This is a genomic window from Marinobacter denitrificans (assembly GCF_008795955.1).
GTDB classification, from domain to species: domain Bacteria; phylum Pseudomonadota; class Gammaproteobacteria; order Pseudomonadales; family Oleiphilaceae; genus Marinobacter; species Marinobacter denitrificans.
The window spans coordinates 1-57671 of record NZ_VMHN01000006.1; the positions used below are offsets into that span (position 1 = coordinate 1).

51 protein-coding genes, 1 tRNA gene and 1 pseudogene (1 of these 53 running past the window's edge) are annotated in these 57671 nt (G+C 57.8%); 33 read left to right on the top strand and 20 right to left on the bottom strand.

Annotated features, from left to right (window positions below):
* The coding region (locus FO268_RS23035; RefSeq protein WP_225316789.1) for a hypothetical protein at positions 1–194 on the top strand (194 nt) is incomplete at its 5' end.
* Between the two features lie 160 nt (positions 195–354).
* Here the strand turns inward: FO268_RS23035 and tyrS are convergent.
* Entirely contained in the window at positions 355–1557 is a 1203-nt protein-coding gene (tyrS, locus tag FO268_RS15860; RefSeq protein WP_150994242.1) for a tyrosine--tRNA ligase, read from the bottom strand.
* Positions 1558–1863: 306 nt separating this feature from the next.
* Between tyrS and FO268_RS15865 the strand changes: the two genes are divergently transcribed.
* On the top strand, positions 1864–3264 hold the full coding sequence (locus FO268_RS15865) for a peptidoglycan DD-metalloendopeptidase family protein (protein WP_150994243.1): 1401 nt from the start codon (positions 1864–1866) through the stop codon (positions 3262–3264).
* A gap of 3 nt (positions 3265–3267) precedes the next feature.
* On the top strand, positions 3268–4365 hold the full coding sequence (locus FO268_RS15870; RefSeq protein WP_150994244.1) for an anhydro-N-acetylmuramic acid kinase: 1098 nt from the start codon (positions 3268–3270) through the stop codon (positions 4363–4365).
* Positions 4366–4386: 21 nt separating this feature from the next.
* Here the strand turns inward: FO268_RS15870 and erpA are convergent, their stop codons facing one another.
* The 4 genes from erpA to argC all read right to left on the bottom strand — a co-directional run bounded on the left by erpA (position 4387) and on the right by argC (position 7068).
* Positions 4387–4740 carry an iron-sulfur cluster insertion protein ErpA gene (erpA, locus tag FO268_RS15875; RefSeq protein ID WP_150994245.1) on the bottom strand — a complete coding sequence of 118 codons (354 nt, stop codon included), beginning with the start codon at positions 4738–4740 and terminating at the stop codon, positions 4387–4389.
* Between the two features lie 65 nt (positions 4741–4805).
* Positions 4806–5279: a bactofilin family protein gene (locus FO268_RS15880; RefSeq protein ID WP_150994246.1), complete on the bottom strand. Its 474-nt coding sequence runs from the start codon at positions 5277–5279 to the stop codon at positions 4806–4808.
* 1 nt (position 5280) lies between these two features.
* Positions 5281–6021 (bottom strand): DUF6776 family protein, encoded by a 741-nt coding sequence (locus tag FO268_RS15885; RefSeq protein ID WP_150994247.1) that lies wholly within the window; start codon positions 6019–6021, stop codon positions 5281–5283.
* Positions 6022–6030: 9 nt separating this feature from the next.
* Positions 6031–7068: an N-acetyl-gamma-glutamyl-phosphate reductase gene (gene argC / locus FO268_RS15890; RefSeq protein WP_150994248.1), complete on the bottom strand. Its 1038-nt coding sequence runs from the start codon at positions 7066–7068 to the stop codon at positions 6031–6033.
* A 134-nt stretch (positions 7069–7202) separates the two neighbouring features.
* Here argC and FO268_RS15895 point away from each other — a divergent pair, with 134 nt between their 5' ends.
* From FO268_RS15895 to FO268_RS15920, 6 genes are all read left to right on the top strand, one after another.
* Entirely contained in the window at positions 7203–8987 is a 1785-nt protein-coding gene (locus tag FO268_RS15895; protein ID WP_150994400.1) for a chloride channel protein, read from the top strand.
* Between the two features lie 3 nt (positions 8988–8990).
* A complete protein-coding gene (gene hemJ, locus FO268_RS15900; protein WP_150994249.1) occupies positions 8991–9413 on the top strand; it encodes a protoporphyrinogen oxidase HemJ in 423 nt (140 codons plus the stop codon).
* A gap of 38 nt (positions 9414–9451) precedes the next feature.
* A complete protein-coding gene (gene thiD, locus FO268_RS15905; RefSeq protein WP_191966982.1) occupies positions 9452–10213 on the top strand; it encodes a bifunctional hydroxymethylpyrimidine kinase/phosphomethylpyrimidine kinase in 762 nt (253 codons plus the stop codon).
* Positions 10201–10896 carry a thiamine phosphate synthase gene (thiE, locus tag FO268_RS15910; RefSeq protein ID WP_150994251.1) on the top strand — a complete coding sequence of 232 codons (696 nt, stop codon included), beginning with the start codon at positions 10201–10203 and terminating at the stop codon, positions 10894–10896. The genes thiD and thiE overlap by 13 nt, the downstream gene beginning before the upstream one ends.
* Before the next feature lie 3 nt (positions 10897–10899).
* Entirely contained in the window at positions 10900–12180 is a 1281-nt protein-coding gene (gene hemL / locus FO268_RS15915) for a glutamate-1-semialdehyde 2,1-aminomutase (protein WP_150994252.1), read from the top strand.
* Between the two features lie 337 nt (positions 12181–12517).
* Positions 12518–13438, top strand: coding sequence for a lipase family alpha/beta hydrolase (locus FO268_RS15920; protein ID WP_150994253.1), 921 nt, complete (start codon positions 12518–12520; stop codon positions 13436–13438).
* 41 nt (positions 13439–13479) lie between these two features.
* On the opposite strand, the gene FO268_RS15925 is transcribed toward FO268_RS15920, so the two are convergent.
* From FO268_RS15925 to FO268_RS15940, 4 genes are all read right to left on the bottom strand, one after another.
* Entirely contained in the window at positions 13480–14790 is a 1311-nt protein-coding gene (locus FO268_RS15925; RefSeq protein WP_150994254.1) for a tetratricopeptide repeat protein, read from the bottom strand.
* Between the two features lie 126 nt (positions 14791–14916).
* Entirely contained in the window at positions 14917–15369 is a 453-nt protein-coding gene (locus tag FO268_RS15930; RefSeq protein WP_225316791.1) for a hypothetical protein, read from the bottom strand.
* Positions 15366–16070: an anti-sigma factor family protein gene (locus FO268_RS15935; RefSeq protein ID WP_150994255.1), complete on the bottom strand. Its 705-nt coding sequence runs from the start codon at positions 16068–16070 to the stop codon at positions 15366–15368. Before FO268_RS15935 ends, FO268_RS15930 begins: the two co-directional genes overlap by 4 nt.
* Before the next feature lie 10 nt (positions 16071–16080).
* Positions 16081–16668, bottom strand: a complete 588-nt coding sequence (locus FO268_RS15940; RefSeq protein WP_318527312.1) for an RNA polymerase sigma factor — start codon at positions 16666–16668, stop codon at positions 16081–16083.
* Positions 16669–16917: 249 nt separating this feature from the next.
* Here FO268_RS15940 and FO268_RS15945 point away from each other — a divergent pair, with 249 nt between their 5' ends.
* On the top strand, positions 16918–17853 hold the full coding sequence (locus FO268_RS15945) for a DUF4382 domain-containing protein (RefSeq protein WP_150994257.1): 936 nt from the start codon (positions 16918–16920) through the stop codon (positions 17851–17853).
* 46 nt (positions 17854–17899) lie between these two features.
* Here the strand turns inward: FO268_RS15945 and FO268_RS15950 are convergent, their stop codons facing one another.
* A complete protein-coding gene (locus FO268_RS15950; protein ID WP_150994258.1) occupies positions 17900–18478 on the bottom strand; it encodes a tetratricopeptide repeat protein in 579 nt (192 codons plus the stop codon).
* Positions 18475–20841, bottom strand: coding sequence for a penicillin-binding protein 1B (gene mrcB / locus FO268_RS15955; RefSeq protein WP_150994259.1), 2367 nt, complete (start codon positions 20839–20841; stop codon positions 18475–18477). Before mrcB ends, FO268_RS15950 begins: the two co-directional genes overlap by 4 nt.
* 29 nt (positions 20842–20870) lie before the next feature.
* Here mrcB and FO268_RS15960 point away from each other — a divergent pair, with 29 nt between their 5' ends.
* Entirely contained in the window at positions 20871–22499 is a 1629-nt protein-coding gene (locus tag FO268_RS15960) for a bifunctional aminoglycoside phosphotransferase/ATP-binding protein (protein ID WP_191966976.1), read from the top strand.
* 13 nt (positions 22500–22512) lie between these two features.
* On the top strand, positions 22513–22869 hold the full coding sequence (locus tag FO268_RS15965) for a Rieske (2Fe-2S) protein (protein ID WP_150994261.1): 357 nt from the start codon (positions 22513–22515) through the stop codon (positions 22867–22869).
* Here the strand turns inward: FO268_RS15965 and sfsA are convergent.
* On the bottom strand, positions 22853–23581 hold the full coding sequence (gene sfsA, locus FO268_RS15970) for a DNA/RNA nuclease SfsA (protein ID WP_150994262.1): 729 nt from the start codon (positions 23579–23581) through the stop codon (positions 22853–22855). The genes FO268_RS15965 and sfsA overlap by 17 nt on opposite strands.
* Before the next feature lie 119 nt (positions 23582–23700).
* Here sfsA and dksA point away from each other — a divergent pair, with 119 nt between their 5' ends.
* The 10 genes from dksA (at position 23701) to pgi (ending at position 35727) form a co-directional block, all read left to right on the top strand.
* On the top strand, positions 23701–24141 hold the full coding sequence (gene dksA / locus FO268_RS15975) for an RNA polymerase-binding protein DksA (protein ID WP_150994263.1): 441 nt from the start codon (positions 23701–23703) through the stop codon (positions 24139–24141).
* Positions 24142–24194: 53 nt separating this feature from the next.
* Entirely contained in the window at positions 24195–25067 is an 873-nt protein-coding gene (gene gluQRS, locus FO268_RS15980) for a tRNA glutamyl-Q(34) synthetase GluQRS (protein ID WP_150994264.1), read from the top strand.
* Positions 25068–25117: 50 nt separating this feature from the next.
* Positions 25118–25294, top strand: a complete 177-nt coding sequence (locus tag FO268_RS22855) for a hypothetical protein (protein WP_191966977.1) — start codon at positions 25118–25120, stop codon at positions 25292–25294.
* Complete coding sequence (locus tag FO268_RS15985) at positions 25284–28244, top strand: ATP-binding protein (RefSeq protein WP_150994265.1); 2961 nt, start codon at positions 25284–25286, stop codon at positions 28242–28244. Before FO268_RS22855 ends, FO268_RS15985 begins: the two co-directional genes overlap by 11 nt.
* A gap of 7 nt (positions 28245–28251) precedes the next feature.
* Positions 28252–29658: a sigma-54-dependent transcriptional regulator gene (locus FO268_RS15990; RefSeq protein ID WP_150994266.1), complete on the top strand. Its 1407-nt coding sequence runs from the start codon at positions 28252–28254 to the stop codon at positions 29656–29658.
* A 740-nt stretch (positions 29659–30398) separates the two neighbouring features.
* Positions 30399–31745, top strand: a complete 1347-nt coding sequence (gene pcnB, locus FO268_RS15995; protein ID WP_150994267.1) for a polynucleotide adenylyltransferase PcnB — start codon at positions 30399–30401, stop codon at positions 31743–31745.
* 2 nt (positions 31746–31747) lie between these two features.
* Positions 31748–32263, top strand: a complete 516-nt coding sequence (gene folK, locus FO268_RS16000) for a 2-amino-4-hydroxy-6-hydroxymethyldihydropteridine diphosphokinase (RefSeq protein ID WP_150994268.1) — start codon at positions 31748–31750, stop codon at positions 32261–32263.
* Positions 32264–32394: 131 nt separating this feature from the next.
* Positions 32395–33189, top strand: coding sequence for a 3-methyl-2-oxobutanoate hydroxymethyltransferase (panB, locus tag FO268_RS16005; protein WP_150994269.1), 795 nt, complete (start codon positions 32395–32397; stop codon positions 33187–33189).
* Positions 33186–34034, top strand: a complete 849-nt coding sequence (panC, locus tag FO268_RS16010; RefSeq protein ID WP_150994270.1) for a pantoate--beta-alanine ligase — start codon at positions 33186–33188, stop codon at positions 34032–34034. Before panB ends, panC begins: the two co-directional genes overlap by 4 nt.
* A gap of 28 nt (positions 34035–34062) precedes the next feature.
* Positions 34063–35727, top strand: coding sequence for a glucose-6-phosphate isomerase (pgi, locus tag FO268_RS16015; RefSeq protein ID WP_150994271.1), 1665 nt, complete (start codon positions 34063–34065; stop codon positions 35725–35727).
* Between the two features lie 13 nt (positions 35728–35740).
* Here the strand turns inward: pgi and folK (FO268_RS16020) are convergent, their stop codons facing one another.
* Together folK (FO268_RS16020) and folB are read right to left on the bottom strand one after the other, a co-directional pair.
* Entirely contained in the window at positions 35741–36259 is a 519-nt protein-coding gene (gene folK / locus FO268_RS16020; protein WP_150994272.1) for a 2-amino-4-hydroxy-6-hydroxymethyldihydropteridine diphosphokinase, read from the bottom strand.
* Positions 36259–36615, bottom strand: a complete 357-nt coding sequence (gene folB, locus FO268_RS16025; RefSeq protein ID WP_150994273.1) for a dihydroneopterin aldolase — start codon at positions 36613–36615, stop codon at positions 36259–36261. Before folB ends, folK (FO268_RS16020) begins: the two co-directional genes overlap by 1 nt.
* Positions 36616–36775: 160 nt before the next feature.
* Between folB and plsY the strand changes: the two genes are divergently transcribed.
* The gene (plsY, locus tag FO268_RS16030; RefSeq protein WP_150994274.1) at positions 36776–37369 is read left to right on the top strand and encodes a glycerol-3-phosphate 1-O-acyltransferase PlsY; all 594 of its coding nucleotides are present in this window, start codon (positions 36776–36778) and stop codon (positions 37367–37369) included.
* A gap of 3 nt (positions 37370–37372) precedes the next feature.
* On the opposite strand, the gene tsaD is transcribed toward plsY, so the two are convergent.
* Positions 37373–38428: a tRNA (adenosine(37)-N6)-threonylcarbamoyltransferase complex transferase subunit TsaD gene (tsaD, locus tag FO268_RS16035; RefSeq protein ID WP_150994275.1), complete on the bottom strand. Its 1056-nt coding sequence runs from the start codon at positions 38426–38428 to the stop codon at positions 37373–37375.
* A 239-nt stretch (positions 38429–38667) separates the two neighbouring features.
* Between tsaD and rpsU the strand changes: the two genes are divergently transcribed.
* From rpsU to FO268_RS16055, 4 genes are all read left to right on the top strand, one after another.
* On the top strand, positions 38668–38883 hold the full coding sequence (gene rpsU, locus FO268_RS16040; RefSeq protein ID WP_007153483.1) for a 30S ribosomal protein S21: 216 nt from the start codon (positions 38668–38670) through the stop codon (positions 38881–38883).
* 153 nt (positions 38884–39036) lie between these two features.
* Positions 39037–40773, top strand: coding sequence for a DNA primase (dnaG, locus tag FO268_RS16045; protein WP_150994276.1), 1737 nt, complete (start codon positions 39037–39039; stop codon positions 40771–40773).
* Between the two features lie 179 nt (positions 40774–40952).
* A complete protein-coding gene (gene rpoD / locus FO268_RS16050; protein WP_150994277.1) occupies positions 40953–42800 on the top strand; it encodes an RNA polymerase sigma factor RpoD in 1848 nt (615 codons plus the stop codon).
* A gap of 126 nt (positions 42801–42926) precedes the next feature.
* Positions 42927–43003, top strand: a tRNA-Ile gene (locus FO268_RS16055).
* 12 nt (positions 43004–43015) lie between these two features.
* Here FO268_RS16055 and FO268_RS16060 read toward each other — a convergent pair.
* Both FO268_RS16060 and FO268_RS16065 read right to left on the bottom strand, forming a co-directional pair.
* The gene (locus FO268_RS16060) at positions 43016–43348 is read right to left on the bottom strand and encodes a tRNA-binding protein (RefSeq protein WP_150994278.1); all 333 of its coding nucleotides are present in this window, start codon (positions 43346–43348) and stop codon (positions 43016–43018) included.
* Positions 43349–43383: 35 nt separating this feature from the next.
* Entirely contained in the window at positions 43384–44064 is a 681-nt protein-coding gene (locus tag FO268_RS16065) for a glutathione S-transferase family protein (protein WP_150994279.1), read from the bottom strand.
* 99 nt (positions 44065–44163) lie between these two features.
* On the opposite strand from FO268_RS16065, the gene FO268_RS16070 reads away from it, so the two are divergent.
* The 6 genes and pseudogenes from FO268_RS16070 (at position 44164) to FO268_RS16095 (ending at position 53288) form a co-directional block, all read left to right on the top strand.
* A complete protein-coding gene (locus tag FO268_RS16070; protein ID WP_150994280.1) occupies positions 44164–44403 on the top strand; it encodes a TIGR02647 family protein in 240 nt (79 codons plus the stop codon).
* A 726-nt stretch (positions 44404–45129) separates the two neighbouring features.
* A pseudogene (locus tag FO268_RS23335) lies at positions 45130–45225 on the top strand (PEP-CTERM sorting domain-containing protein); the annotation flags it as partial.
* A gap of 336 nt (positions 45226–45561) precedes the next feature.
* Entirely contained in the window at positions 45562–46899 is a 1338-nt protein-coding gene (aupA, locus tag FO268_RS16080) for an alkane uptake protein AupA (protein WP_150994282.1), read from the top strand.
* Positions 46900–46912: 13 nt separating this feature from the next.
* Entirely contained in the window at positions 46913–50233 is a 3321-nt protein-coding gene (locus tag FO268_RS16085; protein ID WP_150994283.1) for an Ig-like domain-containing protein, read from the top strand.
* 281 nt (positions 50234–50514) lie between these two features.
* A complete protein-coding gene (locus tag FO268_RS16090) occupies positions 50515–52809 on the top strand; it encodes a molybdopterin-dependent oxidoreductase (RefSeq protein WP_150994284.1) in 2295 nt (764 codons plus the stop codon).
* Between the two features lie 20 nt (positions 52810–52829).
* Complete coding sequence (locus FO268_RS16095) at positions 52830–53288, top strand: DUF2489 domain-containing protein (protein WP_150994285.1); 459 nt, start codon at positions 52830–52832, stop codon at positions 53286–53288.
* 308 nt (positions 53289–53596) lie between these two features.
* Here the strand turns inward: FO268_RS16095 and FO268_RS16100 are convergent, their stop codons facing one another.
* The 3 genes from FO268_RS16100 to FO268_RS16110 form a co-directional block, all read right to left on the bottom strand.
* Complete coding sequence (locus FO268_RS16100; RefSeq protein WP_150994286.1) at positions 53597–54961, bottom strand: HDOD domain-containing protein; 1365 nt, start codon at positions 54959–54961, stop codon at positions 53597–53599.
* A gap of 130 nt (positions 54962–55091) precedes the next feature.
* A complete protein-coding gene (recG, locus tag FO268_RS16105) occupies positions 55092–57167 on the bottom strand; it encodes an ATP-dependent DNA helicase RecG (RefSeq protein WP_150994287.1) in 2076 nt (691 codons plus the stop codon).
* Between the two features lie 8 nt (positions 57168–57175).
* Positions 57176–57671 carry the 3' portion of a hydrogen peroxide-inducible genes activator gene (locus FO268_RS16110; protein ID WP_150994288.1) on the bottom strand. 464 nt of this gene lie beyond the right edge of the window, so 496 of the gene's 960 nt are visible here — the last part of the coding sequence; its start codon lies beyond the right edge, outside the window; it ends in the stop codon at positions 57176–57178.

Sequence of the window (57671 nt, forward strand, 5' to 3'; positions counted from 1 at the left end):
GATTCTCTATTCTTGCTCAAGACAAAACTCAATTTTCGACGAGTCACTGTCCTGATATTTCGTATCCGAAATACCTCGGCCAGCGCCCACACGAATTACTTGGTCAACTTTTTAAAGAGCGTTCGGGCTTCAAACTATCCCGATCAAGGCCGCGTATTCTACATCGAATCACCGCCTTGTCAACCGCTTTCTGAAGAATTTAAAAACTTGAAATCTTCAATTAATTCAAACGGTTGCCTTTCAATTTCTGACCCGCCTCAGTGGCGTGTCCCTCGAAAGAGATGCGTATTCTACAGAGCTCACTTGAGGTGTCAACGAGCTTTTGGATATTTTCTCAAAAACCCTGCATTCCGTTCAATCCTTGACCAAAACGCGGGCAATCTTCTTTTTACCTGCCTGGATGACGCAATCATCGCCAGCTACAAACATCCGCTCATCCGTTACCTGCTCACCATTTATATATACCGCCCCGCGAGCAAACACGTCTTTCGCGGCCTTACCGTTGCTGGCCAGATTTGCCTCTTTCAGCAATGATACAATGTGCAGTTCGCCGCGCCCGGCCAGGGAAACCTCAACCTCAGGCACGTTCTCGGGTATTTCTCCGAGCCCCACCCGGTTGCCCGCCGACTTGTGGGCCGTTGCAGCCGCTTCGGCGTCATGGAACCGGGTAATGATCTCTTCCGCCAGCAGCTTCTTGTACTCCTGGGGATTGGCACCATTGTTTACCGCAGCCTGGAATTCCTCCACGTCCGCCAGCGGCCGGAAGCTCAACAGCTCAAAATAACGCCACAGCAAATCATCCGGCATGGAGAGCAGCTTGGTATACATCTCCCCGGGAGAGTCGTTAACCCCAACATAGTTACCAAGAGACTTCGACATCTTCTGAACGCCATCGAGCCCTTCCAGTATCGGCATAGTCAGGACAACCTGTGGCGACTGCCCGTAATGGCGCTGAAGAATGCGCCCCATAAGAAGGTTGAATTTCTGATCCGTGCCGCCCAGCTCCACATCTGCTTCGAGCGCCACAGAGTCATAGCCCTGCACAAGCGGATAAAGAAACTCATGGATAGCTATTGGCTGTTCGGCGCGATAGCGCTTCGTGAAGTCGTCTCGCTCCAGCATGCGCGCTACCGTGTATTGCCCGGCCAGACGAATCATGTCTGCAGCAGAGAGCTTGTTCATCCAGTCGGAATTGAAAACCACGCGGGTCTTCGCAGGATCCAGGATTTTGAACACCTGTTCTTTATAGCTGAGGGCATTCTCGGCTACCTGCGCCTCCGTCAGAGGTGGACGCGTCGCGCTTTTACCAGTGGGATCGCCGATCATGCCGGTGAAGTCCCCAATAAGGAAAATGACTTCGTGACCAAGATCCTGAAACTGGCGCAGCTTGTTGATCAGCACGGTATGCCCCAGGTGCAGATCAGGCGCTGTGGGATCAAACCCTGCCTTGATCCTGAGAGGACGCCCCTCCCGGAGCTTTTCAATCAGCGCTTCTTCGGAAATCAGCTCATCCATGCCGCGCTTTACGACAGCCAGTGCTTCATCAATTGATGCCATGAACCACACACCTTCAATTCTGATGATTTGGGCGGGAAGACGGTTACAGACCACTACAAAAGAAATCTGTGCGTTACCGGCCTCCCTGTTAAAGTATTCCTGCTCAGATTTTAAACAGGGCCGCGTATTTAAGGCGGGGGAGTATAGCAATCCTCGCCCTGGAAATCCGGCCTGAATGCCAGCAACGGTAATGTTTGAAGCTGTCCTGAGCCCATTTTATACGGTAATCTGTTGGAATATACCTGAACAACAGCTTTAATTAGGTAGTACAACCTACCGGAATGCCGATCAAAACGGATGCGACACGTGCTGAAAATGTTTCCTAAAACACATATTACCATCGCCGCTGCGACCAGTGTTGTTGTCGCCGCCGCGATCCTCATGAGCCCAAGTGCCAACGTTGAAGCCAATAGAATGGCCTATGCACTGGATCTTGATGAAGGCACCGTCAGCGAGTCAGGCAGCCGGCCCGCCAAACCGGCCAAGAGCGATGATAAGCCGATCCCTGATGCCGAGGCAGCCACAGTTACAGAAAAACCGGAGCTGACCGAAGCACTCGATACTGCTGCTACCGTTGCGGAGGCCAGCGAGCCTGAGCTGCAATGGCAAGAGTACAAGATCAAGCCCGGCGATACTCTGTCTGGCCTTTTCGGCAAAGCCGGATTCAATGATGGCATCATGCTGTCGGTTATTCATGGCGACGGCGAGGCAGACAAACTTCAGCGGCTTTATGCGGGCGAAACCATTTCCTTCGCCACCGATGACGCCGGTGAACTGACAGCGATTGACCTTCAGCGCAATCTGCTTGAGACCCTCCGCGTCGAAAAGACCGAAGACGGCTTTAAAGGTGAGACGGTTGTACGTGAACCGGACGTAAAACCGGCCTTTGCCTCCGGCGTTATTGACGGCTCGCTTTATGTTGCTGCGCGGCAAGCCGGAATGTCAGACAGGCTGGCCATGGAAATGACAGGCATCTTCGGCTGGAATATCGACTTCGTTTACGATGTGCGTAAGGGAGACCGGTTTGAAGTGGTTTACGAAGAGCTTTACCTGGACGGCGAAAAGTTCGACACCGGCAATATTATCTCCGCCCGCTTCGTTAACCGGGGCAAGGATGTCATTGCCCTGCAGTACACCGACAGCAATGGCGACACCGATTACTACAGCCCCGACGGCAGCAGTATGCGCAAGGCGTTCCTGAGAACCCCCATCAACGCGCGTGTTTCGTCCTCATTTAACCTGCAGCGCCGCCACCCTGTACTGGACGTGGTTCGCCCTCACGAAGGCACAGACTACGCCGCGCCTCCGGGAACTCCGATCAAGGCAGCCGGTCACGGCCGGGTTCAGTTTGCCGGCTGGAAAGGCGGTTATGGACGCACCGTTATTCTCAAGCACGGTGACAACATCACCACCCTCTATGCCCACATGAGCCGTCTTGGCAAAGGCATAAAAACCGGAACACGGGTAAAACAGGGCGACACCATCGGCCACGTGGGGTCATCCGGTATGGTAACCGGCCCCCATCTTCATTATGAGTTCCGGGTAAATGGATCGCCAAGAAACTCCCGGACGGTGAAACTTCCCGATGCCAAACCGGTACCGCAGACTGAAATGGCCCGCTTCAAAAAACACGCCGACCAGCAGGTGGCAAAGTTCGAGCTGTTCCGCCAGGATTACCAGCAACTGGCGCTGGCCGCAGAAGAATAAGGCATGGAAGCCTGGATAGGACTCATGTCCGGCACCAGTATGGATGGCATTGATGCCATACTGGTGTCGTTCGAGGACCGACAAATCCGGATTCACGCCACTCACACTACCGACTACCCGGACGACATCCGTCAGCGCCTTGCCAACCTCAGCCAGAACCGCGGCACTCCTGATGACCTTGGAGAACTGGACCACACTACCGGCTCCCTGTTTGCCCTGGCGGCCAGCAGTGTCAGAGAAAAGGCGGGCCTTCCCCCTTCCTCGATTGTGGCCATCGGCAGCCACGGGCAGACGCTCCGACATCAGCCAGACGGCTCAGAGCCTTTTTCAATCCAGATTGGCGACCCTTCCCTCATTGCAGAACGTACCGGCATAACCACCGTTGCTGACTTCCGACGTCGTGATCTTGCGGCGGGAGGACAGGGCGCGCCGCTGGTGCCAGCCTTCCACAGAGCATTCTTCAGTGCTACAGGAGAGGACCGCTGCATTCTAAATCTTGGCGGCATTGCCAATATCACCCACCTGCCCGCTGGGCATAAGGCGCCCGTTACCGGTTTCGATACCGGACCTGCCAATGCACTGATGGATGCCTGGTGCCTGGACCAGACCGGCCGCGCTTACGACAAGGATGGCGCCTGGGCGGATGAAGGCATTGTTGACCAGAGCCTGCTGGGAGACATGCTTTCCGAGGCCTATTTTTTGCGGCAACCACCGAAAAGCACCGGCACGGAAAGGTTTAATCTGGAGTGGTTAAAGGTACTCCTGAACCGGCATCCGGACCTGTCCGGCGCAGATGTGCAGAGGACCCTGCTGGAACTGACTGCCGTCACCGTCGCGCAGCAGATACCACCTTCCCCGGGGATGACGATCTTCGTATGCGGTGGGGGAGCCAGAAACAAGGTACTTATGCGGGAACTTCAACGAACCTGCAGCCCTTTACGCATCGCTTCTACCGCAGAGCTGGGCCTGGACCCACAATGGGTAGAGCCCGCGGCGTTTGCCTGGCTGGCGAGCCAGACACTGGCCAGAAAACCGGGAAACCTGCCAGAAGTAACGGGAGCAAGCGGAGAGAGAATTCTGGGCGCAGTCTATTACGCCTGATCTGATACACCTGAAAGGCAATCAGATGGAGAAGGAGCTGCCGCAGCCACACGTTGAACTCGCGTTGGGGTTCTGCACGACGAACTGCGAACCCTGGAGCCCTTCCTGATAATCCACGGTTGCCCCGACCAGATACTGGTAGCTCATGGGGTCCACCAGCAACATCACACCATCCTTTTCAATAACAGTGTCTTCGTCGTCCTGAGCTTCGTCAAACGAGAATCCGTACTGAAAACCAGAGCAGCCGCCACCGGTTACAAACACGCGAAGCTTGAGGTCAGAGTTACCCTCTTCCTCAACAAGATCACGCACTTTGGCCACCGCGCTGTCACTGAAAAATACCGGTGTGATTGCCTGTTGCTGAACTACACTCAAGTCCGCCTCCGGTTTGCCACGAAAAAATCTGACCTGATTATCGTATTCCTGACTAAAACAATCAACTATTCCTTGTCGGGTGCAGCTGCAGCTCCGGAGCCTTCAGCTTTGTTTTCGTCAGCTACCCCTGCTCGTGGCTGCTGCTTGTCTCGGCCAAGCAGGCCAACCGGTTCGTTCTGGTGAACCAGGCTGCCGTTCACCGAGGCTCCCATGGCCATCTCGATCAGATTGTAATAGACGTTACCGTGGATGGAGGCTTTCTCGGCCAGTTCAAGGTGTGTGGAGGCGTAGACATCCCCATGCACTGTGCCGTTGATTATGACGTGAGGGGCTACGATATCGCCTTCTACAGAGCCCACTTCAGAGACCCTGAGCACGGCATCGCCGCCCTCTTCCGCAACCACTCGGCCACGTATGGTCCCGTCGACGTGAAGCCCGCCGGAGAAATGTACATCCCCCTCCACCGTGGTGCGGGATGAAACGAGGGTGTCAAAGTTCCCGCTGGGGCGGCGGGGTTTCTGTTTCTTCTTGCCAAGCATGTCAGTTCTCCGTTAGTTCATCCCAGTCAAATGTACGTTCCGCCTGGGACGATTTACTGCCTTCGGCACGGGCCACCACCTGAAGCTCAAGGGGTTCAAAGCCATCCGGTAGCCGCAGCAGACCTTCAATATCCTGGAAATACCGGAAGCGGAATCGAACCCCAAGATCATCAATATCTTCGGAAAGATCCCGCAGGGCGATAACTTCTTTCTCTTCATTGCGTATGCCGATAACGTTCACAGCAACCACCCCCGCAATATAGCTCTTGTTATCGCCCACCTGGGTTAACACTAGTTTGAAATTGTAGGTGCCCTCCTGTCTCGCGCTTTGCATAGCCAGGCGATCAACCTGCAGCCCTTTGCTGGTTTCCGAAGGTGCCATAATGTTTTTATAGAATGTCAGGTCGGCTTTCAGTGACGCAATCTGTGTTTCCAGCGCCACAATGGTCCTGCGTGCCTGGTTCAGGGCCTGGGCGTCGATGGTTCGCCCCCGCTCAAGGTTAACAAGTTGCTGGCTGGCCTCCCTGTTCTGATCCCGAAGTTGCTCGACCTGCTCTTCTAGACGATCACGGGATTCTTCGGCCGTCGAAAACCGGAACCCACCCTGGGCCATGCCCGTGATGTAACCGAGCACCGCGGCAGTTATCGAAAATGCCAGCAGAATCAGCGTACGGCGAAGCCGATAGCCCGGGCGGTGGCGAATTACAACGTATTCTTCAGCGGGTTTTCTGGGTTCACTCACCGGACGGACCTATGGCAGCAACGCGGGCGCTTCCAGCCCCATGGTTTCCTGCAGACCGAACATGATATTCATGTTCTGGATGGCCTGGCCCGCTGCTCCTTTAACCAGGTTATCGATAACCGATGAAACGATAACAATATTGCTCTGTTCCTGCCGGTGGAGCGCCATGCGGCAATGGTTGGCACCTCGAACACTGCGGGTTTCGGGGTGGCTGCCAAAGGGCATCACATCCACAAATGGCTCATCCCGGAACCGCTCTTCGTAGAGCGCCTGCAAACGATCAAAATCCGCAGGGTTATGCAGCTCCGCATACAGCGTGGCTTCAATGCCCCGGATCATGGGAATCAGGTGGGGAACAAAGGTTACACCAACATCGCTACCGGCCGCCTGGGACAGCCCCTGTCGAATTTCCGGAAGATGCCGGTGGCCAGATGCGCCGTAGGCTTTGAAGCTTTCGCCCACCTCACCATGCAACATACCGATCTTGCCCTGGCGCCCGGCGCCACTGGCACCTGACTTGGCATCGGCAATCAGTCGTGACGGATCAACCAGCCCGCTTTCCAGCAAAGGCAGAAAACCCAACTGAACCGCTGTCGGATAACAGCCGGGATTGGCGACCAACTGGGCGGTGCGAATCTCTTCCCTCACTACTTCCGGCAGGCCATAAACCGCCTTTTCTGCCCACTCGGGACTCTCGTGGGGCATGCCGTACCAGCTGGCCCAGACATCCAGATCCTTCAGTCGGAAATCTGCTGAAAGATCCACTACGCGCGTACCTGCAGCCATCAATTCCGGCATCATTCGCATTGCCACGCCATGGGGGGTCGCAAAGAAAACGAGGTCGCAGGCAGTCAGGGTTTCGAGAGCAGGCTCTGAAAACGCCAGGTCGTAATGGCCACGCAGGTTCGGATACATGTCGGCCACCGGCATGCCCGCCTCAGAGCGTGATGTAATACAGCTCACGGTTACTTCCGGGTGAACCGCCAGGATTCTCAGAAGCTCAACACCGGTATAACCGGTTCCACCTACAATGCCTACTTTTATCACCAGTTACTCCAGCTACAAATCAGGTTCCCGAAAGCCCTATAGTCTAACATGATAAACCAATGACTTATTGCAGCCCCATCAGCGCCGGTTACAATATCGTCAGGAAACCACTCACATCCGGAAACCCGGCGTTCATGCGTAAACTCTGGCACAAGACTACCGCGAACCTGATCCCAGTTTTCCGCCGCCGGTTATCCGGTGTGGATGCACTGCCACAACTGGCGGTTCTTGGCCTGCTGTCCGGGTTGGTTACGGGTGGCGTGATCCTGCTTTTCCGGCTGGCCATCGAATGGCCGCTGGAATACTTCCTGCCGGGCGAAGGTTCGGAATCCTTTGAAGAACTGGACATTCTCACCCGGGCAATTCTTCCCCTCGGGGGCGCCGTCGGGCTCGGGCTGCTGATGCACAATCTTGCCACTCATGACCGCAAGGTCGGCATTGTGCACGTGATGGAACGCCTCAACTATCATCAGGGATATATTTCCATGCGCAGTGCCCTGGTCCAGTTTATAACGGGGGTCAGCACGGTGGTCACCGGTCAGTCGGCGGGCCGGGAGGGCCCGGCGGTCCATCTTGGCGCCGCCTTTTCGAGCCTCATGGGCCAGTGGATGAGACTGCCCAACAACAGCATTCGCACGCTGGTCGCCTGCGGTTGCGCTGCTGCCATCTCTGCGTCATTCAACACGCCGATTTCCGGCGTTATCTTCGCCATGGAAGTGGTGATGATGGAATATACCATCGCCGGCTTCACGCCTATCATCCTGGCTTCCGTATCAGCTGCCGTGGTGAGCCAGGCCATGTACGGGTCCGAGGTTGCCTTCAGCGTACCACCGTTGACCATGAACTCACTGCTGGAGATCCCATGGATTATCGCGATCGCCATTATTATCGGAGTGGCTGCGGCGGCGTTCATACAGCTGGTGGACACGACCGGACGCCACCATCATCGCCCGGTATTGCTGCGGCTGACCGTGGCAGGGCTTCTCATGGTTCCGTTTGCGATGGTGGTGCCGGAAGTCATGGGGATCGGATACGACACAGTCCAGTTCACTCTCGATAATCAACTGCCGTTCTGGCTTCTGCTCGGTGCCGGCATTGCAAAGCTGCTCATTACATCCGTGACGATTGGTCTCGGCATGCCCAGCGGGGTGATTGGCCCTACACTGTTTATGGGGGCTACACTGGGCGGCGCCATGGGCCTGATTGGCGCTCAGATTTTCCCGGATACAGCCTCATCCGTAGGTTTCTATGCGATGCTGGGCATGGGCGCCATGATGGGAGCCGTGCTGCAGGCGCCGCTTGCAGCCCTGATGGCTCTGATGGAGCTGACCAGGAACCCGAACATCATCCTGCCGGGCATGTTGGTGATTACCACGGCGAGCCTGGTGACCAGTGAGGCTTTTGGCAAGAAATCGCTGTTCCTGACCATTCTCAAAAGCCAGGGGCTGAGCTACCAGAACTCCCCGGTGATCCAGGCGCTGCGGCGGGTTTCCGTTGGGGCCATCATGGACAGGAGTATTCTTCGCACCGAACGCTTTCTCTCCAGGGAAGAGGCTGGCAAGATTCTGAAATCCGAGCCCAAATGGCTGGTAGTGGAAGGCAGTAACGGACCCACCGCCCTTCTGCCTGCCGTGGACCTCGCGCGCTACCTGGAAGATACCAAACCCTCGGCCAGCCGTGAGCAGGAAGACGAAGAGGCAGCTCCGGAACAGGTGGACCTTATGGACATTCCCGCGAATCGCCGGGATATTGCCCCAGTGCAATACCAGGCCACGCTGGAAGAGGCACTGAACGAGTTTGAGCACACCAGCGTAGAAGCCCTTTATGTTCAGCGCCACGTTGCCCCGATGATTCAGCGCGTCTACGGCGTGGTACTGAAATCCGATATCGAAAGCTACTACCAATACCGACGGAGTTAACCAATGCTTTGGGTCAAAGCCCTGCATATTATTTCAATAGTGTGCTGGTTCGCCGGCATTTTTTATCTGCCCCGGCTGTTTGTCTACCACGCCGCATGTGAGGACGAACCCGGGCGGGAACGCTTCAAGATTATGGAGCGCAAACTCTATCGGGGGATCACCACCCCATCCATGGTAGCGACGGTCATTTTTGGGGCCTGGCTCATCGGTTACAATGTTCAGGGTTACATGAGCCAGGGCTGGCTGCATGCCAAATTGCTACTGGTGGTTCTGTTGATTGGGTACCATTTCTACTGCGGCCACCTGGTGAAAGTGTTCCGCGATGACAACAACACCCGTAGCCACATATTCTATCGCTGGTTCAACGAGATACCGGTTCTGGTGCTGGTGGCCGTTGTTATTCTCGCTGTTGTTAAACCATTCTGAGGAGCCTGACCATCAAACTGCATAGCCGCCCTCATGTCCTGATTGTTTCCGGCCTTGACCCCTCAGGGGGAGCCGGGGTTCAGGCAGACATCCAGGCCGTTACCGCACTGGGTTGCCATCCCTTGCCGGTGCTTTCCTGCCTGACCGTGCAGGACACCCGGAATGTCTACAATGCCACTGCGACAGACCCGGAGATTATCCGCCAGCAGCTCGAGTGCCTGGCGGCCGACTCCCCCATCCATGCCATAAAAACCGGGGCTCTCGGCAATGCTGCTGTGGTGGATATACTGGTAGATTTTCTATCTGACCATCCCGACATTCCACTGATTACAGACCCGGTTATAAAGGCCGCCGGTGGTGGTGACCTGGCGGATGAGGCCCTGATTGCCCGGATGAAGGAGCGCCTGTTCCGGCACGCAGAAATCATTACGCCAAACGGTGTTGAGCTGGCTTTGCTTGGCGATGACGAAGACGCGGCCCGGGCCGCCCACAACCTTCTGGAAGCCGGCTGTAAGTCGGTTCTGGCAACCGGCGGTCATGGCGAAGGCAACGAAATCATCAACTCGCTGTATTACCGCAACCAGGAGCCCCTGCACTTCTACATCGAGCGGATAGGCGGCGAATACCACGGTACCGGCTGCACCCTGGCAGCCTCCATCGCTGCCGGAAGAGCTTCCGGGCTTTCAGCCCGAGCATCCATCGCCCAGGCCCAGAATTACGTGCTGAGGGCTATACGGCACGCTCTGAAAGTCGGTAAGGGGCAACCTGTACCAGACCGGGGCATCCCATGGGAAAATTGAGTGCCGGCGCCACATCCAAAGGACTTCGGCCAGGCCTTTATGCCATCACCGACAGCCAGCTGTTACCGGCTGACAAGCTTCTCGCTGCGGTGGAAGCGGCCCTGCGCGGAGGGGCCGTACTGGTTCAGTACCGTGAAAAAAGCGCCCCACAACCAGAGCGGCTCCGTCAGGCCACGGATCTGGTGGCCTTGTGCAACAGTGCACGGGTACCACTGATCATCAACGACGACCCGGAACTGGCCCGCCGCTGCGGTGCCGCGGGTGTGCATTTGGGGCAATCGGACAGCTCCCTCGCTAACGCCAGACAACAGCTCGGTGAACATGCGATCATAGGAGCAACCTGCCATGCTGATATGGCACTCGCGATCAGCGCGGATCGTGACAGCGCTGATTATCTGGCATTCGGCCGTTTCTTCCATTCAAACACAAAGCCGGACGCCCCCGCGGCGGACACCGCGGTGCTGGCCCGGGCCCGGCAATTCGGCAAGCCGATAACCGCCATAGGCGGGATTACCACTGACAACGGCGAAGCCCTGATTCGAGCCGGTGCGGATCTGCTGGCGGTTGTTGGCGGACTATTCGACGGCGACCTGGCATCCATTGAAGAACGTGCACGCCGGTTCACCCGGCTGTTTGCAGCACATCATCCACTTTTCTCATCTTCCGACCATCAGGAGTCCTGAACCATGACCCAGTCCGAAACCCTATTTGCCGAGGCTCAGAAATACATCCCCGGAGGGGTCAACTCCCCGGTCAGAGCCTTCAAGGGAGTCGGCGGTACACCGCTGTTTTTCAAGCACGCTGAAGGCGCTTACCTGTTCGACGAAGACGACCGCCGCTACATCGATTACATCGGCTCCTGGGGCCCGATGATTCTCGGCCACGGCAACCAGGCCATCAAGGACGCCTTGCACGCCCAGGTGGACCAGGGGATCGGCTATGGCGCCCCTACCGCCCTGGAAACAGAAATGGCAAAGAAGGTCTGTGAGCTGGTGCCGTCCATCGACCTGGTGCGAATGGTGAACTCCGGCACCGAAGCCACCATGAGCGCGGTGCGCCTGGCACGGGGTTATACCGGCCGCGACAAGATCGTGAAGTTCGAAGGCTGCTATCACGGCCATGTGGACTCCCTGTTGGTGAAAGCCGGTTCCGGTGCCCTGACCCTGGGTGTGCCCAACTCCCCGGGCATTCCTGCCAGCCTTGCAGAACACACGCTGACCCTGACATTCAACGATATCGAGAGCGTGCGGGAAACCTTCGCAAAAATGGGCGATGACATTGCCGCCATCATCGTTGAGCCGGTCGCCGGAAATATGAACTGCGTCCCTCCAGTACCGGGTTTCCTGGAAGGCCTGCGGGAAGTGTGCGACGAGCATGGCACGGTACTGATTTTCGACGAGGTAATGACCGGCTTCCGCGTGGCTCTCGGTGGCGCCCAGGGATTTTATGGCGTGACCCCGGACCTGACTGCCCTGGGCAAGGTGATCGGTGGTGGCCTGCCGGTGGGCGCCTTCGGAGGCAAGAGGGAAATCATGGAACATATTTCGCCTCTGGGCCCGGTCTACCAGGCGGGCACACTCAGTGGAAATCCGCTGGCAATGTGCGCGGGGCTGGCCACGCTGAACGCGATTTCCGAGCCGGGCTTTCATGATCGGCTGACGGCAAAAACCAATGCCGTTCGTGACGGGCTGAAAGAAGCCGCAGACAGCACGGGTATTCCCCTTGCCGTGCAAAGCGCCGGGGCCATGTTCGGGTTCTTCTTTACCGATGCGCCCCATATTACGCGCTTCGACCAGGTAATGGCCTGCGACGTGGAACGATTCAAAAAATTCTTCCAGGGCATGCTCAAGGAAGGAGTCTACCTGGCCCCGTCGGCCTTTGAAGCCGGCTTCACCAGCGCTGCACTGACGGATGACGACATTTACCAGACCATTGAAGCGGCACGGCGGGTTATGGCCACGCTCTGAATCCGGCAACCCAGGAGAGACTTCCGGGCATCGGCCCGGAAGTCTCTCCTCAAAACATGTCTTTCGGGGCCACACCCATGAACCGCGTCACAGTTTGACAGCAACGCCATCATCGCGACCCTTCCTGCCGTTGACTTACCCCTCTGCCTGACCGAATTATGTGCAAATCTCATACAAAGAGATGCACTGACTGCGACTATCTAACAAACAAAAAGACGTCAGCGCAGGGAGGCACCACACAATTGCCCCGGATGTCCTGCAAGCCAGGTATCGGCAAAACCTGTTAGGTCGAGCCGCAGTTTGACAACAAATACAACAGCAAACTGTAGGTGCAACAATGAAACAATGGATCAAGGCATTCACCATGCTGCTTGTGCTGGCATGGTCAGCGCCAACAATGGCCTGGTGGTGGGACTCCACCCCATCCGACTACACCGACACCCGCTATCCCGTGGTGCTGGTTCACGGCATGTTCGGCTTCGATTCGATCGCCGGCGTGGATTACTGGTATGGCATCGCCGAAGACCTGCGCAAATACGGCGCTGATGTTTACACCACCCAGGTACCCGCCCTGGACAGCACCATTGCCAGGGGCGAGGCACTCCTTCCCCAGATTGCGTCAATCGCGGCCATTCACGGCAAGGTAAACCTGATCGGCCACAGCCATGGCGGGCCAACGGCACGGTATATCGCCAGAGTGCGGCCTGACCTGGTGGCCTCCGTCACATCGGTGGGCTCACCTCACAAAGGCTCGCCGGTTGCCGACCTGATCTACGGTTCCCCGGCCGAGAGTCTGGCTGCTTCACTGGGTAACGCGCTTGGCGGCCTGATCGACCTGCTGTCTGGCGGCGGTTATAACCAGGACCTGAGCTCCAGCCTGTACTCCCTGACCACCCAGGGCAGCGCGCAATTCAATAATTTTGCCCCAGCGGGCATTCCAGGCACCGCTTGTGGTGAAGGATCCCATTCGGCCAACGGGGTGCGTTTCTATTCCTGGGGCGGGACCGGCGTTCTGACCAATGTGCTTGACCCGTCAGATGCGCTGCTGGGCACGACAAGCCTGGCATTCGGCTTCAGTGCCAATGACGGCCTGGTCGGCCGTTGCAGCAACCATTTTGGAAAGGTTATTCGCGACAATTATTTCATGAACCATCTTGACGAGGTGAACCAGGCGCTGGGCCTGCACAGCCTGTTCGAGACCGACCCGAAAACCGTGTACCTGCAGCAGGCTAACCGGCTCAGAAACGCCGGCCTCTGATGCCCAACATCATGGCCGGGAACAGACGCCCGGCCATGACATCAGAACCCCATTTCCACACCAACCATCACTTCACGGCGGCTGTAGTCATACCGCTCAAGGGTGCTGTGATTATTGAGCATGCTCCACTCCGCCAGCATCAGCCATGGGCCAGCCAGCCGGTATTCGGCCAGCAGCATTCCCCGGAAGCGATTGTCTGTCCGGCGCTCGGAAACCACATCTCCATCAGAGACCAGGCGGTAGTCATCCTGATAACGCGAATGGCGGATGTCGCCGCGGGCACCCACGGATAACCGGCCAGACACGTAATAGCGAGCTTCAGCGGATACCAGGTTGCGTAACGGCGACACACTGAAAAATTCCTGTTGGGTTGTCAGGTCCTTGCGGTCATTAACCTCAAGCTGGTACCGCCCTCGGAACAGCCAATTTCCTGAACTCTTGCTGGTACTGGCACCCAGGCGCACCATTTCCCCATCGTAGGCGCTGAAATCGGAGCCTCCCCGGATAGTGGAGATCGACCCGTCGGCACTGCAGTCAATCCCCCTAATCAGAGACGCGAAAAGACATTGGTCAGGGCGATAAACAGCCTCGAGGCGAACCTCTCGTTCAAGAACATCGCCCCCGAACCAGGAACCCGCAAGGCTCAGGGTGGACGTTAATTCGCCTGCACCGACACCGGTCAGCCAGGACGCGCCGGTACTGAGGTAGCTGTTGTCGAATTCAGAATGGTCGGGATATTGGCGAGTATAGGCGACACCATGCAGGCCAAAACCTTCATTGCCCAAGCGGGCGCTGCCCACAGCCAAGAGGTCGGCAAAACCGCCGGACTGATTACTTGAAGCATCGTCCGGTGTCCCGGCGATGTTGTCATCATAGCCGCCGGCCGCCAGGAGATACCCACTGCCACTGATATGATCAAAGCGGTCAGATTTGTTCTCATCAAGCTGACGCAAGGCCAGAACCCGCACTTTTTCCGGCGAGTCCGGGCCGGCAGCCCGCTCGAACCACTCTCGCGCCGCCTCGTCCTGCCCCATCTCCTGCTTGACAAGACCAAGGTTATAACGGGCCAAAGGAGCATGAGGGGTATCCAGCAGTTCCAGAAAAACAGCTTCAGCAGAACCCTGCTGCCCGAGACGGAAGTAGACAACACCGAGATTATAAAGCAGGGATGGGGTATTCAGACCGTCGGCCCTGGCCTTCTCGAAATGCGTACGGGCAACCGTCAGTTCACCCGCGCCAAATGCCGCCACGCCGGCTTCGAAATCCGGGTTACCAACTGGCTCTTCTGCCACTGAAACGCGGGCCAGAATCATCAGGGCAATAAGAAATGTGGCTAACTTTGAGGGCCGCAAGCCTGACTCCGGAGATGACGATGTAAGGTAAATAAGACCGGGAGTATAGCAAGGGACTATGTGATTCGTCGCAGGGGTGGCACATTACGATGATGACAGGTGCCCGCGTCGGGGTGACTCGGGCTTCTAAGGTCGGTTGGACGCTCCGGGAGGGTCTGGTCGCTCGGGCCGGTTAGAGGCGCCGGGAGGGTCTGGCCGCTCAGGCCGCTCGGCGGCACCGGGGGGCTCTGGCCGATCAGGGCGCCCACGCTGCTCATTCCGTTCGCGGACGTCCTTTGCTCGCTCTGCCGCAGACCTTGCCGCATCGCGCCCCCTGTCCCGGGCATCGCGGGATTTTTCGAGGCCACGTTCCGCACCGGGTGTACCAGGGGGTTTGCCCGCTTCGCCGTTACGACGCTCAAGGGCAACCGGCTCGCTCAGCTCAATCTCACGAACGACAGATTCCGTCAGGTCGTTATCGTCGCTGACCATTCGCATAGTCACATCCAGATCGTCATTGGCGACGGCCACCACGGGTGTTGCCAGCAACACTCCCAGACAACCGCAGACAGCAACACTGCGCCAGAAAACTGGGGTCATGATGAAGGCTCCTGCTTGCCACTTCCTGATTCACCATCAAGACTGGTGCGGAATGTCTTTGTTCTACGGCCATCGTCGAGATGAGCCACCAGTTCGCCTTCACCGGGAAACAGTATGTTGAGGGGCAGGTTCACCACATTCTCGCCTTTATCCAGATCTACTTTCCAACTCAGCTTTTGATGGCCAGGGTACCTTGCGGCCTCAACGTGCGGGGGCAGCTCCACTGTCAGGGTAACGCCCTCCAGCGCTTCCCTGGAGCTGAACGCAAGGCGGACATTGCGGGCAACAGGCTCAGCGAAAGGAACCTGGCCGCTGGCCGCCTGCTCTGCACCGGAGAGCGCCATCTCGCTGTCTGGCCCAGGGGCAGACTTCCAGCCAAAACCCAGTGCGATACCAATCACCAGCGCAGCGGCGACGGCACCCCCGGCTACGGGTGTACTCCAGCCGTGGCCGTGAGCCCCCTTGCGGCCCAACCCATGCTTTCCCGTGGCTGCGCCCAGAACCCTTTCCTCGAAACCGGACGATGGAGCAGGCACTGCCTGGGTGTCGTGCAACGAGTCGAAAATGGCCCGCTCGTTGTACGCGGCGATGGCACAGGCTTTACACCCGGCAATATGCTGCTCAATGCGGCTGACCTGCGCCGCAGAAAGTTCGTTCCTGGCCCAGGAACGCAGGTTGTTTTTGCACTCGCTACACGACATATCCATCACCTCATTGTTCCACACGCCCGGTCTGCTGAAAAAGTTCCGGTTTCTCAAGCAGTTTTTTCCGGAGCGCGGCACGGCAACGATGAACCCGCGATTTTACGGTACCAACCGGTATTTCAAGCACCCGTGCTATATCTTCCTGATTCCAGCCGTCCACATCGTGCAGCAACATCAGTGTGCGAAGGTCCGGGGACAGTTCCTGAATAACCGAGTCCATGATCGGCTTCAGGCGCTCGATACTGATCTGTTCAGTCAGCTCCGGCATATCCGCTGCGTAGGAGTCAAGAAACGTTGCCTGCTGCTCCGGTTCAGCCACATCACTCACTGGCCGGTCGGCCCGACGACCTTTACGTCGTACCTGGTCAATGAAGTGCCGGTAAAGCACCCGGTTCAGCCAGGGCCGCAACTGCTCGATGCCTTCAAGTTCTTCCAGGCGAGGGTAGAGTTTGACGATGACATCCTGAACCAGATCCTCGGCATCCTGCTGCTGGCCCGACAACCTGTAGGCGAAACGGTACATGGCGTCCAGATGGGGCCGGACCAGTTTTTCGAACCGTGCTGGTTTTGCAGGCTTTCTGAAAGGTATCAACACCAAAATACTAACCCATGAACATTCATAAAAAGCGAAAGCTTATACCAGAAATACTCCGGCATGCGTGACGCCATCCGCTGATAACGAATGGCCACCTGTACATTTTGTAACACGACCAACAGGAACCTTTGACCAACCCCCAGCGTTGTATTTCCAGGCTCGGACTCCGCCAGAGGGTATAGGAAGACCGACATCATACCAACAAAGTTGGCCAACGAGTTTATTGAACTGCAGTACTGGAGATAATTTATGAATTATGGGTTGATCAAAGGTTTGAGCATTACCGCACTGGCAGCTGCTGTTGCCGCCTGTGGGGGAAGTGGAAGCAGTGATAGTGATGCAACTGGCACCGCGTCGTTTGACGTAACCGATGCTCCAACAGCACAGTTCACTGAAGTGGTTGTGACTTTTACCGGATTGTCCGTAAAGCCGGCAGACGGTGAAGCAATTGAGTTCACTTTCGACGAAGCCAAAACGCTTGACCTTCTGACCCTTCAGGGCGGCGAGAGTGCTCCCTTGCTGGAAGACCAGGAATTCCCCGCTGGTGAATATGAGTGGATCAGGCTGACACTGAATGTCGACAATTCTTATGTATCTGAGGTAGACGGCAGTGAGAAAACTCTGTTTATCCCGTCCGGCGCCCAAACTGGCCTGAAGCTCGTTAGTGGCTTTACCATTGCTCAGGGCGGGGACAACAATTTTACTATCGACTTTGACGTTCGTAAGTCCATCGTGAATCCACAGGGTGGTCAGGCCGACTACTATCTCAAACCGGCACTGCGCCTGATCGATAATCTGGAAGTGGGCTCAATCACTGGCCAGGTGGATTTCTCTGCCATACAGCAAACTCGCGGGACCGACGATACGGACGATTCCAAGCTAGACTGTGCCTATGACGGCTCTGCCTACATCTACCAAGGCGCGGATGTCGAGCCGACCGACCTGAACATCAATGAAGAAGGCGGGCCACTCATGGTCGTACCCGTGACTGCCAACCCAGATGACGGTCTTTACAGCTACACTGCCGCATTCCTCACCGCGGGAGACTACACCGTAAGTTACTCCTGCCAGCTGGACGACAACGAGCTGGACGATGAACTGGAATTCGACGGAACGCAGAACGTAACCGTGGAAGCGGGTGTTGAAACTGAAGCAGACACCATTCCGCTGGTCCAGTTTAACTAACCGATAGCAAGATCCCCGCCGGAGCTTCCGGCGGGGATTTTTTTATTCACAGATTGGCAGCTCGAGCCTCGGCCTGATCCGCCCCAGCCACATTCCCCCTGGCACGACGAATGTCCGCCAGCAGCAACCATCCTGCACGCTGCAGTGACGAATCACTGCCTGCCAGCGACAGCCCTTTGAGGGTGAATTGTTCTGCCGAGCCCAACTGGTCCTGGGCGACATAGGCCTCCGAAAGTTTGAAGTAAACCGCCGCAGAACGCGGGGCTATCCGCTGCGCGCGCTCCAGTTGAGCTAACGCCGCCTGGGTATCGCCAGCGGCCATCAGGCTGTCGGCACGCTTGATCAGGCTTCTGGCGGCAGGCGAGAGTGCGTCGCCTTCATCCTGATAGCTCGGCGAGCTGTATTCCTCTTCGCGCCCCGGCTCCTCGGGCTGCTCGCTCTTGCGCTCCACCCTCGGCTCATCCCCGTCGCTTTCGCTGGTCTGTGGCGGTTCGGGAGCCTCATCCCGGGACGAGGAATCCCCCGCCGGCACGTAGATGGAACCGCCACCCGGGGCCGAGGCACAGCCGGCCACTACAAGCGCCAGTGCCATTACACCCGCATATCTGAATGTGTGTTTATTCATTGAAACAGTCCTTCAAACCAGCCCCGTATACGTCGTTCCATATTACCGCCGCAGGAAACCTCTATCTCGGGTTCGCTGCCGGTGATGAACGGCACAAGGCGTGCATTTTCACAGTGTTCGTCAGTCAGGGCGCCTTCCGCCGGGTTCACCCAGTGGTACTTCACGCCATCCGGCACTACCGGCGAGAATCCGTGCTGGGGTACCTGGCTCATGAACCGGGACCAGACCGGCAACGCCCCGGTGGCGCCGGTCAGGGAGGTGGGGCCGTTGTCATCACGGCCAACCCAGCTAACCGCGAGCAGGTCTCCACTGAAACCGGCAAACCAGGAATCGCGGCCATCATCGGTGGTTCCGGTCTTGCCTGCAAGCGTCAGTTCGCGTGGCACTGTGCGGTAAACGGATCGGCCCGTACCCTCCTGCATGGTTTCCTGCATCACATACTGAACAAGGTGCACAGCGGCTGGGTCAGCCACCTGGTCCACTTTCAGGCGGTAGCGCGAAAGCGCTTCACCTTGCGCATCCGTTACCTGCCGGATGGTTCTCAAGGGCGTGTTGAATCCCGATGTAGCCAGCCCCTGATAGATCTGGGCCACGGTTACCGGTGTCATTGCCACTGAACCCAGCAACATGGAAGGGTACTCGGATATCCCGGTGGTGACCCCAAAGCTCTGGAGCGTGGACTTCACGGAGTCAATTCCTACATCCAGGCCCACGCGCACGGCCGGGAAATTATACGAGTGCGACAGGGCCTTATGCAGGGGCACCAGCCCTCTCTCTTCACCATCGTAGTTTTTGGGCTCCCAACGCCTGCCATCGTCGAACACCAGGGAAAAACCCGTGTCTTCCACCGGCGTAATCAGGTTGTAGCGCTCGGGTTGCTGAAGAGCGGTCAGGTAAATGAAGGGTTTGATCAGCGAACCAATCGGCCGCCGCGCATCCAGGGCGCGGTTGAAGCCGGCATATTGCGGGTCGCGACCGCCTACAAGCGCCAGTACCTCACCGCTGTCACGGGAAGTAACAACCAGCGCGGATTCCAGCACTGTGTCGGAACTTCCCTCCATGCGGGAAAGCATATCCTTTACGGAAAACTCGGCCGCATACTGAATGGCCGGGTCCAGGGTGGTGAAGATTCGCAGGCCTTCACTTTGCAGGTCTTCCTGTTTGTAATCCCTGGCCAGGTGGCGACGCACCAGATCGATATAGGCCGGATAGCGATTTTCCGAGTAGGAGGCCCGGTCGGTGACTCCAAGGGGCTGAGCGCGTGCCCTGGCGGCTTGTTCTTCACCAATGAGGCCGGTTTCGGCCATGACATCTATGACCAGGTTGCGACGGGAAAGGGCTCGCTCCGGGTGGCGCCGGGGATTGTAGTAACTCGGCCCCTTGACCATCCCCACCAGCAACGCCACCTGATGGGCTTCGATGTCACGAATGGACTCACCAAAGTAGAACTGGCTTGCCAGCCCGAAACCGTGAATGGCCCGGGTGCCCGCCTGGCCCAGGTAAACCTCGTTGAGATAGGTTTCCAGAATGTCGTCTTTCTCGTAATGCAGTTCGAGCAGAACCGACATCAGTGCCTCGTTACCCTTTCGCAGCAAGGTCTGTTCCCGGGTCAGAAAAAAGTTCTTCACCAGTTGCTGGGTCAGGGTGCTGCCCCCCTGCACAATCCGGCCGGCGCGAATGTTGGCAAGCATTGCCCTGGCAATGGACAGAGGCGCAACACCGTGATGGTCATGGAAGTTTCTGTCTTCGACGGCCAGCAACACATCGGTGAAAAGATCCGGGACATCATCAAGCTGAACCAGTACGCGATCTTCTTTATGGGCCGGATATATCCCACCAATCTGGGCTGGTTCCAGGCGGACAATGGGCGAAGGGTCACCCGACAGCACCCTGAACTCCTGTACCCTGTCGCCGTAGATATTCAGCGACAGCCGCCGACGCGGCTCCAGCCCGTCCGTGAACAAAAAGCCTCGGGTGCTGATCTCGAAGTGCCCTCCACTGCGACGATAGGTGCCCGCCTTACGGCCATCCCCGGCACGGTAACCAGACAGTTCAAGTTCCCGCTGCAACGCTCCGGAGCTCACACTGGCACCATCGTACAGCTCCAGTGGCCTTGCATAGACCCGTGATGGCACCTCAAAGCGGCGGCCTTCAAAGCGGGAGGTCACCACGGCATCGAGGTAGACCATCCAGCCGGCCAGCAGTACCACACCAATGAAAAATACGCGGAGAAACAGCTGCCAGAACCAGGGCTTGCGGGCGCCTTTACCTTTGCGATTGTTTTTTTTCGGGGATTTTTTGGGAGAAGCGGATTTTTTCATGGCGGGATTATAACGAATACCGGCATCGGTGAGGCAGGCCATCTGTGTGTTATTTCTGTAATCTGCCCGCTATGATAGGCGCAATAAAAATCAATGAGTTCGAGGAACCCAAGGAGAGAACCGTGAGCGATGCAAATTCCGATAGTCTGATTCTGGCACTGCAGAATCCGGCGCTGTACGACCACCCGGTAAAAGAGTTTCAGGTTCTCGAGACGCATATCTCCTGGGTCATCCTGACCGGCGACTTCGCCTACAAAATCAAGAAACCCATGGATTTCGGCTTTCTCGACTTCTCGACTCTGGAGCGGCGCAAACACTTCTGCGAAGAGGAATTGCGCCTGAATCGCCGCCTTGCCGGTAACCTTTACCTCGACGTGTTGCCCATCACCGGCTCGACAGAGGCGCCGGAATTCGGCGGCGGGGGCGAAGCATTCGAATACGCCATTCGTATGCGCCAGTTTGACCAGAACGACCTGTTCGACGTGCGACAGGAAAACAGCAAACTCACGCCGGAACTGCTCACCAGCCTGGCCCGCCAGGTGGCAGATTTCCACGAGAAGCAACCGCCGATCACGCCCGGCAAACCCCTGGGCACGCCAGAGGCGGTTTACGCTGGCATGCAGGAAAACTTCGACCAGATTCGCCCCATGGTTGATGACGAGGCGTTGCTGCTGCAACTGGACAACCTTGAACAGTGGGCCCGCACCACCTTCGAACGCCATTCCCCCCTTATCGCGCAACGCTACGAAAACGGTTTCGTTCGCGAATGCCATGGCGACCTGCACCTGGCAAATATCACCGTATATGAGGGGGAGGTAACGGTGTTCGACTGCATCGAGTTCAGCGAACCTTTCCGCTGGATCGACGTCATCAATGACCTCGCCTTCCTGCTGATGGACCTGGAATCCCGTCGCGAGCCGGAACTGGCAAACCTGGTTCTGAACACGTACCTGGAATACCGGGGTGATTACAATGCCCTGCCGCTGCTGCCCCTGTACAAGGCCTATCGTGCCATGGTGCGGGCCAAGATTGCGCTGTTTACCATGGGCAATCCGTCGCTCTCCGAGGCTGACAAAGAAGGCCTGATGCAGAAGTACCGCGATTACGCCCAACTGGCTGAAGATTACAGCGCCATCCCCAATCCCTACCTGTTAGCCACTACAGGGCTTTCAGCCAGCGGAAAATCCCTGGTGAGCGGTTCTATGGCTTCAGAACTGGGCCTGATCCGGCTGCGCTCGGATGTCGAGCGCAAGCGCCTGTTTGGCCTCGGGCCGCTTGACCAAAGCAGCTCGCCCACTGGAGAGAACCTTTATACAGACGAAGCCAACCAGCGCACCTACCAGCGTCTGGCGGACCTTGCGGGCGAATTGCTGACAAGCGGCATGGCCGTTATTGTGGATGCGGCCTGTCTGAAACAGGCTGAACGCGAAATGCTGGCTGACGTGGCGGAAAGCCGGGGCATGCCATTCGCGCTGATTCACTGTGAGGCGCCACTGGAAAGCCGCCGGGAATGGATCGGCCAGCGCTCTGGTGACGCCTCCGAGGCCACCGAAGAGCTGCTTGAGGTGCAGGAAACCTGGTTTGAGCCACTGACTACCGAAGAGAAGACCCACACCATCCACCTGCATACGGACCAGGAGCACGTGGCGGAAGCCGTGGCAGACCGAATCCGCCAGCACTTCGGACTGCCCGGCGCATGAATCCGGAGGAACGATGACAAATGACCGGCAGGCAGTCTGCCAACGCAATGAACTTGCCGGGGGGCAGTTCGTGGAATTTACCCTCGGCAACAGCCACGACGGGCAAAACGAACGAAGCGGCTTTATCTTCGAACGGGATGGCCACCTTTACGCCTACCTGAACCACTGCCCTCACCTGGGCATAGAGCTGAACTGGATGCCCGGCCGGTTCATGGACCCGGACAACTGCTTTATCCAGTGCGCCAATCATGCTGCACTGTTCATTCCCGAGAACGGTGAGTGCATCGCAGGCCCCTGTCAGGGTGAAGCCCTGACACCCCTCGAGATTACGGACGACAACGGCACAATTCTGGTCAGGCTTCCAGAATGACCGGCACAGATTCCGCCAGAGAGATCTCCCCATCCGGCCCTTTTGGCCCAGTCAGCCTGGCCCTGTAGGCCAACAGTTCTACCCCGGCCGCATCGGCTTCCCGCAGGAGCTCGCCATAGGCCCGGTCGATGTGGTCCGCCGGGCGTACGCTGCTTATGCCGGTATGGTTGACCACAAAGAAGAGCACTGCTCGCTCTCCTGCTCGAGCCTGAGCCATCAGCTCCCGTAAATGTTTCTGCCCCCGGGTTGTTACCGCATCCGGAAAATAGCCCCGGCCATCCTCACACAGGGTGACGTTCTTGACCTCAACCCAGGCATCGGCAAGGCTTGGGTGGCCAGACAAATGCAGATCAATCCGGCTTTTCTCGGTACCGTAACGCACCTCAGCCCGGCAATGGCCGTAGCCCGCCAGCTCCGGCACCAACCCCTGCTCAATCGCTTCACGAGCCTGATTATTGGGCCGTGACGTGTTGATGCAGGCCACTTCCTCAGGGGCCGTTTCAACCAGCTCCCAGGTGTACTTCAGTTTGCGCTTCGGGTTGTCACTGGCGCTCAGCCAGACTCGCGCGTCCACCGGCTGGCAGCCCAGCATGGAGCCTGTGTTGGGGCAATGCGCGATCACTTCATTGCCATCCGGTAACAATACATCTGCCAGGAAACGTTTATAGCGGCGAAGCAAACGGCCTTCGATGAGCGGAGCGGGTAACTTCATTTATGACTCCATGCTAAAGTTGTTGTCACAAGGCTGGCGCCCCTGAGAGTAATCTGCTATTTTCCGCAAATTCCCGTTTCAGGGCGAGTGCTTTTCAGGATTATAAGAGGCCGTATTCAATGGCAAATACTGCAGCACAACCACGCGAACGTATTACCAACTTCACCCCGTATGAGTTGAAAAAGGGTGAAGAGTACATGAGTGCTGACATGCTCGAGCACTTCAAGCAACTGCTTCTGCAATGGAAGCAGGAGCTGATGGAAGAAGTGGATCGCACCATGCACCATATGCAGGAAGACGCCGCAAATTACGCGGATCCCAGCGACCGCGCAACCCAGGAAGAGGAATTCAGCCTGGAACTGCGCACCCGTGACCGCGAGCGCAAGCTGATCAAGAAAATTGACCAGACCATCGACCGCATCGACAAGGACGATTACGGTTTCTGCGACCAGTGCGGTGTTGAGATCGGCATTCGCCGCCTCGAGGCACGCCCCACCGCAACACTGTGTATCGACTGCAAAACCCTCGCAGAAATCCGCGAGCGCCAGACCGGTATTTAATGCCCGTCTTCTGAGCACGCTGGCCCCTGAAAGAGGGCCAGCAGGCACTGACCATGGCTGAATCCTCTTATCGGGGTCGCTTTGCGCCCTCCCCAACCGGCCCGCTGCATTTTGGCTCGCTGGTTACGGCCGTCGCCAGTTATCTTGAGGCCCGCAAACGCGGCGGCACGTGGCTTGTCCGCATCGAAGATCTCGACCCTCTAAGGGAATCACCCGAAGCCACCGCGCGCATACTGGCGAGTCTTGAAGCCCATGGCTTGCGTTCCGACGAGCCGGTGCGTTTCCAATCTGAATGCCATGCTTACTACCACACGCTGATCAACCAGCTTCTGGATCGCGGGCTCGCCTACCGTTGCGCCTGCTCACGCAAGCAGCTCAGTGAAAATGGGGGCAGACACCCGGAACACTGCCGCGAGGGCCATACCAACCCTGGCGAACGGCCGTTCGCTATCCGCTTTGCCCTGCACGATGAACAAAGCGAGTGGCAGGACCAGTTACTGGGGCCTCAGTCGCAGACCGTACATGCCGAATTGGACGACCCGGTCATCCTCCGCAAGGAAGGATTCTATGCCTATCAGCTGGCAGTGGTTGCCGACGACATTCACCAGGGGATTACCCACGTGGTGAGGGGGTCTGACCTGCTCGACATGACCGCGCAGCAACAGCAAATCAACCGGGCCCTGGGCGCTCAACCGCCGCGCTGGATGCACATTCCGGTCATCCTCAATGCCGAGGGGCAGAAGCTCAGCAAGCAGAACCACGCACCGGCCCTGGATGACCGGAAAGCGAAAGACAACCTGGAACGGGCCCTCGCAGCACTGGGCCAGAACACCGTTTTGTTGTCGGGCGCACCAGACATCGATACCCTGCTCGACCGGGCTACAGCCAACTGGGCGCCGGAGCGGATTCACCTGACAGCTCGGTGAACGACATGTTATAAAGCTTCTCACAAACGACAGTGCGGATATCATGCCTGATGTATATCTACCGTCTGGTCTTCCTTCTGGTTCTGGCCATCTACATATTCTCGCCCAACATTCTTGACTGGTGGACCTCACCAGAGAATGCCTGGTACAGCCCCTACGTCATCTGGGCTGGCCTGATCGCTATCGGCTTCTGGCTGGAATGGCGCCGGGATCCCAATGAGTTTTAGCGCTCCCGGCCTGCTACTGGCCAGTCTGCTGTATCTGATCCTGCTGTTCGGCATCGCGTGGATTACCGAAAAGGGCGTGCTGCCCCGCGGCTGGGTCCGACACCCCCTCGTCTATACCCTGAGCCTCGGCGTCTACGCCGGCATCTGGGCGGTCTATGCCGCGGTGGGCATGGCAGCGGAATCCGGATTCGGCTTTCTGGCCTATTATCTGGGCATCAGTGGTGCCTTTCTGCTGGCACCGGTGCTCCTCAACCCGGTCATGAGGATTGGCCGCGCCTATCAGCTCACCTCCCTTGCCGACCTGTTTGCCTATCGGTATCGAAGCCAGTGGGCCGGTACCCTGGTCACCATCTGTTCCGGCGCCGCCATACTCTCCCTGCTGAGCATGCAGATTCAGGCCGTATCCACCTCAGCCAGCCTGTTGGCACCAGACACCTCACCCCGGCTGATCAGCATTCTATTCAGCATTACCGTGGTGTTGTTCGCCATGCTGTTCGGTACGCGGCGCAGCCAGGGGTCGGAAAACCATCAGGGCCTGGTGCTGGCAATTGCGTTCGACTCCCTGGTCAAGCTTTTTGCCCTGCTCACCCTGGGAGGGGTCATCCTGTTCGGCGTGTTTGACGGCATGGGAGGACTGGAAACCTGGCTGGCAGAACAGAGGACGCCGGTCAGCTCCATGACCATGAGCATTGACGATGGCAGTTGGCGGGCATTGATGCTGATGTCCTTTGCCGCTGCTCTGGTCCTTCCCCACATGTACCACATGACCTTCAGTGAGAACCCCTCCCCCAAGGCGCTGGCCAAGGCCAGCTGGGGCCTCCCCCTCTATCTGCTGTTGCTGGGCCTGCCGGTGCCGCTGATTCTCTGGGGCGGCCAGGCTCTGGCGGCGACGACTGGCCCCGACTTCTACGCTATTGGCGTAGCCCAGGCGCTCGGCAGCCCGGCACTGACACTGTTGATGTATATTGCAGGGCTTTCTGCTGCCAGCGGGTTGATGATTGTCAGTACCCTGGCGCTGGCAGGCATGGTCCTGAACCACGCGGTACTCCCTCTGCGCACTCCGAAAGACCAGGGTGACATCTATCACTGGCTGAGGTGGGTCAAACGCTTACTAATTGCCGCCATCATCTTTGCGGCATTGCTGTTTCACGAAACCCTGGGCAAGAACCTGGATCTGTCCATCCTCGGTGCAATATCACTGTCGGGCATGCTTCAATTGTTACCCGGGGCTCTGGGGGTGATCTACTGGCCTGAAGGCAACCGCCGCGGGCTGATTGCCGGCCTGGTATCCGGGCTGACCATCTGGGTGGTTACCCTGGTGCTGCCATTTTCCCATACCGCCAACCTGCTGGAATTTCTCGGCGCACCCATGGTGCCGGACTACAGCAACTGGCATATTTTTACGTTCGTCAGCCTGACAGTGAACGTCGTGGTATTTGCGCTGATTTCGGTGCTCAGCACCAGCAGCGCCGAAGAAGCCGGCGCCGCCGAAGCCTGCTCCCTGGGCGCGCTTTCACGCCCCCAGCGCAGGGAACTACTGGCCACATCCTCGGCAGATTTTATACGGCAACTGGCGGTACCTCTGGGGCTTGGCGTTGCCAGACGGGAAGTGGAACGGGCGCTGACCCAGCTCAAACTCCCCAATGTGGAATACCGCCCCTATCAGCTCAGGCGCCTTCGCGACCGGGTAGAGGTGAACCTTTCGGGCCTTCTGGGCCCGGCGGTTGCAAGGGATCTGGTCAAACGGCACCTTGGCTACAAACCCATGGCGAGCGGTGGGACGGCCCAGGACATCCGCTACGTTGAACGCGCCCTGGGTGACTACCAGAACCGTCTGACCGGCCTCGCCGGCGAGCTGGACAACCTGCGCCGGCATTACCGTCAAACCCTTCAGAACCTGCCTATCCCCGCCTGCTCGGTGGGTGAAGATGGCGAAATACTGATGTGGAATAACGCGATGGAAAGCCTCACCGGCATTACCGCCGATGACGTCGTAGGCGCGCGCCTGATGGCATTGCCGGAGCACTGGCACCTGTTGCTGGACGACTTCAACAGCGGCGAGGATCTGCATCGATATAAGCACAGGCTGGACCTGAAAGGCCGGCCCCACTGGCTGAACCTTCACAAGGCAGCGCTGAGCGGCCCGGATCATACCGAGGGCGGCAGCATTATACTGGTGGAGGACCAGACCGAAACGCGGCTGTTGGAAGACGAGCTCATGCACAGCGAACGGCTGGCCTCTGTTGGTCGGTTAGCGGCAGGCGTTGCCCACGAGATCGGCAACCCTGTCACCGGCATCTCCTCACTGGCGCAGAATCTGAAACTGGAAACGGATGACCCGGACATCCTCTCTACTGCCGACCAGATCCAGCAACAGACCCGGCGCATATCCACCATTCTCCAGTCGCTGATGAACTTCGCCCGTACCGGCAACCATGCCCATGCCAACCGCTATGAGCCGATAGCCATTCGCCGTTGTGTCGATGAGTCCATCAACCTGCTCTCACTCAGCGATAAAAGCATGGGGGTCCACTATGTCAACGACTGCCCCCAAGACCTGTTGATCCTTGGCGACGAGCAGAGGCTGGTTCAGGTATTCATCAACCTGCTGGCCAACGCCCGTGACGCCTCACCGGTCGGTGGAAAGGTGCGCATCAGTGGAAACCTCGACGGCTACTCCGCTATCATCGAAGTCACCGATGAAGGGTCCGGCATACCCACAGAGCAGCTGGATCATATATTCGAGCCTTTTTACACCACCAAGGCACCCAACAAGGGAACCGGCCTTGGGTTATCACTGGTGTACAGCATCATTGAAGAGCACTACGGCAACATACAGGTGGACAGTCCGGTAAATGCCGAACTGGGCCGGGGAACATGCGTGCGCATGAGGTTACCCGCCTACGAACCGGACGCCGAAACCACCATCAGCCAGAACCAAGGGTCGTAAAACCGTTATGCCTCGTATTCTTATCGTAGAAGATGAAGAGATTATCCGTTCAGCGGTTCGCAAGCTGCTCACACACGCAGGCTACGAAGTCGCGGATGCGGGATCGGTAGAAGAAGCAGAAGACAACCACGACCCCGCCCAATTCGACCTGATCATTTCCGACCTGCGGCTACCCGGCGCCCCGGGCACAGAGCTGATCAGGCGCGCGCCTGATACACCGGTGCTGATCATGACCAGCTATGCCAGCCTGCGCTCTGCAGTAGACTCCATGAAGATGGGCGCAGTGGAGTACATCGCCAAGCCGTTCGACCACGAGGAAATGCTGGAAGCGGTGGAAAGCATCCTTGCCCGGCAGCCACAGGCGGCCAGCACAGCAGAGGAAAGAAGCGATCGTGGTACCGCGAGTGATCCTGCCAGCGACCCTGCCGCCATTATGTTTGGCCACTGCGAGGCCATGCAGAAGGTATTCACCCTGATCCGCAAAGTGGCCCCTACCGAGACCACGGTGCTGATCCAGGGCGAATCAGGCACTGGTAAAGAGCTTGCGGCAAGGGCACTGCATTTGATGAGCCCACGGGCGGCCCGCCCCCTCATTTCGGTAAACTGCGCAGCTATTCCGGAAAGTCTGATCGAGTCGGAGCTGTTCGGCCATGAAAAGGGATCATTTACCGGTGCTGTTTCCGCCCGTACTGGCCTGATCGAAGCTGCAGACGGCGGCAGCCTGTTTCTGGACGAAATCGGCGAACTGCCCGCCGAGGCCCAGGCGCGACTGTTACGAGTCCTCCAGGAAGGGGAGATACGAAAGGTAGGTTCCACCCAGAGCCGCCAGGTAGATGTGCGCATGATCGCCGCCACCCACCGTAACCTCAAGGCCATGACCCGTACCGGCGAATTCCGGGAAGATCTGTTCTATCGCCTGAACGTTATGCAGGTTCGCATTCCGCCCCTGAGGGAACGCCAGGCAGACATACTGGGCCTGGCCCAGCGCTTTCTCAAAAGGCAGGGCGAGAAAATGGGGAAACCCAACCTCAACCTGACGCCAGAGGCCATGCGTGCACTGGAGCGCCACCGGTGGCCCGGTAACGTCAGGGAGCTGGAGAATGCCATCGAACGGGCAACCATCCTTTGCGACAACGACCTGATTACCCCGTCCCTACTGGATCTCGATGGCGAAGGTGGCGATGTGAACATTCCGGAATCCCTGGTAGAGGGCGATAACGAACAGACCCTTTCGCGGGAAGCCGAATCCACCTCCGATCTCTCCCTTGAAGACTATTTCCAGCATTTTGTACTGGAGAATCAGGAGCGTATGAGTGAAACCGAGCTCGCCCAGAAACTTGGCATCAGCCGCAAGTCTTTGTGGGAGCGGCGCCAGCGCCTTGGTATTCCCCGTAAGAAAAGCTCAGGTAATTGATGGGAAACCACCGAATCAGGCGGGTGCTACCGGAAAACTGTGAACCCGCGCTCAGTTGTTACCCCGTGTTCCTCACGGTAACACCCGCGATCTAAAAAACGAGCGCACAGTAACACTTCGGACTTATACGTACCCTCCCTTATAGATTGCGAAACACTAACCTACTGTTAATAAACATTTTTCAAAAACTGGCACACGGACTGCACTCTTTAGGGCGCACAACAACAAAAACAACAGTGACAACGCAGCGCCAACAACAAGAACAAAAAGCTGTAGAAGACGTTCGGTAACAAAAACAAAAACAGAACGTGAGCGAACTGAGTGTTTTGGGTACTTTGCTTTTTAGTGGTCCCACGGCAAGTGCGGGTTGTAGATGTGGAGAAGAATCGTCGCTCAGACGGCACTGCATTTACCCGATAGCCCGCCCTGTGTCTCTGACTGCTCTGTGTATTCAAAGCTTTCCGTTTGCACTACTGAGATCCCTGAGTTTGGGGATTGACAGTGGGGCAGAACAACGAAGAAAAATCCCGGTAAAAACAAAAACAATGCAGATCGTCAACGCTTTCAGGGCGGATTCGTAAAAACGGATCCGCCTTTTGATTATCTGGCCCAACGGTTTTCCAACCTGGCCACATCAGCCCCTCCGCAAGCTGTTTTCGCAGGCTTATGGCGCCAGACATGTGCAAATCCCGCCCAAACCGTTAAACTCTCGCTTTTGCTCACCGCAATAACGGAATTCAATGCTTAAACGACTATTGTCATACGTGTCAGGAAACGGGAAGAAAAAAGCCCGCACCTACCAGCGCCGGGAAATCCCCCGGGACCAGCATAATGTCTCCCGCTCCGCCATCAGCGAGCCTGCCAAAAAGGTGCTCAGCCGCCTGAACAGTGCCGGCTACGAAGCCTATCTGGTCGGCGGCGGTGTCAGGGACATCCTTCTTGGCGGCAAGCCCAAAGACTTTGACATCGCAACCAACGCCACCCCGGAAGAGGTGCATGACCTGTTCCGCAATTCCAGACTGATTGGCCGGCGCTTTCGCATCGTCCATGTTCTGTTCGGGCGCGAAGTCATTGAAGTCACCACTTTTCGTGGTAACGCCGCAGAAACGGAAGAAGACAACGACGAGGACGATGACCGCAGGACCAGCGAACATGGCCTGTTGTTAAGGGATAACGTCTACGGCAACCAGGAGGAAGACGCCCTGCGCCGTGACTTCACCGTCAATGCCCTTTATTACTGCATTCGCGACTTCACCGTGGTGGACTTCGCCAATGGTATCGAAGACCTGAACAACCGCCAGATGAGACTGATCGGCGACCCGGAAACCCGCTACCGTGAAGACCCGGTACGCATGCTCCGCGCCGTTCGATTCGCGGCCAAGCTCGGCTTCGATATAGAACCGGAAACCGAAGCCCCGATCCGGGAGCTGGCACCGCTGCTGACACACATCCCGCCGGCGCGGTTGTTCGAAGAAGTGCTGAAGCTGTTCTCCGCCGGCTACGGTGAGGCCACCTACGACCTGCTCAGCGAATACAACCTGCTGGCGCCGCTCTTTCCGGAAACCGTGCAAGCCATAGACAACGGCCAGCCGGACGAGCTGATCCGCAACGCGTTGCGTAATACTGATGCCCGCATTGCCCAGGGCAAGTCCGTTACGCCCTACTTCCTGTTTGCAGCCATGCTCTGGCCTGCCCTGCAAGCAGAGTGGCGCAAACGCCAGGACAACGGAGAACCGGTACAGCCGGCGCTGCACCAAGCCATTGCCAAGACTATCGGCCGCCAGGTCCAGGCCACATCCATCCCCAAACGCTTCTCCGGCCCCATGAAGGAGATCTGGGAACTGCAGATGCGCCTGCCACGGCGCCAGGGAAAGCGAGCGTTTGTGACCATGTCCCACCCGCGATTCCGGGCGGCCTATGACTTCCTCCTGGTGCGTGAAGCGGCCGGCGAGATCGAACCCGGCCTGGGTGAATGGTGGACAGAGTTCCAGGAGGCCGACGAGCGCGGCCAGGAACGCATGCTGACCCAGCTCGGCAGCGACGGCCCCAAGAAACGTCGCCGCAAGAAACCCGCAAAGAAGGCCTGACCATGGCGGCCACAGATGCCTTTGTCGGGCTTGGCAGCAACATGGCGGACCCGGCCAGCCAGCTGGCCGGTGCGGTGGCCCGGTTGGCAGCGTTACCAAAAACCGAACTGGTGGCGCAATCGGCGTTTTACAGCAGTGAGCCAGTCGGCCCCCGGAACCAACCGGATTTCGTGAACGGCGCTGTCTGGCTGCGCACAGAACTATCGCCACTGGATCTGCTGGACCAGCTTCAGGCCATCGAACAGGCCCACGGCCGTGAACGGGTTCAGCATTGGGGCCCGCGAACGCTGGACCTGGATCTGCTGCTGTATGGCAACGAAGCCATCAACAGCGAACGACTGACAGTGCCCCACGCCGAACTGGTAAACCGGGACTTCGTGCTCCAGCCCCTGCTGGACCTGGACCCGGAACGGGTTCTGCCGGACGGCCGCAGCCTCGCAGGCCTGAGGCAACAATGCCCGGACAATAACTTGCGAAAGCTCAATCCGGTGGCGCGAACACCCTTTCCGCCGGGCTGATACCAATGGTTCGGTCTGGAGCTATTGCCTCAGAAACACCCCCGGATTACCCTTAAGACCTGATTGCCGGCATACTCCGGTTCAGTTTTGGGGCCCGGTTTTAGCCCATCCACCCACAAGGCAAGGATTCTATGGCTGTTACCATCAATACCCTGCGGGACTACAAGCAGAAGGGCGAAGCTTTCTCCGTTCTTACATCCTACGACGCCACCTTTGCACAGATCGTCAGTGAGGCTGGTGTTGACGTTATCCTGATCGGCGACTCCCTCGGCATGGTGCTGCAGGGGCACGACAGCACACTGCCGGTCACCATGGACCAGATGGTGTATCACGTAACCTCTGTAGCCAAGGGTAACCGTGGCTCGTTGATCATGGCCGACATGCCCTTTATGACTTATGGCACGGTTGAAGCAGCGCTTGAGAATGCGGCGGATCTGATGCGTGCCGGTGCACACATGGTCAAACTGGAAGGCACCGACTGGATGAAAGACACCATTCACGCTCTCAGTGAACGTGGCGTGCCGGTATGCGCCCACCTGGGCCTCACTCCTCAGTTCGTCAACAAGTTTGGCGGCTACAAGGTACAGGGCCGGGATGAAAAGCATGCCGAGCTGATGATCGAGCACGCCTGCGAACTGGTTGCCGCCGGTGCGGATGTGATCCTGCTGGAATGCGTTCCCGCCCCGCTTGCAGCCCGCATTACCCAGGCCGTTCAGGCACCGGTGATCGGCATTGGTGCTGGCGCAGACACGGATGGGCAGGTCCTGGTTGTTCACGATATGTTGGGCATGACCACCGGCCGCAAGCCTCGCTTTGTGAAGGACTTCCTGGCCGGGTCCGGGTCCGTCAAAGGTGCCATTGAAGCTTACGTGGCCGCTGTTCGCGACCGCTCATTTCCCGCCGAGGAGCATACGTTCAAGGCATGAGAACCGTACATACTCTGAAAGAACTTCGTGCCATGCTTCGCGGCTATCGCCAGCAGGGCAAACGCATCGGACTGGTGCCTACCATGGGCAACCTGCACGAGGGCCACATCTCGCTGGTGAGAAAGGCACGGGAGGCTGCGGATATCGTGGTCACCACCATCTTCGTGAACCCCATGCAGTTTGGCGCCACTGAAGATCTCGACACTTACCCGCGCACATTGATTGAGGACCAGGAGCGACTGGATGCCGCTGGCAGCACCCTGGTGTTCACCCCCTCCATTGAGGAAATCTACCCGGAGGGGCTGGCAAGGCACACTCGCATTATCGTGCCAGAAGTCAGCGATGGCCATTGCGGTGCCAGCAGGCCCGGTCACTTTGAGGGGGTGGCCACGGTAGTCACCATGCTGTTCAACATGGTGCAACCGGACATTGCCGTTTTCGGCGAGAAGGATTACCAGCAGCTGGCCGTTATCCGCAAACTGACCCGCGACCTGATGATTCCGGTGGAAGTGATCGGCAGCCCGACAGTGCGTGAGGACGACGGGCTGGCAAAGAGTTCCCGCAACGGCTTCCTGACGGAAGACGAGCGAGCCATCGCCCCCATCATCTATCGCACGCTGAATAACACGGCAGAGCAGATCAAGAATGGCCGCAGCGATTTTGTAACCCTGGAGCAGGAAGCCAACGAGGCCCTCAGCGAAGCCGGCTTGCGTCCGGATTATTTCAATATCGCCAACAGCCTGACCCTCAAACCGGCCAGCGCAGACGATACCGAACTGACACTGCTGGTGGCAGCGTTTCTTGGCACCACACGGCTTATCGACAACCTGTCCATCACCCGTTAACCACACAGACTGACGAAAGGATTCCACTATGTCCCAGGGCTCTGCTCCACTCACCAGCCGGCCCGAGTGGCAGGCACTGACAAAGCATCAGACGGAACTGAAAGATACCCACATGAGGGAGATGTTCCGTGACGACCCTACCCGGGCCAGCCGCTTCTTCATAAGCGGCGCCGGCCTGTCACTGGACTACTCCCGCAATCGCATGACCGACGACACCATGACCAGGCTGATGGCGCTGGCCAGAAGCTGTGGTGTACCTGAACGCACCGAGGCAATGTTTCGCGGCGACCACATCAATGTGACAGAAAAGCGCCCTGCGCTGCATGTTGCCCTGCGAGATACCAGCGGTGAGCCTCTTCATGTGGATGGCACCGATATCACTCCGGAAGTGGAAACCACACGCAACCGCATGGCGGAGTTTGTGGATGACGTGCTCAGCGAACGCTGGCAGGGATATACCGGCAAGGCCTTTACCGACGTTGTCAGCATTGGTATCGGCGGCTCGTTTCTGGGCCCCAAGCTCGTGTCTGAAGCGCTGCGCCCGTATTGGCACGGGCAGTTGAACTGCCACTACGTGGCCAATATCGACGGCACCCAGATCGCCGAAGTGCTGCGCCGGGTAAATCCGGAAACGACCCTTTTCCTGATCCAGTCCAAGTCGTTCCGCACCCAGGAAACCCTGGAGAACAGCAAGGTGGCCCGGGCCTGGTTCCTGGACAATGGCGGCGGCGAAGACCAGATCGCTCGGCACTTCGTGGCAGTAACCGCGAATACGCCGGAAGCGGTGAACTTTGGTATTTCCAGGGACAATATTTTCCCGATGTGGGACTGGGTTGGCGGGCGTTACTCGCTGTGGTCCGCCATCGGCCTGCCAGTCGCACTGGCCATCGGCATGGACAACTTCCGTGCCTTGCTGGCCGGCGCCAATGCGATGGACCAGCACTTCCGCAACACCCCTCTTGAGCAAAACCTGCCCGTGGTGATGGCCATGCTGGGGATCTGGTACAACAACTTCTGGGGCGCTGAGACCTATACCATTCTGCCTTACGACCATTACCTGCGCAGCCTGCCGGCACACCTGCAGCAGCTCGACATGGAAAGTAACGGCAAGAGTGTTACCCAAAGTGGCGAACCGTTAAGCTACCAGAGCGGGCCGGTGATCTGGGGCGGCGTGGGCGCCAACGGCCAGCACGCTTTCCACCAGTTACTGCACCAGGGCACCCGGTTGATCCCGGCAGACTTCATTATTCCTTTGGAAACCCACAATCAGGTTGCCAGCCACCACGTTACCCTGTTCGCCAACTGCCTGAGCCAGTCGCGGGCGCTGATGTCCGGCAAGACCCTGGACGAGGCGAAAGCGGAACTCAAAGCGGAAGGGATGAATGCTGAAGAGATCGACATGCTGGCGCCCCACAAAGTGATCCCCGGCAACAAGCCCAGCAATACCCTGCTGATGGACAAATCAACGCCGGAAACCGTCGGCGCCCTGATTGCACTCTACGAACACCGTACCTTTGTGCAGGGCATTATCTGGGACGTGGACTCGTTCGATCAGTGGGGGGTGGAGCTGGGCAAACAGATGGGCAAGGGTATTCTGGACCGCCTTACCTGCGATACGGCGGAAGGCGCCGAGGCCAGCGACAGCTCAACGGATAACCTGATCCGGATTTACCGCTCACACCATTTGTCCTGAAAAAAATAAGGGGCTAACTGGCAGCGGCCCGGGAAATCTGCCGGCCCTGCCAGGTAAAGTCTACCGTCCAGAGTTTCTGGTCACGGTCATAGCTCCGCCATAGATCCTGGTAACGCTTGCCACAGACCGGATGAATGTCGGCTGGGGCAATTTCCGCCAGCGGCAGGAGCACAAAGGCGTTCTTCAGTATCTCGCCCCGTGGCAATTCCACACCATCAACCGTGCCAACTTCGTCGTCGTAGGTGAGAATGTCCAGATCCAGGGTTCGGGCACTGAACTTGGGCACATCACGGCGCCGACCATTGTCCGCTTCCAGTTGTTTGAAACGTGCCGACAGTTCCGCCACGGTCAGCCCCGTATCCACCCCTACAACCAGGTTGTAAAAGGGCGAACCGTCAAAGCCGACCGATTCGCTTTCGTACACCGAGGAAACCAGCAACCCACCAAACCAGCCCTCCAAAGCATCCAATGCCGCAGTGACGTACCGCTCCCGGTCGATGTTGCTGCCGATACTGACATACACCCGTGGCATCACCGACTCCCCCGTTCAATCTTCACGCCCACCGCTGCCGCAGCCGTCACAGCCCCCGGCTTGCGAAGGGTCAGCCTCAGCCACCGTACGCCGAACTCATCCTGGAGCAATCTGGCAATGCCTTCGGCGGCGGTTTCCAGCAACTGTGGGCGAGCCTGAACCAGGAAAGCCGAGACCCGCTCACTGACAAGCGCATAGTCCAGCGCATCACCGACATAGTCCGAGGCCGCAGGCACCCGGTTGTCCCACGCCATCTCCAGATCCACAAGCAGCCTCTGGCTAACTTCCCGTTCCCAATCGTACACGCCGATGATTGCCTCAACGGCCAGACCTTCGATCAGTACACTATCTGTCAACGGAGGCACTCCCGGGCTTACACTCTTTGCTGATTGAATAACGCGCAGGCAGCGGATACTGTGTGAATTCCGACCTGCTTCGTCGCGGGGCCGGCATTTTCTCACAAATGATCGGTGCGCGTCTTTGCGTCTTATGCCACTTTACCAATGAACACCGCTGATGAGTTATCTGAGCGACCCGGTACTGACAGTTCTGCTCTGCGCCCTGGCCTACCTGGCAGGCTCAGTTCTGTTCGCCCTGCAAGTATGTCGGGCCTGGCACCTGCCGGACCCACGGGCGCTGGGATCAGGCAATCCGGGCGCCACCAATGTCTATCGCACCGGCGGCTGGCCTCCGGCCGCAATGACGTTGTTTCTCGATGCCGCAAAGGGATGGCTGCCGGTATGGCTGGCCCACCAGGCAGACCTGACCATCCTCTCCCAGGCCATGGTGGCATTGTGCGCAGTGACCGGGCACATGATTCCGCTGTTTTATCGCTTCAAAGGTGGGAAAGGCGTGGCCACGGCACTGGGGGCAGGGCTGGCACTGGCGCCTGTAACTACCCTGATAATGGCTGCCATCTGGGCAATGGTGATGTGGCGCTGGAAGATATCCGCCCTGGCTTCAATCGTGGCGATTGTCAGCGGACCCATCATCAGTGCCCTGATTGAACCGGATACCCTGCCCCTGTTCGGCCTGCTGGCGATATTGATCGTGGTACGTCATCGCAACAACCTGATACGCCTGGCGCAGGGCCGCGAGCCGGGCTTCTAGCCCCTAGTCCACCAGGCCGTTTGCCCGCGGCTCGCCGACCGGCGGCAAGGTGTTCATGGGCCAGCGCGGCACCGCCACTATTCGATCCCCGTCCTGCTGTCCCGCCTTCATGCGCTGACAGCCTGCATAGGCAATCATGGCACCGTTATCGGTACAGAACTCGGGGCGGGCGTAAAACACGCCGGCACGGAGTTTTTCCGTCATTTTTTCCAGGCCGGCACGCAGCCGTTTATTGGCGCTTACGCCGCCGGCAATCACCAGGCGCTTACTGCCCGTCTGCTCCAGTGCGCGGCGGCACTTGATGGTCAGGGTATCCACCACCGCTGCTTCGAAAGCCAGGGCGATATCGGCGCGGGTCTGTTCATCCAGTCCACCGGCGTTTTCTGCTGCCGTCACGGTATTGAGAGTGAACGTCTTCAGGCCACTGAAACTGAAATCCAGCCCCGGACGGTCTGTCATCGGGCGCGGGAAACGATAACGCCCGGGCGTGCCTTTTTCCGCCAGCGCCGCCACTCTCGGCCCCCCGGGATAATCCAGCCCCAGCATCTTGGCAGTCTTGTCGAAGGCTTCACCGGCGGCATCGTCAACGGATTCCCCCAGCATTTCATATTCTCCAATGCCGTTCACAAGCACCAGCTGGGTATGCCCACCGGAGACCAGCAAGGCCACAAAGGGGAACGCCGGGGGATTGTCCTCCAGCATCGGCGCCAGCAGGTGGCCTTCCATGTGGTGGACGCCCAGAACCGGTATACCCAGTGCAAAGCCCAGGGCATGGGCCACGGAACCGCCCACCATAAGGGCACCCACCAGGCCGGGGCCTGCGGTATAGGTAATGCCTTCGATATCACTGCGAGACTTACCGGCCTCTGCCAGTACCTGGTCGCACAACGGCAACAACTTGCGCACATGGTCACGGGAAGCCAGTTCCGGCACTACACCGCCGTAGTCTGCATGCATGGCGATCTGGCTGAACAGGGCGTGCGCCAGCAGCCCCTGATCGCTGTCATAAAGGGCAACACCGGTTTCGTCACAGGAGGTTTCAATACCGAGAATCAGCATAAATAAGGGCGCCTACTCCGGGCTGGTTGGATTCAGCGGAGCATTTTAGCAGAAACCCGAAACCCTCCGTCAGTTTCATCGAACAAACATTGACCTTGGCCATGGGCAGGCGCTATCATTGCCGGCCTTAAATAAGCACTGGTCGAGTTTTAGCCAATCTGGCCAGGTATCGAGTCGATTTGACAGACCGGTCGATCAGACAAAACAGAAACCGAATCAATCAGGTAGGTGATTTTCGAATGCCAGCTGTTAAAGTGAAAGAGAATGAACCGTTTGACGTAGCCCTTCGTCGCTTCAAGCGCTCCTGCGAAAAAGCAGGTGTCCTGTCGGAAGTACGTCGCCGTGAGCACTACGAGAAGCCGACAGCCGTGCGCAAGCGTAAGGCAGCTGCAGCCGTCAAGCGTCATCTCAAGAAGCTTCAGCGGGAACAGCGCAAGTTCGAGCGTCTGTACTAAGCTTTATCCGGACGCCGCTTGACTGCAAGCCTATAGTCGCCTGTATAGCCACAGGTTGCACAGAGCGATAACAAAATGCCGCCGAGGCCTGGCTTCGGCGGCATTTTTGGCTGTACTTGCAGGCCCGGCATTTTCCCCGCGACCGGAGACATCATGAGTGGACTGATCCCACAACGTTTTGTTGAAGACCTGCTCGACCGCATAGACCTGGCCGAGCTGATCGGATCACGTATCACCCTGAAAAAGGCCGGCGGCAACTACAAGGCCCGCTGCCCTTTCCATGATGAAAAAACGCCGTCTTTCAACGTTCGGCCGGACAAGGGCTTTTACCACTGCTTTGGCTGTGGTGCCCACGGTGATGCCATCAGTTTTGTCCGCGAATTCGACGGCCTCGGATTTACTGACGCGGTAGAAGAGCTGGCACGACGTGCCGGCATGGAAGTGCCTTACGACCAGAGCGCGCGCCAGGAAATGCAACAGGCGCGAACCCTGACCGATGCGCTGGATTACGCCACCCGCTTCTACCAGGGCGCGCTAAAGGGCCAACAAGGCGAATTCGCCCGGGACTACCTGAAACAGCGGGGCCTGGACGACAGTATTATTGAACAGTACATGCTGGGCTTCGCCCCCGGCACCGGCACGGCGCTTTTCGACAGCGCCAGCAAAGACCTGCAGGGGCCGCTGATTGAAACCGGCACCGTGTCGGACCGCTACGGCCGACCAAGGGATCTGTTCCGCAATCGGGTCATGTTCCCGATCCGTAACAGCCGCGGCCGGACCATTGCCTTTGGCGGACGCACTTTGGGGGATGACAAAGCGAAGTACATCAACTCCCCCGAGTCTGATGTATTCCATAAAAGCCGCGAGATCTACGGCCTTTATGAAGCCAAGCAGTCGATCCGCCAGTTGGACAAGCTGCTGGTAGTGGAAGGGTATATGGATGTCATTGCCCTGGCGCAGAACGGCATCCATTTCGCAGTGGCAACACTGGGCACGGCGACAAATCAGGAGAGCCTGTCGGCCCTGCTGAAACAGGTGCGGCACATAGTGTTCTGCTTTGACGGCGACCAGGCAGGTTACCGGGCCGCAGACAAGGCCATGGAAAACGCGCTGGAATTGCTGACCGACGGACTGCACCTGCAATTCCTGATGATGCCAGACGGCGAAGACCCGGACACATTGGTGCGCAAGGAAGGCGCGGACGCGTTCCAGAAGCGCATCGACGGTGCCACGCCCCTGTCCCGCTACCTGTTCAACCGGCAGAGCGAAGGACTGGACCTGACACTGCCGGAAGACCGGGGCGAACTGAAGGCACGGGTAGAGCCGCTGCTGAAGAAAATGCCTCGCAGCACCCTCAGCAGTGCCATGTGGCACGAAATGCAGCGGCTGTGTGGCAACAACCGGGGCGATTGGCAAAACCGCCGCCCGCAAAACGGCAAAGGCGGTTACCGCGGAGAGCGCCGGATACAGGAACAACGGATTGACGTAAAGCTGAGCAAGGATACTCAGCTTTGCCTGGCCCTGCTGGAAGCACCGGACATGGCCAGCGAAATTGCCGAGCTGTGCAGGAGCAGCCGCCAATACCGGCAGGCCGGCCAGTTTGCCGGCTGGATCCTGGAGAATAACATTGGAAACCGGCGCTCACTGACACGGCAACTGGCAATGGATAAGCGGGCCAGGGAGCAGTTCTACGGATTGTTCGATGGCATTGAACACGTGCCGGCACGGGAGCAAACCCTGGCAGGCGCCCGGGAGATGCTGAACCCGAATCAGGAGGTGGCACGCAAGCAGCGGCTGGCGTCGCTGCTCTCGGAAAAACGCAGCCTTGCCGACCTCACCGCCGAGGAGCGGCAGGAACTGAAAGCACTCAGCGGCCAGAACGACGACTGAGCTGCGCCAGAAACAGGGCCGGCGGGCCAGGAAACGCAAAAACTGCAGCCGGAGACGGCACTGCACTTGAAACTTGCAGTGTTGATCACCATCTAACCATCCGGTGGCAGAGCAATAGCGTGACAGCTATAATGGCTGTTTAACTTTTTTACTTTTACCAGCGAGTCCACAGGGTGTCTATGTCAGGCAATTCGCAGAAATCACGTTTAAAAGATCTCATTGCACGAGGCAAAGAGCAAGGTTACCTGACTTACGCTGAGGTAAATGACCACCTCCCGGAAGACATTGCTGACCCGGATCAGGTCGAAGACATCATTCGCATGATCAACGACATGGGCATCCAGGTGTCTGAAGTTGCACCGGACGCAGACACGCTGCTGATGACCGACGGCGACTCCACCGCCGACGAAGCGGCTGCCGCAGAAGCTGCTGCCGCACTTGCTGCCGTCGAATCCGACGCCGGCCGCACCACCGACCCGGTTCGCATGTACATGCGGGAAATGGGCACCGTGGAGCTGCTGACCCGTGAAGGCGAAATCGTCATTGCCAAGCGCATCGAGGAAGGCATCCGCGATGTGATGGCAGCTGTTGCGCACTTCCCGGGCATCACCGGCACTGTCATCCAGGCCTACGACCGCATCATCGAGAACGAAGGCCGCCTCAGCGACATCGTATCCGGCTTCCTCGACCCGGACGGCGCCGAGCCGTTCATGGACGAAGACAACACCCCGGACACGTCCAGCAGCTCTGACGACTCATCCGACGATGACGATGATGACGACAGCGAAGAAGAAACCGAGAGCGGTCCGGATCCCGAAGAAACCCGTCTGCGTTTCGAGCTGCTGAAAGAAAAGCTCGATGCCGCCGACGCCTGCCTTGCCAAACACGGCCGTGCCCACAAGAAAACCCAGGAAGCCCTGAACGAGCTTGGCCAGGTGTTCGCACCCTTCAAGCTCGGCAACAAGGCGTTTGATGAGCTGGTGAACGTGGTTCGTTCCACCAACGATCTGGTGCGTGAAAACGAGCGCGCGATCATGAAAATCTGTGTGCGTGAGTGCAAGATGCCACGCAAGGATTTCATCAAGACGTTCCCGGGCAACGAAACCAGCCTCGACTGGGCCGAGAAGATTTCCAAGGGCAAGAAGCCCTACGCACCGCTGATTGCAGAACGCATCGACGAAATCGTCCGTCTGCAGAAGCGCATTGCCAACATCCAGACCGAAGTGGACCTGGACGTTTCCGACATCAAGGAAATCAACCGCCGCGTTTCCATCGGCGAGGCCAAGGCCCGCCGTGCCAAGAAAGAAATGGTGGAAGCCAACCTGCGTCTGGTTATTTCCATTGCCAAGAAGTACACGAACCGTGGCCTGCAGTTCCTGGACCTGATCCAGGAAGGCAACATCGGCCTGATGAAGGCCGTCGACAAGTTCGAATATCGCCGTGGCTACAAGTTCTCCACCTACGCTACCTGGTGGATTCGTCAGGCCATCACCCGCTCCATCGCGGACCAGGCCCGCACCATCCGTATTCCGGTGCACATGATCGAAACCATCAACAAGCTCAACCGTATCTCCCGCCAGATGCTGCAGGAGATGGGCCGCGAGCCCACGCCGGAAGAGCTGGGTGAGCGCATGGAAATGCCCGAGGACAAGATCCGCAAGGTATTGAAGATCGCCAAGGAACCGATCTCCATGGAAACCCCGATCGGTGATGACGAAGACAGCCACCTGGGCGACTTCATTGAAGACATCCAGGCACTGTCACCCGTTGACTCGGCCACCGCCGAAGGCCTGCGCGAAGCCACCCGCTCCGTGCTCTCCGGCTTGACGGCGCGCGAGTCCAAGGTGTTGCGCATGCGCTTCGGTATCGAGATGAACACCGACCACACCCTGGAAGAAGTGGGCAAACAGTTCGACGTGACCCGCGAGCGGATCCGCCAGATCGAAGCCAAGGCCCTGCGCAAACTGCGTCATCCTTCCCGCTCCGACCACTTGCGCGGTTTCATTGACGATCAGGGCAACGGATAACACCACAACAGTAGCGGGCGCCACCCCTCACCGGTATAATGGCGCCCGCTTTGTTGCTCTCGTGCCGGTACCGTCCGGAAACGACACCCCTAAAAGCAAACCTTTAAGCAGCATCCGCTGACAAAAGGGCCTATAGCTCAGTTGGTTAGAGCAGAGGACTCATAATCCTTTGGTCCCTGGTTCGAGTCCAGGTGGGCCCACCACTCCCCCGATATTCAAATAAGCCGCTGTCCATTACTCACCTTGTGGTCGGTACTCACCAGCGTTATCGCACCTTCCTGAGTCTTGATCCCGGTTACCAGGCACTCCGACATGAACGGGCCGATCTGTTTCGGGGGGAAGTTGGTCACGGCGAGCACTTGCTTGCCCACTAGCGATTCGGTGTCGTAAAGATCGGTGATCTGGGCACTGGATTTACGGATGCCCACTTCGGGGCCAAAATCGACTTTCAGCTTGTAAGCCGGTCGGCGGGCTTCCGGAAATTCGGCCACTTCAATGATGGTGCCGATTCGCAGCTCTACATTTTCAAAGTCTTCCCAACTGATCATGCCTGGTTTTCCTTCAATTCATTCAAGTTGAGTGATTATTGTCGATGGTCTGCGAGCAGGGTTCCTGCGGTGAACGCGACGTCCTCGTGGGCGATATCCCGCCAGGGTTCTGCCAGGGCTTCCTCTTCCCATTGCCGCATGCCATCCAATGCCAGCATCCTCTCCACGTAGGCGGTTGCCTCGTCGCTCAGATCCAGCCCGTAGGTACGCACCCGGAATACCACGGGAGCAAAAAAGGCGTCCACTGCGGTAAACCGCTCGCCCGCCAGGAAGGGGCCGCCAAACTGCTGCAAGCCATCGCGCCAGAGAGTGTCAATCCGGTTGATATCCTTTTGCAGGCTCTCGCTGACCGTATTCAAGCGGATACGCAGGCCCACGTTCATGCTGCAGATATCCCGCAACGTCTGAAAGCCGGAGTGCATTTCAGCGACAGCACAGCGGGCCCAGGTGCGAGCGCCGGCCTCGGCGGGCCAGACGCCCTCATGGCGCTCCGCCAAGTACTCAACGATTGCCAGGGAGTCCCACACCGTCGTGTCCTGGTCGACCAGGCAAGGAACCTTGCCACTCGGGCTCAGGCGCCGAAATGCTTGCCAGGACGATTCATCGCCAAATGCGATCAGCTGTTCGTCGAACGCAATGCCGAGCTCCTTCATCAGAACCCAGGGCCGTAACGACCAGGACGAGTAATTCTTGTTGGCGATATGCAGGGTATACATCCGTGTCTCCAATTAAGGTGGTGTGACTGTTGTTGCCGAATACTTTGCCTTCGTATACAACTAATGTAAGTCCGTTAAAAATAACACAAGGAAAGCACTATGCCCTTCTCTTCCCAGCACATTGATGAACTCAACCTGCTTGCGATGTTTGACCTGTCTTCCGCGCAGGAGGGCATCAAGGTGCATCAGCATTCGGCTGCCCCGGAAATGGTATCAGCGGCTGAACGCCTTCACTCCAAGGGGCTGATCACCCAGAAGGATGGCGGGTACCTGACGAGCCTGGGTAGCGAAACGGCGGAGCATGCACAGAGAGTATTATCGGTGCTGTCCAGCCAGTAATCAGGGGAACGTAAGACCTGCATGTGAGACTGAGCTCTCAGGTGTCCGATTAATTTACACCGGGCGCTCAACCTCTTTTATCTAGCTTATGATTTCATAGCGAATTTCAGGACTGGAACAGTACTTGCTTTTTCTTCAGTACGACTTGGGGTAACCAGCCAACACCAGTCCCGGCCCCTGAACTTCGGGAGTGCTCCTTGCTTGGCTGCAGGATGGAGATTACACATAATGGAACTCAGCAAGCTTCTGAAAACAGCTTTTCTTGCAACAGCCCTTACTATGGCATCAGCGGCATCGCACGCATTGCTGTTGCAACCTGGCAATGCGGATTTTGACGGAAATGACGGGGCTGGCCCGTACGGACCCAGCAACTGTGAGCCTGATTGTATAAATGATCTGTTTGGAACGTCGTTCGTTGGCAATGACGGACTGCTGTACAAGAATGAGTTTGATGGCGGCATTGAAGAAGGCAGCTTTGCCGGCTCGTACAATATGAGCTGGACCCTTGATGATGGTGAACCCTCAGGTGGCACGCTGTCCTGGGTGGTCGATACTGACTATATCAACTGTGGTGAGTGCTACGTAGCAGTAAAGGATGGCGATATTAACCCTCGTTACTACTTCTACGATATCAGCACCCTGTGGGATGGGCAGGAAGATCTGGTATTCAGCAACTTCTGGAGTAATGGCCCCGGCGCCATTTCTCACATCTCTTTATGGGGTGTCTCCGCCGTTGAGGTTCCAGAACCCGGCACGATTGGACTTCTGGGCCTGGGATTGCTGGGTTTGGCCTACTCCCGCAAGCGGAAGGCCAACCACTAACCCTTACCCGTCGGATATCTTTACGCTTTTACAAACCCCTCATTGAGGGGTTTTTTCTTGCCTGAGCCAAAAACCTGCAACAGTTCACAACTCTTCGTAACAGAAAAAAACGCTTTCCGGCCCGATAAGACTCTGTATTTCCCTTATTTTTAAACCATCTTTCAAGGGCTAGTGGTCATTCCGACATCAAAACCTGTCAAAGAAGCCAACGTCCCGATAAGACAAGCACACTACACTGCTTTTCGAACAAACGTACCAACAGTGGTTACCCGCCCTGTAGCCCTCCCCGAAATACGGTGAAGGTCAATAACAAGACAAATGAATGGAGTGTGTTTCATGGTCCCAACCTCCCGCTTTTCCCTGCGTACGATGACTCTCGCAGTGGCAGCCGCCTCCGCCGGCTTATCATTTAACGCTCATGCCAGTATGGGCAACCTGGGCACTACCTATGGCGTTATGCCGGTGGATGTGGCTACCGCCCAGTCTTTGTCGATGTTCAACGATCAGGTCTCGGCTACCTATTACAACCCGTCTTACCTGACCAGCGATGAGCGCGGCGAGCTCACTGGTGGCATACTCCACGCCGAGCAGGAGTTGCGATCCAGCCGCTCTGATGCCGATGGTGATATTGTCTCGGATTCACCAAGTCAGCATGTGCTGATCGGTATGAAAACCAACCTTGCCTCCCTCACCCGTTTCAAGCACCCGATTTACCTGGGCTTTATTGCTGGCGTCGAGAAATATGGCAAGGAAATGCTGGCCTTCTCTTCCGAAACGTCTGAAACCGGCCAGTATCTCCAGTACGGCAAGGAGCCCCTGTTCCTGAACATTGGCGGTGCCACTCCGCTCTGGCGTGGCATCTCAGGCGGCTTCTCGGTGCGAGTGACCCTGGAAGCGGCCGCCCAACTGGACGCCGTGTCCACGCTTGGCGGGGAAACCAGCCGCGAGCGGCTTGCGGTGAACGCTGAACCTTCCCTGAAATCCATCCTTGGCACCACCATCAAGTGGGGGGACACCTTCTGCCCGGAGAGCAGCTGCTTTCTCGATGGTTGGGAGTCGGCACTGACCTATCGCACAAAGTCCTCTGCTTCCACCTCGGTCGACTCCAACATCATCGTTACCCAGACCATTCCGGACCCGGGCCTGAGTCTCGCGGTTGCCACCATTGATTCCTTCCAGCCGGAAACCATCGCCATCGGTACCCAGTACAAGGGCGATGGCTGGCGCGTCGGTGGCAGCATCGAGCAACAGAACTGGTCCGAGCTGGAAGACGAGTTCGCCCGCGACAGTATCAAGGATCAGGAGGATGTCAGTGCCGGCAACCGCATCGGTTTTGATGACACCCTCGTCCCCCGCATTGGCGCCGAATACCAGCTCAGCCGCAATTTTGCCCTTCGCGGCGGCCTGGCGTACGAGGAATCTCCCCTGAAAACCACACGCAATCCAGAGCTTAACTATCTGGATACGGACAAGATCGTGGCCGGGCTGGGTATCAGCGCCACCTACGAGCGTACCCGCCTGCTGGCCTATCCGGTGCGACTGGATATCGGTTATCAGTACCAGCAATTGCAGGAACGGGATTTCACCATCGTCGACTTTGACGGCAACGAGCAGGAAGCAACCGCCGACGGTGATATTCATGTAATCAGCGGCTCCATCACCCTGAAGTTCTGAGGAGAGGTTTGCCATGAACTATAAAAATACACTGGCACTCATTCCCGCCATGCTGCTTGCAGCCTGCGGGGGTGATGAACAATCAGTCAGCAAGCCCGCCAAGCCGGGTTCGGTCGTGTACTCCTACCCCGCTGACGGACAGAATGAGGTCAGCCCCAAAGCCGATCTGGTGCTGAGGTTTTCCAATGCGCTCAGCGACGATGACCTGAGCGAAAAAATACGCATTACCGATGGCGATACCGATATCGCTTTCTCCACAGAAAGTGTTGACCAGGGACGCAGCCTGACGCTCTCACCGAACGAAAAGCTCCGTCCTGGCACGGAATACACCATCGAGTTCAGGGAAGACCTTGAGGCGGAAGGCAACCGAATTATCGGTACACCCAATGCCGTAGGCCCCGAGGGCATCCAGTTCACTACACGTGGAGCCCTCAGCGGTATCGCTGCACTGGATAATCTTGATACAGGGTTCGCCGTTGCCGAGATGATTCCGTCTGCGGGCACTACCTTCAAGCCAATGAACTTCTCCACATTCCGGCTGCGCCTGACACAGGCCGTACATCCCGAGTGGAAGGAACGCGGCGGCATTATCGAGCTGACAGATAGTAATGGTGAAGCCGTACCAGCAACAATATTGGTTAATGGCCGCTATATCACCATCGATCCCTGCCTGGCCGACAGCCCTGAACTATGTGGCCGTGAAGATGATGTGCTGAATTCCGCTGAGACCTACACTATCTCCGTGCGGAATCTGCCCGGCATCAATGGCAATACGCTGGCGGAATTCAGTGAAGAAATAACCCCAAGGGATACCAGCCCAACGGTGGTGCTCTTCCAGGAAGTCATTGATTCCGGATTAAACGCCGGCCAGGACGAGGACAGCGCCCGTCGTTCCCGCCTCAATGGCCAGATCATCAACGGCGTTACCCTGAACTCGGTTCTGCAAGGCATAGCCGGGCCTTCGCAACAAACCGGCGGTCTGTTTGCGGAACTGGCCTATGCACCGGCCTTTGAAGCAGACGAACCCCTGCCCTTGCGTGTACCCAAGGGGAGTGTCCTGAACAGCAGCAGCCTGGATGTCAGGATCAACGGTAGCGTGCCGGTTATCGACCCGGGCACCGGGGAAATTCAGCAGACCGGCAACATCAAGGTCACCATGCTGTCGGATGCTACCGGTTACCTGATGCCCAACCCATACACCGATGACATGAACGCCCCCCGCCACGTCAAACTGTTCATGGATGTTTCCATGAACACAGAAGAGGCACAGCCAAATGCATCGTTGTCTCAGGATCTGCTCGGCGTGGAGCTGACCGGCATCGCCATTGTGGAAGACGGCGTACTGACCATCGACGCCATCGGCATGGTTGAACCCAACCTCCTGGGCCAGGAATTCACCGACTCCACCATCGCCTTTCGCATAGAAGCCGCGACCGATTCAGAATCCGCACTGGATGCTGCCGGGCAACGTGACGAAGAGCTGGCGGACACCACCGGCCCGCAGTTGGTGAGCTGGATGCCGGGGCCAGAAGATGCCCTGCCCGATACCCGCCAGGACATGCAGCGCCCGGGCGATCCGGTTGTGCTGAACTTTGATGAGCCGCTGGACGCGGAATCGATCGCCGAGGGTATCGTGCTGGATGAAGGTGGCACCCCGCTGACCACGGGTGACGGTACGCTCGAAGTCAGGCTGGACGGAACGGCGCTGGTACTGAACCCACAGGGTGGGCTCAAGCATGGTGTTGATTACACCGTCCAGGTTGGTAATGCACTGACAGATCTGGCTGGGAATGGTGCCACGTCACAAACGCTGAGTTTCTCACTACCGCAGATTGATAACGGAAGTGAGCCAGTAACACAGCAATCACCGTTTGCCTTGACAACCTACCCAGGATTCCCCTGCATAACTACTGACCTCAACCTTGGAGATAATGGCGATCACGGCTATTGCAAAGACAAGCTTTCAGAAGCCGGCGGTGATCTGCCAGAAGATCGCGAACGGGATCGCCTGCCAGTTACGACCCTGCCCGCAGACAGGCCTATAGTCGTCGTGTTCTCGCAATCCATGGATCTGGGTACGATTAACGACTCCACATTCATTGTCGAAGAAGTAGATGGCTCTGGAAATTCTTTGGGAACAATTGCGGGAAGGATTGAGAAAAATAATCAACGTATCCGCTTCTACCCCGAGAACCCATGGGAAGAAGGCACGCTGTACAGGTATACGTTGGTCTCTGATCAATTCGGTGACCCAGAAACCGGGGATGAGAGCACAGCCGATTGTTCCAGAGTCATATGCGGTGAAAACGGCAAGGCCTTCGCCGCTTCACATCTGTTAAGCCCGACGGCCAATGGAAGCGAATCCCTGGAAATTTTCTTCCGCGGCCAGGCCCAGGTGGATACGGTATTCACCCCACTTCGTAATCTGCCAATCAGAGACGCCAATTCAAACTACGAGATTGATGACTTTGAAACTTTCGATTTCAAGTTTGCTAAGAATGCCAATGGCGAAGAACTGGCTCACTATGTGACCCCGCCTAACGCCTCACGCCTCGCCATGGCAGAAAATGCCACTGTTCTTGGTAACGATGGTGGTGAAGAGCGTAATGCGAGAGTAGGTTGCAACTACGAGGGAGATGACTGCCCCGCAAACAAATTCATTTATCAGACTTACGGGCTCAACACCGAAGTGGTTGGTCCTGAAATTGACCCGGCTACCGGAGAAGCGACAGGCAGGGTCAAGGTACTTCTCTATCCCACACTACTGATTACCTCACCCGCAACCGTATTCTACAACCTCGCCGGTAGTCCCTCCGAGTCCACCACTGGCCCGCAGGTATTAAGAATGCGATATCAAGAGAAAACAGAAGATAACCCGTTGGGGCTGGTTGAGGGTTATATTTCCGAGGGCGATGATGGACAACCGCAATTTGAAACCACAGCGCGGCTGATGCTGGATGCGCCGAACCTCCATCTTCCACTGGGAGAGCTGGAGCTGCTGGCACACAATCTGTTCAGCTACCCCTTTACCCTGGAACTTGAGGGAGATATTCGCTTCTTCGATGACGGCCGAATGCAAATCGAGCAGAGAAATATCAATGAGGAAAATCCTGCGATAAACGTTGTGGTTGCGGGCAGTAGCGAGACAACCACAACCTTTCTCGGCCTGATCAGCTGCCTTGGCGGCATCTTCACTGGAAGCGGTACCGATTCCTGTGACGAATTCGTCGACGGTGAGGGCTCCGCGGTGAAGCTGCCGCTGGAAATTCCGTATCACGGCCTCTACCTCAACTTCATATCCAACCCCATAAAAGAAATCCCGGCAGAGTACTAACTTCAGGCTCCGCTACTTATGGCCAGCCTTCGGGCTGGCCTTTTTTTGGCCGGCAAAGCCAGAAACCGGTTTTCCCCTCTTCTCAATTTCCTGCTAATCTGGTTGCCTGTTGAAACCAACTCCCAAGGTCTGGCGACAAGCGAGTGCGGCACTACGAAACCGTGCGGAGCCAGGGATGGCGGAGCCGAGCGTACAGGGACGTATTCACAGCGTGTTTCGTAGTGCCGCACTCGCTTGTCGCTGCACGGAATTCAATAATAAGAGCAATTCAGGAGAGACCCATGGAAAACGGCACCCACTTTCGTACCTGCCACCTGTGTGAAGCCATGTGTGGCGTTGCGATTGAGGTAAAGGAAGGTCATATCGCCTCTATCAAGGGCGACGAGGACGACCCTTTAAGCCATGGCCACATCTGCCCCAAAGCGGTAGCGCTGCAGGATCTACATGAAGACCCTGAACGGTTGCGGAAACCGGTACGCAAAACCGCCGAAGGCTGGCAGGAAATGGAGTGGGACGAGGCCTTTGATCTGGTAGCGGACCGCTTGCACAGCGTACGCAAGGAACACGGCCGCAACAGCATTGGCGCCTACCTCGGCAACCCCAACGTTCACAACCACGGCTCGCTGGTGGCAACCATGCCATTCCTGCGGGCTTTGGGCACCCAGAACCGTTTTTCTGCTACCTCCAACGACCAGTTACCCCATATGCTGGCCAGCCTGGAAATGTTCGGGCACCAGATCCTGTTTCCCATCCCCGATATTGACCGCACTGAGCTGTTTATCTGCATCGGCGCCAACCCCATGGCCTCCAACGGTAGCCTGATGACGGTTCCGGACTTCCGCGGCCGGCTGAAAGCCCTGAAAGGCCGTGGTGGGAAAATGGTAGTGGTGGATCCTCGCCGCACCGAAACCGGCAAACTGGCCGACGAGTTCCATTTTATCCGTCCCGGCACCGATGCACTGCTGCTGATGGCGATGGTGCACACCCTTTTTGCAGAAGACCTGGTGAACCTCGGCCACGCGGAAGCCTTTACCAAGGATGTGGATCTGATACGGCTTGCCGCTCTCGGTTTCACACCGGAAGCGGTGACGGAGCAGACAGGCATACCGGCCGCGGACATCCGCAATCTGGCCCGCCAGCTCGCCACCACTCAACGAGCCGCCCTCTACACCCGCATGGGCACCAGCACCCAGGCTTTTGGCGGCGTCGCGACCTGGCTGGCTTACGTACTCAATATCCTGACAGGAAAGCTGGACACTACCGGCGGCATGATGTTTACCCAGCCGGCAATCGACCTGATCGCACTTGGAGGAATGTCGGGCCAGAAGGGACATTTCGCCAAGCGCTTCAGCAGAGTGAAGAAGCTGCCCGAGTTTGGTGGTGAATACCCCGCCAGCACCATTGCAGACGAAATCCTGACCCCGGGTGAAGGCCAGATTCGGGCATTCGTGACCGTGGCCGGTAACCCGGTGTTGTCGAGCCCCAACGGTGGACGTCTGGATGAGGCTTTCGGCGGCCTGGATTTCATGGTCTCCGTGGATTACTACCTCAACGAAACGACCCGCCACGCAGACATCATACTGCCACCCACAGCGGGGCTTGAGCGTAGCCACTACGACCTGATTTTCAGTATGTTCGCCGTGCGAAATACCGCCAAGTACAGCCCCGCCCTGTTCGACGCCGGCAAAGATACCCGTCACGACTGGCAGATTTTGCTGGAGCTCGCTCACCGTCTCGAGAAAAAACGAAAAGGCGGGCAACTGCCGATGCGGGCCGAAATGGGCTGGCGTGCGTTCAAGCAGATTGGGCCCGACCCGATACTCGACATGATGCTGCGGACCGGCCCCTATGGTGCCGACATCGGCCGGGTCCGTGGCCTGGTTCAGCCAGCCATAGATCTGGTGATGGATATTCTCCCTGACCGGCACCCTCTGCGCGGGCTGGCAAAACTCAGCCCGCTGAACCGGCACTGGCAGGATCTGCCCAAAGGGCTCTCAATCAATACCCTGAAACATCTGCCCAGCGGGGTTGACCTCGGGCCGCTTCGCCCGTGCATGCCTGGCCGCTTGTTTACCCGTGACGGCAAGGTAAACCTGGCCCCTCGCCGCTATCTTCAGGATCTGGACCGCCTGCATGGGCTGTTGTTCGCCCCTCGCGCCAAAGGCCTGATGCTGATCGGGCGCCGGCATGTTCGCAGCAATAACTCCTGGATGCACAACAGTCAGCGGTTGGTAAAAGGCAAAGAGCGCTGTACCCTGATGATGCACCCTCAGGATGCCTCCCGTTGCGGGCTTCAGCCCGGTGACTCGGCCGAGGTTGCTTCCTCTGCGGGCAAGATTGTATTGCCGGTGGAAATCACCGACGACATCATGGCCGGGGTGGTTTCAGTCCCCCATGGCTGGGGCCATCATCGTGACGGTACCCGTCAGTCAGTTGCCGTCGCACACGCCGGGGCCAGCATTAATGACGTCATCAGCGACCAGCAAACAGATCCGCTGGTTGGCACATCCGTACTGAACGGACAGCTAGTGGATGTAAAAGTGTGGCGCTCAGAGCGCCCTCGCAAACGGGCCTGAACCCCTGAACGGAGAAACCTATGCCCCAGTGGCTTCAATGGACGCTGATTATCGCCGGCCTGCTGGCTATCGCCTTACTGGTTGGGTTTATCCTTCGCCAGTCCCGTACGCTGCAGGAAGGAAGAAAACGGCAGGCCAAAACCGAAACGTTCCAGAAGGAGCGCCGGAAAAGCATGGTCGAAAGTATTCGGGTGCTGGCAATGGCAGTGGAAGAGGACCAGGTTGAATACTCAGAGGCTTGCCTGCGCATCAAGGGACTGCTGGATCACGTGGCCCCGGAATTGCTGGAACAGTCACCTTTCCGGATTTTCCAGGAAGTGCATGACAGGCTCCAGCACATGCCAACCCACCGGGCACGCCAGGAAACTGAAGGCCGATTCGTAGAGAAGATGGACCGGGAAAGGCTCGCGGTCGAGAAAGAACACGCCGATGCCATTCGCCGTGCGGCTACCGCCATTCGTCATCACCCTTTCAGCTAGAACCGGTTTCCGATGGGCCACCGGCTCAAGGAGCTATTTTTGTAACTTTTTGTAAACGGATTTTAACCCAAAAGGTACGATTAACTTTACAAATCAATCCCTTCACGTGTTGCAGATAAATGACACCTTGATCATTGAACAAACCCCAACCTGGCCAGCTTTTATTTCCATCCATCTTGTCTAAGTTAAATACAGAGCCTTGCGATTACCGACCCTGCAATGGCTCTGATTGTTTTCTCCTGAACACGTTTGGTTTGATCTGCAACAAGCGGGTGAGCTTGCCGGCCTTCGGGCCGGCTTTTTTGCAGTTACTGGTTCATCATTCCGGCCATGGCCATGATGCTGTCCTTGTTGTGAACAAGTTCGTCGAACTGCTCCTCAACCTTCTGCGGATCGAGCCCGAGAGACTCATAGAATGCTGGGGTCACTTCCTCTCCCGCCCCCAGAGCGACACCACGTCGGGTCAATAATTGCCGGCCCAGCCATAGCAGTTTTCCGTAAACCGCATGGGGGCCATCGTAGCCCGGATTCTTCTGGTTCCGGATGGCAAGGCAGACTTCGTCCGGCATCCCCCAGTTCTGCATCAGTTCTGCCGCAATCTGTTCACGGGTCACTCCCAGCAGATAATGCTCGATCACCGATGAGTCCATATGTGGATTGGCCTCCAGAGCACGGCAAACCAGCTTGAAGTGGGGAGGAAACACCTGAGCGAGCACCAGGTAACCGAAGTTATGCAGCAGTCCGGAAAGATACGCCAGGCCGAAAACCGGGCGGTCCCCACGAGGCATCATACTGGCCAGGACACCGGCAGACTGGGCCTGCCAGATCGCCTGCTGCCAGTAGTCCACATAACCTTCCGGGTGATCCTGGGGCTGCTTCAGAGCTCGACCGAGTGAGAGACCCATGGCCAGGTTCATCACCAGATCAAACCCCAGAATCCGCGACACGGCGTCGTGTACCGAGCGCACCTGCCCGGCAGCCGCATAGAAAGACGACGAGGCCCAACTGACAACCTGAGCCGCCAGGCTGGGATCACTTTCCACAACATCCACCAGGTCGCCCATGACCGCATTGGGGTTAACCCGCAGGTGAATGATCCGCTGTGCAGTTTCAGGCAGCGGAGGCAGTTCCAGGGTATCTTCAAGGCGCTGCTGGATACGCAGGGTGGTAAATCGGCGGATGGCGGAGTGTAACTGGTCGCGGTCCCGTTCGGGGCTGTCCAGATTGACAGCAATGGAATCCGGCACCACCGTGAATGCTCGCCTTTCGGCAGCGGCGGTAATCGCTCTGAATTCATCGCCGGGCATCACCATGCACAGGTTCCGCTCTCCCAGAACCAGGGCCACGTAGGCTTGCGCATCAACCCTGGCATCGACCACGGTGGGCCATCCGGTCAGGGACGGCAACGCCGGCAGTTCCGTGAGGCCGGAACGCTCCCGTGCACGGGCCTGTTCACGCCGCTTCATCACCCGCAGGTCCCGGCCGAGTTCTTTATTCAGGGCATTGATATCAAGCAGGTCCCCCTGCCGACATATGGCCTGGAGGTTCCCCTGTTCGTCGCTGAGCAGGACCATGCGCAACAGCTCGTCGTCTCTGGCCTGACTCACATCACGCAGGGAAACGCCGGCTGCTGAATCGCCCAGTGCCTGCCGGACTACAACAGGTAGCTCCATAAGTCTCTCCCAAAATTTTGACGGTACCGTTAGGGGCACATTGGTTATTGTGCAGTATAGGGTACAAACCACAACCCAACGTTGACGTCAGACTAGTTTCCGCCCGCAAGTGACGTGAATGCGGCAACCGTTATACGTCGCCGTAGCGAATTCGCTCACCCAGCCAGCGACGAATCAGAGCATTGACCACGGCCGGTTGTCTCATCAGGCCCGGTGCCATTTCCCGCACCGGCTCAATCCAGCCTTTATCCCGCTCGAAATCCGCCAGGCGGAACTGCATCATGCCGGTCTGCCGTGTACCCAGCACTTCACCGGGGCCCCGTATTTCCAGATCTTTCTCGGCGATTACGAAGCCATCCTGGCTGTCCCGGAGCGCCTGTAAACGCGCCTTGCCATTCTGGGACAGTGGAGGGTGATACATAAGAACGCAGAAACTGGCTTCTTCGCCCCGGCCAACCCGGCCCCGCAGCTGATGGAGCTGAGCCAGACCCAGGCGCTCCGGATTTTCGATAATAATCAGTGAGGCGTTGGGGACATCCACGCCTACCTCGATCACCGTTGTGGCCACCAGGAGATCCAGCTCACCGTTCTTGAACTGCTCCATCACCGCTGCTTTGTCGGCAGCCTTCAGACGGCCATGAACAAGCCCCAGTTTCAGGTCTGGCAGGCGTTCCGCCAGCTCCTGGGCGGTCACTTCCGCGGCCTGGCACTGCAACGCCTCGGATTCCTCGATCAAGGTGCACACCCAGTAGGCCTGCCGACCTTCCCTGCAGGCCTTGCGGACACGATCGGTTACGTCGTCACGGCGGCTGTCGGGGATGGCGATGGTTTCAATGGGCTTACGCCCAGGCGGCAACTCGTCAATCACGGAGGTATCCAGGTCCGCATAGGCACTCATTGCCAGGGTGCGCGGGATGGGGGTTGCGGTCATGATCAGCTGGTGTGGCGCCATGGTGCCGCCAACGCCTTTCTCTCGCAGAGCCAGACGCTGATGCACCCCGAAGCGGTGTTGCTCGTCCACAATCACCAGCGCCAGCCGGTTGAAAGCCACGTCTTCCTGAAACAGCGCATGGGTGCCGATGACCACTGAGGCATTACCACTGCCAATGTCCTCCAGGGCTTCCTTGCGCGCCTTACCCTTGATCTTCCCGGACAGCCACGCCACACGGATATCGAGGGGCGTCAGCCAGCTGTGAAAGTTCTGATAATGCTGTTCAGCCAGTATTTCTGTGGGCGCCATCAGGGCAACCTGTGCCCCGGCACCAATTGCTTGCAGCGCCGCCAGGGCGGCCACCACCGTTTTTCCTGACCCCACGTCCCCCTGGACCAGTCGCAACATGGGAACCGGCTGGCTAAGATCCTGACGGATCTCGCTCATGACATGGTTCTGGGCACCCGTGAGCCTGAACGGAAGGAGGTCAAGAAAGCGCTCCGGCAGATCACCAGTGGGAAGTAGTGGCAAAGCCTCCCGCGCCTGGACCTGCTGGCGAACCTGCAGCAGGCTGAGCTGATGGGCGAGCAACTCCTCCATCACCAGCCGCTGCTGGGCCGGGTGCCGGCCTTCTACCAGCAAATGCACCGGGGCACTGGCCGGGGGTGAATGCACCAGCTCTACCGCCTCGGTTATGCCGGGCAGCTGATAGCTTGCCAATAACTCCGCTGGCAGCCAGTCGCGAATCGGATAACGTTTCAGGTACCCGAGAGCCTGCTGACACAGGCTCCGCACCCGTGGTTGCTGAATGCCTTCCGTGAGGGGATAGACCGGGGTCAGGGTGGCTTCGCCCCTGGCGGGCATTGGCGGGGGGTTCACCTGATACTCAGGATGATAGAATTCGTAACCGGCGCGCCCTGGCCGCACCTCCCCGAAACAACGAACCCGCGCGCCCTCCGTAAGCTGATTTTTCTGCGCTGCGTTGAAATGGAAAAACCGCATCACCAGAAAACCGCTGTTATCTTTCAGGGTAACCTGCAGACTGCGACGCCGCCCCATCACCAGGTCGGCCTTCATCACCTCGCCTTCCACCACACCAACATCGCCGATACGAAGGTTACCCATGGGAATAATACGGGTGCGATCCTCGTATCGATGTGGCAAGTGAAACAGCAGGTCCTGAAGCGACCCGATACCCAGTTTCGCCAGCTTTTCCGCCAGGGCGCCACCGACGCCCTTCAGAGTGGTAACCGGGATGTCTTCCAGTGACGTCATATCCTGGCTCAGGCGGTTGCGGCAGCGGTCGGGGTTTCAATTTTCGCTTTTTCGATCACCCGGCACTGGCTGGCTGCCAGTGACAGAACATCAATCGCCTTGGGACGGGGGAAAGTGACCCGCCATGCCAGTGCAACCGTGCGGAATGGCACCGGTGCTGCGAATGGCCGGACTGCCAGAATGCTCTCGTCGTATTGCATGGCGGTTGCGGCGGAAAGTGGCAATACGGTGATACCAAGGCCGGAGGCGACCATGTGGCGAATGGTTTCCAGAGAACTGCCCTCGGTAACCAGTGAGGGCGATTTGGCGCTCGGGTTGCGGGTGACTGCATCCACCAATGGCGGGCAGGACTCCAACACCTGGTCACGGAAGCAGTGGCCCGGGCCAAGCAACAGCAACTGTTCCTGCGCCAACTCTTCCGCCGTCAGGCTCTGCCGCTCGGTCAGCGGATGGTCTCCAGGCAGAAGCACCACGAAGGGCTCATCATACAGCGGTAGAGTCACC

Excerpts from the sequence above, each read along its gene's own strand:
- tyrS (WP_150994242.1), bottom strand. The coding sequence starts at position 1,557 with ATGGCATCAATTGATGAAGCACTGGCTGTCGTAAAGCGCGGCATGGAT.
- FO268_RS15870 (WP_150994244.1), top strand. The coding sequence starts at position 3,268 with ATGGAAGCCTGGATAGGACTCATGTCCGGCACCAGTATGGATGGCATT.
- FO268_RS15880 (WP_150994246.1), bottom strand. The coding sequence starts at position 5,279 with ATGCTTGGCAAGAAGAAACAGAAACCCCGCCGCCCCAGCGGGAACTTT.
- FO268_RS15895 (WP_150994400.1), top strand. The coding sequence starts at position 7,203 with ATGCGTAAACTCTGGCACAAGACTACCGCGAACCTGATCCCAGTTTTC.
- hemJ (WP_150994249.1), top strand. The coding sequence starts at position 8,991 with ATGCTTTGGGTCAAAGCCCTGCATATTATTTCAATAGTGTGCTGGTTC.
- thiE (WP_150994251.1), top strand. The coding sequence starts at position 10,201 with ATGGGAAAATTGAGTGCCGGCGCCACATCCAAAGGACTTCGGCCAGGC.
- hemL (WP_150994252.1), top strand. The coding sequence starts at position 10,900 with ATGACCCAGTCCGAAACCCTATTTGCCGAGGCTCAGAAATACATCCCC.
- FO268_RS15920 (WP_150994253.1), top strand. The coding sequence starts at position 12,518 with ATGAAACAATGGATCAAGGCATTCACCATGCTGCTTGTGCTGGCATGG.
- FO268_RS15930 (WP_225316791.1), bottom strand. The coding sequence starts at position 15,369 with ATGACCCCAGTTTTCTGGCGCAGTGTTGCTGTCTGCGGTTGTCTGGGA.
- FO268_RS15935 (WP_150994255.1), bottom strand. The coding sequence starts at position 16,070 with ATGTCGTGTAGCGAGTGCAAAAACAACCTGCGTTCCTGGGCCAGGAAC.
- FO268_RS15945 (WP_150994257.1), top strand. The coding sequence starts at position 16,918 with ATGAATTATGGGTTGATCAAAGGTTTGAGCATTACCGCACTGGCAGCT.
- FO268_RS15950 (WP_150994258.1), bottom strand. The coding sequence starts at position 18,478 with ATGAATAAACACACATTCAGATATGCGGGTGTAATGGCACTGGCGCTT.
- mrcB (WP_150994259.1), bottom strand. The coding sequence starts at position 20,841 with ATGGCCTGCCTCACCGATGCCGGTATTCGTTATAATCCCGCCATGAAA.
- FO268_RS15960 (WP_191966976.1), top strand. The coding sequence starts at position 20,871 with ATGATAGGCGCAATAAAAATCAATGAGTTCGAGGAACCCAAGGAGAGA.
- FO268_RS15965 (WP_150994261.1), top strand. The coding sequence starts at position 22,513 with ATGACAAATGACCGGCAGGCAGTCTGCCAACGCAATGAACTTGCCGGG.
- sfsA (WP_150994262.1), bottom strand. The coding sequence starts at position 23,581 with ATGAAGTTACCCGCTCCGCTCATCGAAGGCCGTTTGCTTCGCCGCTAT.
- dksA (WP_150994263.1), top strand. The coding sequence starts at position 23,701 with ATGGCAAATACTGCAGCACAACCACGCGAACGTATTACCAACTTCACC.
- gluQRS (WP_150994264.1), top strand. The coding sequence starts at position 24,195 with ATGGCTGAATCCTCTTATCGGGGTCGCTTTGCGCCCTCCCCAACCGGC.
- FO268_RS22855 (WP_191966977.1), top strand. The coding sequence starts at position 25,118 with ATGTATATCTACCGTCTGGTCTTCCTTCTGGTTCTGGCCATCTACATA.
- FO268_RS15985 (WP_150994265.1), top strand. The coding sequence starts at position 25,284 with ATGAGTTTTAGCGCTCCCGGCCTGCTACTGGCCAGTCTGCTGTATCTG.
- FO268_RS15990 (WP_150994266.1), top strand. The coding sequence starts at position 28,252 with ATGCCTCGTATTCTTATCGTAGAAGATGAAGAGATTATCCGTTCAGCG.
- pcnB (WP_150994267.1), top strand. The coding sequence starts at position 30,399 with ATGCTTAAACGACTATTGTCATACGTGTCAGGAAACGGGAAGAAAAAA.
- folK (WP_150994268.1), top strand. The coding sequence starts at position 31,748 with ATGGCGGCCACAGATGCCTTTGTCGGGCTTGGCAGCAACATGGCGGAC.
- panB (WP_150994269.1), top strand. The coding sequence starts at position 32,395 with ATGGCTGTTACCATCAATACCCTGCGGGACTACAAGCAGAAGGGCGAA.
- panC (WP_150994270.1), top strand. The coding sequence starts at position 33,186 with ATGAGAACCGTACATACTCTGAAAGAACTTCGTGCCATGCTTCGCGGC.
- pgi (WP_150994271.1), top strand. The coding sequence starts at position 34,063 with ATGTCCCAGGGCTCTGCTCCACTCACCAGCCGGCCCGAGTGGCAGGCA.
- folK (WP_150994272.1), bottom strand. The coding sequence starts at position 36,259 with ATGCCACGGGTGTATGTCAGTATCGGCAGCAACATCGACCGGGAGCGG.
- plsY (WP_150994274.1), top strand. The coding sequence starts at position 36,776 with ATGAGTTATCTGAGCGACCCGGTACTGACAGTTCTGCTCTGCGCCCTG.
- tsaD (WP_150994275.1), bottom strand. The coding sequence starts at position 38,428 with ATGCTGATTCTCGGTATTGAAACCTCCTGTGACGAAACCGGTGTTGCC.
- rpsU (WP_007153483.1), top strand. The coding sequence starts at position 38,668 with ATGCCAGCTGTTAAAGTGAAAGAGAATGAACCGTTTGACGTAGCCCTT.
- dnaG (WP_150994276.1), top strand. The coding sequence starts at position 39,037 with ATGAGTGGACTGATCCCACAACGTTTTGTTGAAGACCTGCTCGACCGC.
- rpoD (WP_150994277.1), top strand. The coding sequence starts at position 40,953 with ATGTCAGGCAATTCGCAGAAATCACGTTTAAAAGATCTCATTGCACGA.
- FO268_RS16060 (WP_150994278.1), bottom strand. The coding sequence starts at position 43,348 with ATGATCAGTTGGGAAGACTTTGAAAATGTAGAGCTGCGAATCGGCACC.
- FO268_RS16065 (WP_150994279.1), bottom strand. The coding sequence starts at position 44,064 with ATGTATACCCTGCATATCGCCAACAAGAATTACTCGTCCTGGTCGTTA.
- FO268_RS16070 (WP_150994280.1), top strand. The coding sequence starts at position 44,164 with ATGCCCTTCTCTTCCCAGCACATTGATGAACTCAACCTGCTTGCGATG.
- aupA (WP_150994282.1), top strand. The coding sequence starts at position 45,562 with ATGGTCCCAACCTCCCGCTTTTCCCTGCGTACGATGACTCTCGCAGTG.
- FO268_RS16085 (WP_150994283.1), top strand. The coding sequence starts at position 46,913 with ATGAACTATAAAAATACACTGGCACTCATTCCCGCCATGCTGCTTGCA.
- FO268_RS16090 (WP_150994284.1), top strand. The coding sequence starts at position 50,515 with ATGGAAAACGGCACCCACTTTCGTACCTGCCACCTGTGTGAAGCCATG.
- FO268_RS16095 (WP_150994285.1), top strand. The coding sequence starts at position 52,830 with ATGCCCCAGTGGCTTCAATGGACGCTGATTATCGCCGGCCTGCTGGCT.
- FO268_RS16100 (WP_150994286.1), bottom strand. The coding sequence starts at position 54,961 with ATGGAGCTACCTGTTGTAGTCCGGCAGGCACTGGGCGATTCAGCAGCC.
- recG (WP_150994287.1), bottom strand. The coding sequence starts at position 57,167 with ATGACGTCACTGGAAGACATCCCGGTTACCACTCTGAAGGGCGTCGGT.